At 55.2% G+C, this 52,205-nt stretch carries 76 protein-coding genes and 2 tRNA genes (2 of these 78 running past the window's edge); 32 read left to right on the forward strand and 46 right to left on the reverse strand.

All coding sequences use genetic code 11. The annotated features are described in order from the left end of the window. The 40 genes from J7J49_RS01255 to J7J49_RS01450 form a co-directional block, all read right to left on the reverse strand. On the reverse strand, positions 1 to 392 hold the 5' portion of the coding sequence (locus J7J49_RS01255; RefSeq protein WP_215089587.1) for a hypothetical protein. The gene continues 85 nt to the left of window position 1, outside the view; the window shows 392 of its 477 coding nt (coding positions 1-392); it begins with the start codon at positions 390 to 392; its stop codon lies off the left edge, out of view. Positions 393 to 396: 4 nt separating this feature from the next. Further along, a complete protein-coding gene (locus tag J7J49_RS01260) occupies positions 397 to 1,017 on the reverse strand; it encodes a hypothetical protein (protein WP_215089589.1) in 621 nt (206 codons plus the stop codon). Further along, positions 1,014 to 1,502: a hypothetical protein gene (locus tag J7J49_RS01265; RefSeq protein ID WP_215089591.1), complete on the reverse strand. Its 489-nt coding sequence runs from the start codon at positions 1,500 to 1,502 to the stop codon at positions 1,014 to 1,016. Before J7J49_RS01265 ends, J7J49_RS01260 begins: the two co-directional genes overlap by 4 nt. Before the next feature lie 30 nt (positions 1,503 to 1,532). Continuing rightward, complete coding sequence (locus tag J7J49_RS01270; protein ID WP_215089593.1) at positions 1,533 to 1,904, reverse strand: hypothetical protein; 372 nt, start codon at positions 1,902 to 1,904, stop codon at positions 1,533 to 1,535. Further along, positions 1,891 to 2,259 (reverse strand): hypothetical protein, encoded by a 369-nt coding sequence (locus J7J49_RS01275; protein ID WP_215089595.1) that lies wholly within the window; start codon positions 2,257 to 2,259, stop codon positions 1,891 to 1,893. The genes J7J49_RS01270 and J7J49_RS01275 overlap by 14 nt, the downstream gene beginning before the upstream one ends. 3 nt (positions 2,260 to 2,262) lie before the next feature. Further along, entirely contained in the window at positions 2,263 to 5,622 is a 3,360-nt protein-coding gene (locus J7J49_RS01280; RefSeq protein WP_215089597.1) for a phage tail tip fiber protein, read from the reverse strand. Between the two features lie 27 nt (positions 5,623 to 5,649). Then, positions 5,650 to 7,275 (reverse strand): hypothetical protein, encoded by a 1,626-nt coding sequence (locus J7J49_RS01285; protein ID WP_215089599.1) that lies wholly within the window; start codon positions 7,273 to 7,275, stop codon positions 5,650 to 5,652. Between the two features lie 63 nt (positions 7,276 to 7,338). Next, on the reverse strand, positions 7,339 to 7,755 hold the full coding sequence (locus J7J49_RS01290) for a hypothetical protein (protein ID WP_215089601.1): 417 nt from the start codon (positions 7,753 to 7,755) through the stop codon (positions 7,339 to 7,341). Continuing rightward, positions 7,752 to 8,138: a hypothetical protein gene (locus J7J49_RS01295; RefSeq protein ID WP_215089603.1), complete on the reverse strand. Its 387-nt coding sequence runs from the start codon at positions 8,136 to 8,138 to the stop codon at positions 7,752 to 7,754. Before J7J49_RS01295 ends, J7J49_RS01290 begins: the two co-directional genes overlap by 4 nt. 12 nt (positions 8,139 to 8,150) lie before the next feature. After that, complete coding sequence (locus J7J49_RS01300) at positions 8,151 to 9,104, reverse strand: hypothetical protein (protein WP_215089605.1); 954 nt, start codon at positions 9,102 to 9,104, stop codon at positions 8,151 to 8,153. An 8-nt stretch (positions 9,105 to 9,112) separates the two neighbouring features. Next, entirely contained in the window at positions 9,113 to 9,646 is a 534-nt protein-coding gene (locus J7J49_RS01305; RefSeq protein WP_215089607.1) for a hypothetical protein, read from the reverse strand. Then, a complete protein-coding gene (locus J7J49_RS01310; protein WP_215089609.1) occupies positions 9,646 to 10,347 on the reverse strand; it encodes a phage adaptor protein in 702 nt (233 codons plus the stop codon). The genes J7J49_RS01305 and J7J49_RS01310 overlap by 1 nt, the downstream gene beginning before the upstream one ends. Before the next feature lie 3 nt (positions 10,348 to 10,350). After that, positions 10,351 to 10,680: a hypothetical protein gene (locus J7J49_RS01315; protein WP_215089611.1), complete on the reverse strand. Its 330-nt coding sequence runs from the start codon at positions 10,678 to 10,680 to the stop codon at positions 10,351 to 10,353. Positions 10,681 to 10,737: 57 nt separating this feature from the next. Next, complete coding sequence (locus J7J49_RS01320) at positions 10,738 to 11,505, reverse strand: phage major capsid protein (protein ID WP_251048087.1); 768 nt, start codon at positions 11,503 to 11,505, stop codon at positions 10,738 to 10,740. Between the two features lie 228 nt (positions 11,506 to 11,733). Next, complete coding sequence (locus J7J49_RS01325) at positions 11,734 to 12,720, reverse strand: hypothetical protein (protein WP_215089615.1); 987 nt, start codon at positions 12,718 to 12,720, stop codon at positions 11,734 to 11,736. A 247-nt stretch (positions 12,721 to 12,967) separates the two neighbouring features. After that, a complete protein-coding gene (locus J7J49_RS01330; protein WP_215089617.1) occupies positions 12,968 to 15,229 on the reverse strand; it encodes a portal protein in 2,262 nt (753 codons plus the stop codon). Then, on the reverse strand, positions 15,222 to 15,671 hold the full coding sequence (locus J7J49_RS01335) for a hypothetical protein (RefSeq protein WP_215089619.1): 450 nt from the start codon (positions 15,669 to 15,671) through the stop codon (positions 15,222 to 15,224). Before J7J49_RS01335 ends, J7J49_RS01330 begins: the two co-directional genes overlap by 8 nt. A gap of 23 nt (positions 15,672 to 15,694) precedes the next feature. After that, on the reverse strand, positions 15,695 to 17,305 hold the full coding sequence (locus J7J49_RS01340; RefSeq protein ID WP_215089621.1) for a terminase: 1,611 nt from the start codon (positions 17,303 to 17,305) through the stop codon (positions 15,695 to 15,697). Further along, complete coding sequence (locus J7J49_RS01345; RefSeq protein ID WP_215089630.1) at positions 17,286 to 17,861, reverse strand: hypothetical protein; 576 nt, start codon at positions 17,859 to 17,861, stop codon at positions 17,286 to 17,288. Before J7J49_RS01345 ends, J7J49_RS01340 begins: the two co-directional genes overlap by 20 nt. Before the next feature lie 141 nt (positions 17,862 to 18,002). Further along, complete coding sequence (locus J7J49_RS01350; RefSeq protein WP_215089632.1) at positions 18,003 to 18,383, reverse strand: hypothetical protein; 381 nt, start codon at positions 18,381 to 18,383, stop codon at positions 18,003 to 18,005. Positions 18,384 to 18,388: 5 nt separating this feature from the next. Next, the gene (locus J7J49_RS01355) at positions 18,389 to 18,583 is read right to left on the reverse strand and encodes a hypothetical protein (RefSeq protein ID WP_215089634.1); all 195 of its coding nucleotides are present in this window, start codon (positions 18,581 to 18,583) and stop codon (positions 18,389 to 18,391) included. Between the two features lie 78 nt (positions 18,584 to 18,661). Beyond that, positions 18,662 to 19,120 (reverse strand): holin family protein, encoded by a 459-nt coding sequence (locus J7J49_RS01360; protein WP_215089636.1) that lies wholly within the window; start codon positions 19,118 to 19,120, stop codon positions 18,662 to 18,664. After that, complete coding sequence (locus J7J49_RS01365) at positions 19,117 to 19,437, reverse strand: hypothetical protein (protein ID WP_215089638.1); 321 nt, start codon at positions 19,435 to 19,437, stop codon at positions 19,117 to 19,119. The genes J7J49_RS01360 and J7J49_RS01365 overlap by 4 nt, the downstream gene beginning before the upstream one ends. After that, entirely contained in the window at positions 19,437 to 19,994 is a 558-nt protein-coding gene (locus tag J7J49_RS01370; RefSeq protein ID WP_215089640.1) for a glycoside hydrolase family 24 protein, read from the reverse strand. The genes J7J49_RS01365 and J7J49_RS01370 overlap by 1 nt, the downstream gene beginning before the upstream one ends. Positions 19,995 to 20,027: 33 nt before the next feature. Further along, a tRNA-Met gene (locus J7J49_RS01375) sits at positions 20,028 to 20,102 on the reverse strand. A gap of 121 nt (positions 20,103 to 20,223) precedes the next feature. Next, complete coding sequence (locus J7J49_RS01380; RefSeq protein ID WP_215089641.1) at positions 20,224 to 20,433, reverse strand: hypothetical protein; 210 nt, start codon at positions 20,431 to 20,433, stop codon at positions 20,224 to 20,226. A 78-nt stretch (positions 20,434 to 20,511) separates the two neighbouring features. Next, on the reverse strand, positions 20,512 to 21,126 hold the full coding sequence (locus J7J49_RS01385; RefSeq protein WP_215089643.1) for a hypothetical protein: 615 nt from the start codon (positions 21,124 to 21,126) through the stop codon (positions 20,512 to 20,514). 9 nt (positions 21,127 to 21,135) lie between these two features. Next, the gene (locus tag J7J49_RS01390; protein ID WP_215089645.1) at positions 21,136 to 21,432 is read right to left on the reverse strand and encodes a hypothetical protein; all 297 of its coding nucleotides are present in this window, start codon (positions 21,430 to 21,432) and stop codon (positions 21,136 to 21,138) included. After that, on the reverse strand, positions 21,432 to 21,743 hold the full coding sequence (locus J7J49_RS01395; RefSeq protein WP_215089646.1) for a hypothetical protein: 312 nt from the start codon (positions 21,741 to 21,743) through the stop codon (positions 21,432 to 21,434). Before J7J49_RS01395 ends, J7J49_RS01390 begins: the two co-directional genes overlap by 1 nt. Next, positions 21,743 to 22,252 (reverse strand): hypothetical protein, encoded by a 510-nt coding sequence (locus J7J49_RS01400; protein ID WP_215089648.1) that lies wholly within the window; start codon positions 22,250 to 22,252, stop codon positions 21,743 to 21,745. Before J7J49_RS01400 ends, J7J49_RS01395 begins: the two co-directional genes overlap by 1 nt. Next, the gene (locus tag J7J49_RS01405) at positions 22,249 to 22,479 is read right to left on the reverse strand and encodes a peptidylprolyl isomerase (RefSeq protein ID WP_215089650.1); all 231 of its coding nucleotides are present in this window, start codon (positions 22,477 to 22,479) and stop codon (positions 22,249 to 22,251) included. Before J7J49_RS01405 ends, J7J49_RS01400 begins: the two co-directional genes overlap by 4 nt. Continuing rightward, positions 22,472 to 22,744, reverse strand: a complete 273-nt coding sequence (locus tag J7J49_RS01410; protein ID WP_215089652.1) for a hypothetical protein — start codon at positions 22,742 to 22,744, stop codon at positions 22,472 to 22,474. The genes J7J49_RS01405 and J7J49_RS01410 overlap by 8 nt, the downstream gene beginning before the upstream one ends. Next, the gene (locus J7J49_RS01415; protein ID WP_215089654.1) at positions 22,741 to 22,917 is read right to left on the reverse strand and encodes a hypothetical protein; all 177 of its coding nucleotides are present in this window, start codon (positions 22,915 to 22,917) and stop codon (positions 22,741 to 22,743) included. Before J7J49_RS01415 ends, J7J49_RS01410 begins: the two co-directional genes overlap by 4 nt. After that, positions 22,914 to 23,111 carry a hypothetical protein gene (locus tag J7J49_RS01420; RefSeq protein ID WP_215089656.1) on the reverse strand — a complete coding sequence of 66 codons (198 nt, stop codon included), beginning with the start codon at positions 23,109 to 23,111 and terminating at the stop codon, positions 22,914 to 22,916. Before J7J49_RS01420 ends, J7J49_RS01415 begins: the two co-directional genes overlap by 4 nt. Further along, a complete protein-coding gene (locus tag J7J49_RS01425) occupies positions 23,108 to 23,680 on the reverse strand; it encodes a hypothetical protein (protein WP_215089658.1) in 573 nt (190 codons plus the stop codon). The genes J7J49_RS01420 and J7J49_RS01425 overlap by 4 nt, the downstream gene beginning before the upstream one ends. Then, on the reverse strand, positions 23,677 to 24,309 hold the full coding sequence (locus tag J7J49_RS01430; protein ID WP_215089660.1) for a replication protein P: 633 nt from the start codon (positions 24,307 to 24,309) through the stop codon (positions 23,677 to 23,679). Before J7J49_RS01430 ends, J7J49_RS01425 begins: the two co-directional genes overlap by 4 nt. Further along, positions 24,215 to 25,252, reverse strand: a complete 1,038-nt coding sequence (locus tag J7J49_RS01435) for a replication protein (protein WP_215089662.1) — start codon at positions 25,250 to 25,252, stop codon at positions 24,215 to 24,217. Before J7J49_RS01435 ends, J7J49_RS01430 begins: the two co-directional genes overlap by 95 nt. Before the next feature lie 135 nt (positions 25,253 to 25,387). Then, positions 25,388 to 25,579 (reverse strand): hypothetical protein, encoded by a 192-nt coding sequence (locus J7J49_RS01440; protein ID WP_215089664.1) that lies wholly within the window; start codon positions 25,577 to 25,579, stop codon positions 25,388 to 25,390. 22 nt (positions 25,580 to 25,601) lie between these two features. Further along, a complete protein-coding gene (locus J7J49_RS01445) occupies positions 25,602 to 25,931 on the reverse strand; it encodes a hypothetical protein (RefSeq protein WP_215089666.1) in 330 nt (109 codons plus the stop codon). Between the two features lie 55 nt (positions 25,932 to 25,986). Next, a complete protein-coding gene (locus tag J7J49_RS01450; protein WP_251048088.1) occupies positions 25,987 to 26,202 on the reverse strand; it encodes a YdaS family helix-turn-helix protein in 216 nt (71 codons plus the stop codon). Positions 26,203 to 26,289: 87 nt separating this feature from the next. On the opposite strand from J7J49_RS01450, the gene J7J49_RS01455 reads away from it, so the two are divergent. Together J7J49_RS01455 and J7J49_RS01460 are read left to right on the forward strand one after the other, a co-directional pair. After that, positions 26,290 to 27,018, forward strand: a complete 729-nt coding sequence (locus tag J7J49_RS01455) for an XRE family transcriptional regulator (protein WP_215089669.1) — start codon at positions 26,290 to 26,292, stop codon at positions 27,016 to 27,018. A 76-nt stretch (positions 27,019 to 27,094) separates the two neighbouring features. Next, the gene (locus J7J49_RS01460) at positions 27,095 to 27,370 is read left to right on the forward strand and encodes a DUF5334 family protein (RefSeq protein WP_215089671.1); all 276 of its coding nucleotides are present in this window, start codon (positions 27,095 to 27,097) and stop codon (positions 27,368 to 27,370) included. A gap of 522 nt (positions 27,371 to 27,892) precedes the next feature. Here J7J49_RS01460 and J7J49_RS01465 read toward each other — a convergent pair. Both J7J49_RS01465 and J7J49_RS01470 read right to left on the reverse strand, forming a co-directional pair. Beyond that, complete coding sequence (locus tag J7J49_RS01465) at positions 27,893 to 29,314, reverse strand: ISL3 family transposase (protein WP_215089673.1); 1,422 nt, start codon at positions 29,312 to 29,314, stop codon at positions 27,893 to 27,895. Continuing rightward, on the reverse strand, positions 29,315 to 30,106 hold the full coding sequence (locus tag J7J49_RS01470; RefSeq protein ID WP_215089675.1) for a DNA adenine methylase: 792 nt from the start codon (positions 30,104 to 30,106) through the stop codon (positions 29,315 to 29,317). It abuts the gene before it with no gap. A 124-nt stretch (positions 30,107 to 30,230) separates the two neighbouring features. On the opposite strand from J7J49_RS01470, the gene J7J49_RS01475 reads away from it, so the two are divergent. The 28 genes from J7J49_RS01475 to J7J49_RS01610 all read left to right on the forward strand — a co-directional run bounded on the left by J7J49_RS01475 (position 30,231) and on the right by J7J49_RS01610 (position 46,264). After that, positions 30,231 to 30,389, forward strand: coding sequence for a hypothetical protein (locus J7J49_RS01475; protein ID WP_215089678.1), 159 nt, complete (start codon positions 30,231 to 30,233; stop codon positions 30,387 to 30,389). A 20-nt stretch (positions 30,390 to 30,409) separates the two neighbouring features. Next, a complete protein-coding gene (locus tag J7J49_RS01480; RefSeq protein ID WP_215089679.1) occupies positions 30,410 to 30,802 on the forward strand; it encodes a DUF2528 family protein in 393 nt (130 codons plus the stop codon). Positions 30,803 to 30,829: 27 nt separating this feature from the next. Next, positions 30,830 to 31,006, forward strand: a complete 177-nt coding sequence (locus J7J49_RS01485; RefSeq protein WP_215089681.1) for a phiTE_015 family protein — start codon at positions 30,830 to 30,832, stop codon at positions 31,004 to 31,006. A 71-nt stretch (positions 31,007 to 31,077) separates the two neighbouring features. Further along, a complete protein-coding gene (locus J7J49_RS01490) occupies positions 31,078 to 31,398 on the forward strand; it encodes a hypothetical protein (RefSeq protein ID WP_215089683.1) in 321 nt (106 codons plus the stop codon). Beyond that, the gene (locus tag J7J49_RS01495; protein ID WP_215089685.1) at positions 31,380 to 32,216 is read left to right on the forward strand and encodes a hypothetical protein; all 837 of its coding nucleotides are present in this window, start codon (positions 31,380 to 31,382) and stop codon (positions 32,214 to 32,216) included. The genes J7J49_RS01490 and J7J49_RS01495 overlap by 19 nt, the downstream gene beginning before the upstream one ends. A gap of 149 nt (positions 32,217 to 32,365) precedes the next feature. After that, a complete protein-coding gene (locus J7J49_RS01500) occupies positions 32,366 to 32,521 on the forward strand; it encodes a hypothetical protein (protein ID WP_215089687.1) in 156 nt (51 codons plus the stop codon). After that, on the forward strand, positions 32,518 to 32,751 hold the full coding sequence (locus tag J7J49_RS01505; protein ID WP_215089689.1) for a hypothetical protein: 234 nt from the start codon (positions 32,518 to 32,520) through the stop codon (positions 32,749 to 32,751). The genes J7J49_RS01500 and J7J49_RS01505 overlap by 4 nt, the downstream gene beginning before the upstream one ends. Continuing rightward, positions 32,748 to 32,969, forward strand: coding sequence for a hypothetical protein (locus tag J7J49_RS01510; RefSeq protein WP_215089691.1), 222 nt, complete (start codon positions 32,748 to 32,750; stop codon positions 32,967 to 32,969). Before J7J49_RS01505 ends, J7J49_RS01510 begins: the two co-directional genes overlap by 4 nt. After that, complete coding sequence (locus tag J7J49_RS01515; RefSeq protein WP_215089693.1) at positions 32,966 to 33,250, forward strand: hypothetical protein; 285 nt, start codon at positions 32,966 to 32,968, stop codon at positions 33,248 to 33,250. Before J7J49_RS01510 ends, J7J49_RS01515 begins: the two co-directional genes overlap by 4 nt. Beyond that, entirely contained in the window at positions 33,247 to 33,537 is a 291-nt protein-coding gene (locus J7J49_RS01520; RefSeq protein ID WP_215089695.1) for a hypothetical protein, read from the forward strand. The genes J7J49_RS01515 and J7J49_RS01520 overlap by 4 nt, the downstream gene beginning before the upstream one ends. Before the next feature lie 74 nt (positions 33,538 to 33,611). Then, the gene (locus tag J7J49_RS01525; RefSeq protein ID WP_215089697.1) at positions 33,612 to 34,451 is read left to right on the forward strand and encodes a Rad52/Rad22 family DNA repair protein; all 840 of its coding nucleotides are present in this window, start codon (positions 33,612 to 33,614) and stop codon (positions 34,449 to 34,451) included. Beyond that, the gene (locus J7J49_RS01530; RefSeq protein WP_215089699.1) at positions 34,444 to 35,436 is read left to right on the forward strand and encodes a hypothetical protein; all 993 of its coding nucleotides are present in this window, start codon (positions 34,444 to 34,446) and stop codon (positions 35,434 to 35,436) included. Before J7J49_RS01525 ends, J7J49_RS01530 begins: the two co-directional genes overlap by 8 nt. A gap of 16 nt (positions 35,437 to 35,452) precedes the next feature. Beyond that, on the forward strand, positions 35,453 to 36,166 hold the full coding sequence (locus J7J49_RS01535) for a Gabija anti-defense Gad2 family protein (RefSeq protein WP_502793500.1): 714 nt from the start codon (positions 35,453 to 35,455) through the stop codon (positions 36,164 to 36,166). Positions 36,167 to 36,202: 36 nt separating this feature from the next. Beyond that, complete coding sequence (locus J7J49_RS01540) at positions 36,203 to 36,562, forward strand: hypothetical protein (protein WP_215089703.1); 360 nt, start codon at positions 36,203 to 36,205, stop codon at positions 36,560 to 36,562. A 48-nt stretch (positions 36,563 to 36,610) separates the two neighbouring features. After that, positions 36,611 to 36,985, forward strand: coding sequence for a single stranded DNA-binding domain-containing protein (locus J7J49_RS22745; protein ID WP_353048320.1), 375 nt, complete (start codon positions 36,611 to 36,613; stop codon positions 36,983 to 36,985). Between the two features lie 219 nt (positions 36,986 to 37,204). After that, positions 37,205 to 37,960: a hypothetical protein gene (locus J7J49_RS01550; protein WP_215089705.1), complete on the forward strand. Its 756-nt coding sequence runs from the start codon at positions 37,205 to 37,207 to the stop codon at positions 37,958 to 37,960. 47 nt (positions 37,961 to 38,007) lie between these two features. Next, positions 38,008 to 38,553, forward strand: a complete 546-nt coding sequence (locus J7J49_RS01555) for a hypothetical protein (RefSeq protein ID WP_215089707.1) — start codon at positions 38,008 to 38,010, stop codon at positions 38,551 to 38,553. Beyond that, positions 38,528 to 39,088: a DUF3850 domain-containing protein gene (locus tag J7J49_RS01560; protein WP_215089709.1), complete on the forward strand. Its 561-nt coding sequence runs from the start codon at positions 38,528 to 38,530 to the stop codon at positions 39,086 to 39,088. Before J7J49_RS01555 ends, J7J49_RS01560 begins: the two co-directional genes overlap by 26 nt. Then, positions 39,088 to 39,594, forward strand: a complete 507-nt coding sequence (locus J7J49_RS01565; RefSeq protein WP_215089711.1) for a hypothetical protein — start codon at positions 39,088 to 39,090, stop codon at positions 39,592 to 39,594. The genes J7J49_RS01560 and J7J49_RS01565 overlap by 1 nt, the downstream gene beginning before the upstream one ends. Positions 39,595 to 39,744: 150 nt before the next feature. After that, positions 39,745 to 40,392, forward strand: coding sequence for a hypothetical protein (locus J7J49_RS01570; protein WP_215089713.1), 648 nt, complete (start codon positions 39,745 to 39,747; stop codon positions 40,390 to 40,392). A 145-nt stretch (positions 40,393 to 40,537) separates the two neighbouring features. Continuing rightward, positions 40,538 to 40,783: a hypothetical protein gene (locus J7J49_RS01575; protein WP_215089715.1), complete on the forward strand. Its 246-nt coding sequence runs from the start codon at positions 40,538 to 40,540 to the stop codon at positions 40,781 to 40,783. Positions 40,784 to 40,785: 2 nt separating this feature from the next. Continuing rightward, a complete protein-coding gene (locus tag J7J49_RS01580) occupies positions 40,786 to 40,986 on the forward strand; it encodes a hypothetical protein (protein WP_215089717.1) in 201 nt (66 codons plus the stop codon). Continuing rightward, positions 40,979 to 42,676 carry a DNA cytosine methyltransferase gene (locus J7J49_RS01585; protein ID WP_215089719.1) on the forward strand — a complete coding sequence of 566 codons (1,698 nt, stop codon included), beginning with the start codon at positions 40,979 to 40,981 and terminating at the stop codon, positions 42,674 to 42,676. The genes J7J49_RS01580 and J7J49_RS01585 overlap by 8 nt, the downstream gene beginning before the upstream one ends. A gap of 29 nt (positions 42,677 to 42,705) precedes the next feature. Then, positions 42,706 to 43,653, forward strand: coding sequence for a recombination-associated protein RdgC (locus J7J49_RS01590; RefSeq protein WP_215089721.1), 948 nt, complete (start codon positions 42,706 to 42,708; stop codon positions 43,651 to 43,653). A gap of 1 nt (position 43,654) precedes the next feature. After that, positions 43,655 to 44,257 carry a hypothetical protein gene (locus J7J49_RS01595; protein WP_215089723.1) on the forward strand — a complete coding sequence of 201 codons (603 nt, stop codon included), beginning with the start codon at positions 43,655 to 43,657 and terminating at the stop codon, positions 44,255 to 44,257. A 41-nt stretch (positions 44,258 to 44,298) separates the two neighbouring features. Then, on the forward strand, positions 44,299 to 44,916 hold the full coding sequence (locus tag J7J49_RS01600) for a hypothetical protein (protein WP_215089725.1): 618 nt from the start codon (positions 44,299 to 44,301) through the stop codon (positions 44,914 to 44,916). Between the two features lie 38 nt (positions 44,917 to 44,954). Next, a complete protein-coding gene (locus J7J49_RS01605; protein WP_215089727.1) occupies positions 44,955 to 45,287 on the forward strand; it encodes a helix-turn-helix domain-containing protein in 333 nt (110 codons plus the stop codon). Further along, on the forward strand, positions 45,170 to 46,264 hold the full coding sequence (locus J7J49_RS01610) for a tyrosine-type recombinase/integrase (RefSeq protein ID WP_215089729.1): 1,095 nt from the start codon (positions 45,170 to 45,172) through the stop codon (positions 46,262 to 46,264). The genes J7J49_RS01605 and J7J49_RS01610 overlap by 118 nt, the downstream gene beginning before the upstream one ends. A 42-nt stretch (positions 46,265 to 46,306) precedes the next feature. Here the strand turns inward: J7J49_RS01610 and J7J49_RS01615 are convergent. After that, positions 46,307 to 46,397 (reverse strand) — tRNA-Ser (locus J7J49_RS01615). 49 nt (positions 46,398 to 46,446) lie between these two features. Beyond that, the gene (locus J7J49_RS01620) at positions 46,447 to 48,153 is read right to left on the reverse strand and encodes a potassium/proton antiporter (protein WP_064232710.1); all 1,707 of its coding nucleotides are present in this window, start codon (positions 48,151 to 48,153) and stop codon (positions 46,447 to 46,449) included. Between the two features lie 152 nt (positions 48,154 to 48,305). Here J7J49_RS01620 and J7J49_RS01625 point away from each other — a divergent pair, with 152 nt between their 5' ends. Together J7J49_RS01625 and J7J49_RS01630 are read left to right on the forward strand one after the other, a co-directional pair. Continuing rightward, positions 48,306 to 49,517 carry an ABC transporter substrate-binding protein gene (locus J7J49_RS01625; protein ID WP_215089731.1) on the forward strand — a complete coding sequence of 404 codons (1,212 nt, stop codon included), beginning with the start codon at positions 48,306 to 48,308 and terminating at the stop codon, positions 49,515 to 49,517. Between the two features lie 58 nt (positions 49,518 to 49,575). Then, positions 49,576 to 50,973, forward strand: a complete 1,398-nt coding sequence (locus J7J49_RS01630; RefSeq protein WP_215089733.1) for a 3'-5' exonuclease family protein — start codon at positions 49,576 to 49,578, stop codon at positions 50,971 to 50,973. Positions 50,974 to 51,011: 38 nt separating this feature from the next. On the opposite strand, the gene J7J49_RS01635 is transcribed toward J7J49_RS01630, so the two are convergent. Together J7J49_RS01635 and J7J49_RS01640 are read right to left on the reverse strand one after the other, a co-directional pair. Beyond that, positions 51,012 to 51,815, reverse strand: coding sequence for an alpha/beta fold hydrolase (locus J7J49_RS01635; RefSeq protein WP_215089735.1), 804 nt, complete (start codon positions 51,813 to 51,815; stop codon positions 51,012 to 51,014). 41 nt (positions 51,816 to 51,856) lie between these two features. Next, positions 51,857 to 52,205, reverse strand: the 3' portion of a protein-coding gene (locus J7J49_RS01640; protein WP_007114295.1) for a 7-cyano-7-deazaguanine/7-aminomethyl-7-deazaguanine transporter. 320 nt of this gene lie beyond the right edge of the window; only the last 349 of its 669 coding nucleotides appear in the window; the start codon falls outside the window, past its right edge; it ends in the stop codon at positions 51,857 to 51,859.

Genomic DNA, 52,205 nt, shown 5'->3' on the forward strand with positions numbered 1-52,205 from the left:
CGCGCCTCATTGCCTGCGCTGACCATCGAGGCGCTGCGCTCGATGCTCGTGCGGCGTTCCTCGGCTGCTTTCTGCTGAGGAGTCTGTGTGACGCCATACGATTGCCGCTGCTGGGCAAGCCCTTGCTGACTGTTATCGTAGGCCAAACCCACCGCATTACTGGCATTCGTGGCAGCGGCGCCGGGGGCATTGTTGTCCTGGGCAACGCGGGCCAGCTCGTCTACGTAGGGCGCGAAGCGGTTCTTCCAATCTGCCCATTGGGCGCGGTTGAGCTGACCTAATAGCGCCGACGCGCCTTGGTCACCGCGCATTGCCTGGTTGGGATCTACCCGGGTCTGTGCGACTTCCGAAGGCGCGTAGTTGATTTGGCCTAGCGTGGGCTGATATTGCATAGCGCTATACCCCACCTGTGTTTACTTGGTCGTAGAGATTCAAGCCTTGAGGCTGGCTGGGCTGGTTGAGGTAGTTCGCGGTACCGGCGCCCGCGACCTGGCCAAGAAGCTGCAGGTTGGCGCTGCGTCGGTTGAATTGAGTAGCCGCAGACTGCCGTGCATCCTGCGCCGACTGCGCGGCGACGCCCGCAAGCCCGGCTTGAGCTTGGCCGCTTTCGCCTTGGCCGATAGCAACAATGTTTTGCAGGCCTTGAATCTGCTGATTCTCTTGCTCGAATTGGGCGCGCCCCAACGTCTCACCCCCGGCACTGGCACCACCCAACGCAATATCGCTCATAGCCGTTTGGTAGCGGCCGCTAGAAGGATCGACACCTGATTGACCTAACTGCATGCCCACTTGTTGACTCGCATCGCTTACTGCCTGCTGCTGGCTTTGCAGCGTACGGCCTGCGATGTAGCTCATGTTGGCATCGCTGGTCATATCGCCCACGCTTTCCATGTAGGCGTTCTCAATCGGCGCCAAGTTCTCCTGGGCATAGTTCCACTTTTCTGCCGCCACCTCGGCAAGCTGGCGTTGCTCAGGCGTGTCCTTGATTTTGCTGCTACCGCCTCCGCCACCGCTCATAGGTCGACTTCCTTTTTAACGGGCTCTGCTGGCTGAGCAAAGCCATTTAAGTAAGCTTCAAGCGAGTCTTCGTGGAAATGGTCGCGAATAGAAAGGCTGACTTTGTTCATCCACTCATAGCCACCAATCAGATAGGCGCACTGAGTCACCATGCCGGTCAGCTGGTCACGGAGCACAAAGGCCAGGGTTTTGTAGTGGTAGCTGTCCGAACGCTCCAGGCACGCACTATCACGCCAGTCCTGTAGGGCGCTGGCCATGAGCGGTCGAAGGTAGGGTTCGTGTTGACGATAGAAGGGGTTGGCGGGCAGCTCGATCAGCGCTTCCCAGAACGTACGAATCAGCACGGCATCGGTCACCGGCTTATCTTTATCGATTAGGTCGTCAAGGGTTTGGGATATACGAAACAGCATCTCGCAAAAGCTGGCAGCCGCTTCGTTATTCTGCAATACGCTACGCAAAAACGTAGCTTCATTCTGGCGGGGCATGGCGCACCTCACGGTGGGCAAATTAAAGGGTTATTGTAGCAGGGTTAGCTCTTGTCTGAAGGCTTTTACCACCTGGTGCATAGCGGCTGGCGTAGACGCGCTGCGCACGTCCGACTTCGCCTTGATGCGCTTTACTTCTACGATGTGAATATAATTTTCCCAGGCGTCTCGTTTGCTCACAACAGCAGCAGCTACCTCAGCGACGTCGGCGCCGATGGCTACCGCCTCTGCTTCAATCAGTGAGCCATGACCCTGTATAGCTTCGGTCAGTTTACGCTGGTAGACCACTTCTTGAGCAGGGTCTATGCTGCGAACCTCGGCGGCGGCGGCATCAATCAACGACAGATAGCGAGCTTCAGCATCGGCGCGGCTCTTGAACGTGCTTGCGTTAAGCGTCGCCAACTACCACCTCCAAGGTGTCATCTAGATACTCAACGTGGCCGCTGAGCGTGATTGCATACGTGCCGGGCACGTCATACGTAATCACTAGCGGGGCATCATCGGTCTCAGTGTTCGTGCCATTGGTTTCAACGCTCATCCCCGCGGGCAAGCCGGTGAGAGTGACGGTTAAGCCCCCCGTTGTTAGCTCAAATTCCAACCCGCGTTTTAGCTGAATTTCGCCGGTGGCGACGTCGACGTAGTGAGTGACGTCATTGACGGTTTCATCGCACCGTACGTAGAGGTATGGGCCCGTTGTCACGCCACGAATACGTCCGTCAGACATCGCAAGCGCGTAAAAATAAAGATCGTCTTCCATTGATCACCTCAGGGTTGCCATTAGCCCCAGAGAACGCCCTTCGATGCGTACGCTGTAGCCAATAATATGCACAGTAAAAATAGATATGCCGGAATTAAGGCCGCCTACATGGGCATTGATCGAGTTAGGCCCGATACCGCCGGGTCGAATAACGACAAGCACACCATTCCGACGAACCTCAATGCGATAATTAGCACTGACACCACCAACCGAGTACGCGCCAAATGAAACAGATACAAGAACGTTGGCACCGCTTGCGCTTACAACAGCACGCAGTATTTCAATACTGGTTTCTGTGCTGGGTATCTGTATCACACCAGATTCGGCAGTTGAGACCGGGATGGTGACTGCCTGCCCTTTGATTTGCAGCGTGTCCACATACGCATCTCCTGTGAAAATCTTGTTACCGTCGATGCGGGTAGACGTTGGCCGCGTCCAGTCGTTAACACGAAGGTGAGCAGAGTTAGCGCGCTCTAGCACGATGGGCGCCGTAGAGCCGGATAGCTCTTCGTAGTTAAGCCCGTTTTTTTCAGCTAGCGCACCCGCACCCGACACATTGCCTATATTGACCGTGCCGTTGAACTGCCCTTGATTGAACTCAACGTTTCCGTTTTGAAGTATTCTCCAGCCGCTTGACCCTGTAACGAAGTTACCGGACTGCACATTGCCGTAAAACCTAGCCGCCTCGGCAACACTGAGGTTATCTACATCAATGGCGTCGGCGCGTATTAACCCACCCACGGTGGTCACCGGCGTACCGTCGTTCAAGAACAGCTTGCCGATAGTGATAGGGCCTAGCTGGCCTTCTTGAATGGAGCCGTTTCGAACAAAGGCTGTATCAATATAAACGGTTCCGCCCTGCACTATAAAAGGCTTACGCTTATCGCTGTTTGTGCGTCCTATCCAAAAACGGTCAACGTCAAAACCTGCGTCGACCTGGGTGCCATCGTTATAGACGCCAAAACCACCAACCAGCCCGTTAACCTGAACCTGTGCCGTATAGCGCGCACCGATGGCCACCAGCTCACCATCCACGCGCTCAATCTGAGTGTTCATGGTGGTTTGTACGCTTGCTACATCCTCTTCAAGGCTCGATTGCACGGTATTGATTTGCGAGGCTTGGCTGGTTATGCGGCCATCTAGCCGCGACACTTCCGTCTGCGCTTCTTGCCTAACGACCGCAATACCCGTATCAAGCTCTGACTGTAGCGTTGTCACCCTGCTGCTGAGTGCTTGGTCTTTGCTTGCCAGTAGGTTGATTTCATCTTCGAATGCAGCTTGGGCATCGCCTAGCGCTACTTGAATGCCGTCGATCCTCTGCGCCGTTGCTTGAGCGTCGGTCGAGCGTACTTCCTCTAGGCCGTAAAACGTCGCAGACGAAGCGCCACGCGAAGCGGACATCACGCGCTGAATAGATGCTAGCAGTTCGTCTTCTGCTGCCCTGGCACGAGACTCATCTGTGATGAGCACAACGTCATCACCTACGGCCGCCATAAGACCCTGAACATCCGTCGCCACCGCCTCGACCGCCGACGACCACGCCTCACGCTCTGCAACGATGTCGGCTGTATTCGTCTCCGTCTGAGCTGTTAGCGTCGTAATACTGCTAGCCAGCGCATCGTATTGCGTGGATCGGGTTTCAGTTTCTTGCTCAATGGAGGCCGTGTTTTCATCAAGGCGGGATAGAAATGCCTGCAACTCGCTGGCGACAGCCTGCTCTTGGTCGACCAGGGCTTGCTGGATCTGCTCAATGGCTGCCGTCACTTCCGGAATATCTGTTTCTGCAAAAGTGGCCAGCGCGCGATCTACCTTTACGCCCCCACCACCACCGGAGGTATCCCCCCAAATGGCAATGGCATGTTCTTCACCACCAGAGCCTGCAGGAACATCAATCACGACATCAAAGAAAGACCACTCAGCGGTGGGTGTGAATCGATACCACTGAGAAGCCTGCCCTGCGATTTGGTAGGCCAAAGCAAACTCGGCGGATGCTTCCGTCGCGGGGCGCTCGGCGTAAACGGCTAACCGTATTTGATTACCTGCAAACTCAGCAGCGGTGGCGGGTGCAATGACGCGACGCACGCCGCCCGTATTTGGGTTTGCTGTGCTTGTCGATGTGACTAGTGCCGATTGCAGCCCGCTGTGCACATCGCCAGTAACCGCGCTAATGGTGCTGCCGCTGGCGGCACTCCAGGCATCATAATCGGCGCCTGGCTCGAAGCCGGAATTAAACGATGGGCGCGAATCTAGTCGCGCTGACAGCACGCCGACTTGCGTTGCTAATGAGCTGTATTGATTTATCCGTATCTGCCGCTCGTCAAGAATCAGCGCCTGATTATCTTCAAAGCTGCCGAACAACTGGTCTATCTGTGTGGCAAACACCTCGTTGTCGTTGATGCGCACCTGCGCCATGGAATAAATAGATGCGGCGTTAGCATCATAGGTAGCCGCCATTACGTTTTGCTGCAAAGCCAGCAAGCCATCCTCTAGCTCAAGCTGCTCTACCGCTTGTGTAATAGCTGTCGTCCGGTTTTCTGTTTCGGCCTGAATCGCTTGCGCACGCGCCTGAGCCTCAAACGTGAGCGCTTCAAGACGCTCGCTACGCTCTTCGTCAAGCGCCGCTATACGATCCTCACGCTCGGCCGCTATCCGGTTTGCTACCGTGCCGTCCAGCGACTCCGGGCCGTTAAGCGTTTCCGATATAGTGCCGATTCTCTCAATTTCTTCCTTGAGCGATTGAGCCAATACGTCGGCATCGATCTCGCCGGTTAGCAACTCAATCACATACCCAAGGTCGGCGATAGGCGCCGCATAGGTGCCATTCGGGCTATTGGGCGGGCCTTCTATATCAGCAACTGATGTAAACGTAATCCAGTAGTAATATCCCTTTAGCTTTGTCGGGTCGTCGGGATCGATAGCGTCATCGCGCACGTAATCGGTATAGAAGCCACCGGCTTCGCGGCCAATAACCTCTGCGTTTGCAAAGTTATCTTCTTCATTCCGAAAAATATTGGTGAACGCATGGTTTCGGTATTGCTGACCCGGTATTGTCCAGCTCAGGTTAATCATGCCGTAAAAGCCGCCCTGGGCGTCAAAACCGGCCGGCGCGGGAGGGATACTCAAATCAGGCGCTGGTGGCAAAGTACCAGAGTCGAGGTTTCCATCCTGCCCCGGGGGCATGCCAGGCTTTAATCGACCAATACCACTATCAAGTAGATCCCTTAGCGTAACCTTGCGGTCGAGCGGATCGCCTCGCACGCCTTCACCGGTTTCCAGTATCTCGGTCATGGCGGCAATGAGGGGGCGTAGCTCGCTCGGCGCCTTGGGCGGCACTGGCGGTAATGTCCGACGGCGTCGGTTCATGGGCACCTCACGGTGAGCCAAAAAGGATTAAATCAATTCGCTAGGCGATGTCGCGATCTGTATGGACTGCACTTCATTAGTGCCTTGTATCTCTAATTCCCAGTCACGGCAGAGCGTGTAACCCGCGGGGAGGCGGAACATACTCGGGCTATCAATCTCGTCATCAAGCACTGTGTTTTGATCGGCTCGAAGGATTAACCTCACAGGGTACTGGGAGGCGATCAGCTTGCCGCAGGTAAACCCGGCGCCGCCGGGCGGCACTTCATGCAGGCGCGACCTCCAAGTGAAGGTCATTAGCTCGCCGTCACCCCAAACCTTGATAACGTTATTCTGGATGATGTAAAGCTTGCCCGCCGCAATGTCGTAATACCCGCCACTTGCATTGATGTCGAGGAACTCGACGCCTTCGCCTGGCGTGAACACCATGCAGCCTCCGTTATAAAACGCTAGGTAGCGCCCGTCGTAGCGATAGGCGTGCATTGTGCCGGGGTTAAGCGCCTGCCATTGTTCTTTGCTAAACACCTCGGCGGTCACCACGCGAGCATCACGACCACCGGCCGCGACAAGCCCTTCATGCCCCGCGTAGATAACGTATTCACCCATATCTACCAACGAGCGAGCCGATACGCAGGGCTGATCTACATCGAGCTGCATGGGCGACATCGCCTCTGGGCTAGAGCCGCTAACAAGGTAAGGCTGGCCCTGGGTCGCCACAATCAGGCCTGACGACGTCGCACCAATGGCAACAATATTGTCTTTAAACGCCAGTTGAAAACCCACTGGCCATGCGTGCGGTAGGTACGCCTCGCTAAAGCACAGCGTATTATCGAAGAACCCCGCCAGAATGCCGCCAGGGAGAGCCGTCAAACCCTTTAGGCGAGCATCGGGCATGTCCCACTCAACCGATGGCAGCGAGCGGCCGAGCTGTGCGCTGGTAATGTTGTCCGTGTACTCACTGGCTGACGCGTTCACTTGCGCAACGTACTGGTAAACACCGCCTGACTCTGCGCGATAAATGCGCTTGGCCACAATATCAAAGCTACCGCTGGGGATGCCCGGGAGCATGAGCTCGACCTGCCCGCCCGCAGGCGCACCGCCGACCATGTCCCACCGCTCGATGACATTACTGGGAACACTGGGTGCGCCCTCTTCGCCAAAACCGGATATCAGCGTGACTACATACGAGGTTTCTAGCACGGTAGGCGGCCGCTCGCTAACGGGTGACCGCTCCTCTGGCGCTGAGGCAGACGGCCCGCTACTTGGCGCCGGAACACCTAGCCGATAGCTGCTACCGGGATAGGGAGGCGTGCCGCTCGTGATATCGCTAATGCCGCCCATTTTAGGGAAGCCATCGCCTGTCCAGTAAACGCGGGAGAACGCATCGTTGGCGAGCGGCGATTTCACGACATGCACGTTACGCCCTAACCCCCACGTCAACCAGAAGCCAGCGCCGTCATTACCACTGGGGTAGCGGTAAAGCGTCGACGGATTGGCAACAGACCCCAGCGATTCAACGGCCAGCGCGGCACGCTCAGGCTTTAACGTGCCGCGCTTCAGGTAGACGTTTCGCGCCTGCTGAGCGTTATTCTCTGGCAGTAATCGGGCGTCCAGTATCGGCAACTCGCCGCGAAAGGCGCTGTGTTGGATTTTCAATTTTTCCACCTTTCAGGCATAAAAAAACCGCTTTCGCGGCGGTTCACTCAGACGGTTGCTGGTCTACCAGCTGATAGCGTTTACCTCTTGTTCTGTCTCAGCCGCTCGCACTAGCTTGACCAGCCGCTGTCGCTGCCCAGTGAGCTGCTGAAACTGCGTGAACATATCTGCATTGCCGATGACCGCCACGCACAGCTCTTGCAACGTCTCCTCTCCATCAGCGCCGTTGCGACCCAATAATATGTTATCAAGCACAGTCGTCGCCGGGGGGTCGCCCTGCTGGCCTTCATACCATGCTAAATAAGCGCGGGCCTCGCGGTTCTGCTCAGTCCAGCCTTTCTGCTCAATCTCGGGGTAGTCTTCGATGAGCGGCTGGGCTTGTTCGCTGTAGGAGGCGTTGATCTCTGCGATCTTCGCCGCCTGGGCGTCAGCGAGTTTTTCAGCGGTTGTTTTGGGGGGAATAAACCATGGCTCGCTCATGCTGCTGACTCCTCCTCTAAATCGGGCATTTTAACTGTCCAACCGTTTTCACGCTTAACGTACTCTGCAGCTGGCGGTGCCGATGTTGCGACGATATAGCAGTTGCTGGGGTCGTAGTCGGCTGAGTTGATCCACTCGCTTTCCGCCCAGTCGTGAGAGCCGTTGACCGTGCTGCATTCATACGCTACGCAACACTGGCCAAGGGTGACAAATAACTCTCCATTAATTCGTTCAACATTGTAAATACCGGCAGTGAGCGTTACGTCGCTCCCTGTATAAGTAGCACCCTCTGGAAATACGGAGAGGTCTAGTCCGTTAACAACCTCTCCTGCAACAGCGTATGACTGCGGCGCAGCCCCTTTAGCTAGAAATTTCAAATTCATGATATTTATCCTTTAATACCAGCGCCCAATTGCGCTAGCAGTGTAAGTCTGATTTGTTCGACTTCCAGCTAAAGATATTCCTCCAATTAGACAATCGGAGGCGTTAGCTATTTTTGTAACGCCAAATTGATCTATAGATGTTCGAATCTGAGCATAACAAATGGGTTCTGATACGAATTGCCTCGGGTACGTCCAAGTATTTCCAGTCGCACCGGAACGATAAAAATCACCTGATATTTGTGTGTCAATATTTATTGTGCGGCCTAACGATGAGTGTAATGTACAAATCATTGTTCCGTCGGCGAACTTAACATATTCACCATCGCTATTACTTCCTCTCTCAATGACAGAGCCAGTAGGCACGCCGCCAGATTGAGAAACTGGGCCAAGTAAGTTACCTGTCGTATATACCTCAACAGGCTGCTGAAACGCACCATTGTGTTGCCCTAAAATAAATAACCGATTGGCAACATTTTGAGGAAGGAATAATGCTTTATCGTACAACCCGCTAATTGAGTATTTGCACCAAAGTAAATGACCGTTCACAGCAGCCGGGCTGTTAAGAGCCCCTAGTGAGTAATAAGTTCCAGAGGGTCTACTTTGATAAATATCATCTGTTACTTGAGGTGATGTTCCTTCAGAAGCTAAAGAAAAGAATGGCCCGTCAGCGCCCACAATACCTCTGTCGGTGAAAGCAGAAACGCCTTGCTGAATATCGAGAACTGTATCTCGATCAGGAAACTCGGCAATTAGTTCTGCGCTAGTACCCTGGCGTCGATAAAGCCGCATGTAAGCGCCGCTGCCTGGTACCGAGAAATATTTGCCGTCGTCGGTATTTTGGCGCCCCTCTGTGATCGTCGGGTAGATGTTGTTAAGGCCCATCGCAGCGTCACGAAAGCGCACAACCTCTTCTTGAAGCTTCGCGTTGGTTTGCTCAAGGTTTACAACCGCCTGTTCAAACGACATGCTGCCCCCTAGGTAAATTGGCGCGGCTTAACGCGCGCGCCCTGCTGCTGGCCATAGACAGACAAACGGTAGGCGTCGGTAATGCCCGCCTTAAACAGCGTTTCGTGGTAAGCCGCTTGCTCTACGTTGCGCCACGGCTGAGGTAGAAGCAGTATCCGATGCGTGGCACCGTGACGCAGCGTTTCAAAGTGCTGGTCGCGCAGCTCGTCAGGCAGCACCCCCTCTGCCGTTGGCTTAACGGCAATGCGGGCGGTGAACGCATCGGTTTCGCTTACTCGATGAATCGCGACCTGGCTCGGCGCGGTCTGCTCGTAGTCGCTGCCGGGTGACATCTTGCGCCCATCACGATAAAGGCTCAGCACGCGAACGCAGTAAACATCATCCGGGGCCATAACGGCCCCTTCGCTGCTCACCGGCACGTCGCGCTCTATCCACGCATTGCCGTCCTGGCACAATCGAAACTCTGCCCAGCGAATGGCGTCACGCACGGTCATCAGCGGTGCTTCGGGCACGTCTTGCACCACTGTTTGCAGTAAATCCATTACTGACGCGTCCGCGGCGGATTAGAGGAGTTGTCGGGCGCATTGGGAGAGATAGCTCGGGCTACCTCCACTTTTTGCCCCAGTGACCCCATAAAGGCCTGCATGTGCATCTGTGCGCGGTTAAGGTTCGCCGCGTGCTCGGCGTCCTTGCTATAGGCGCGGTACAGAATGTAATCGGTAATCACCGGCGCATAGCTGTCGTTTAGCCGGATGGTCTCATTACTCAATCCGTCCAAACCTTGCGCGATATCATGCGGGGACGGCGTAGAGGAGTAGATGAGCTCTACCTCGGCACCGGCCGCGGCAGGCGGGTAGACATAAAAATGCGTCGGGTCTTGGTCATCGAACATGTACTGTTCAATATCAATGCTCTCAGCATCGCCGTGCCAGCTTCGCCGCGTGGTATCCAGCGAGCGTCGTGTAGTGACCATGATGCCCATTCGCTGGCTAGCGATAGCCGTATTGCGCACGACGTCAATCAGCCGCATGCCATCGCTGGGGATTTCTTGCCGCGTGCCGGTGACAAGATCCATGCTGGCGTTGATCGCTGACGCATCGGGCTTAATCTGCACAATGGCTTGATAGGCTTCGTTCAACCAGCCAATCAGCTCTTCGTTTGTCCAGCGGGTACCAGCGGCCGTCACTTCCTGCAACACCAACTTGGTATTGCGAATGACGGTGCCTACAGTCGTGACGGCCATGGCTTACACCTCCTTCATGTGACGGCTTTTCGCCAGTGCTGCTGTCCAGGGAAAGGTGCGCCCGTTCTTAATATGCTTGAGCATACGGCCCTGGTACTTGGGCTTTTCAGGCGCTGGCTCATTGCTAGCGTCAGGATCGCCAGCGTCCGGATCTAGCTCGCTTGAAGTAGTGACGCCCTTCTCTGCCAGTCCTTCAGCAGCCTCAAGCAGTTCGGCCCGGATGGTTTCAACGCCTTGGCGTTTATTGATCTCAACGTTCAGTTGAGCAGCCAGCGGTTCAAAGTCATCCTTCGTCACCGCTTCTTCAATTTGCTCAATCAGTGTCTTGCTCATCGCGTGTTACCTCACGGTAAGTAAAACGCCACCCCGGAGGGCGGCGATGTTAGGCGCTTAGGCAGCGCGCTCGGCGTACAGGTGGCCCATGGCGTTGGGGTCGATGACCTCATAGCCAAAGACGTTGAGTCCGCGCACCAACTGACCGAAGTCAGTCGGATTGGGCAGGTTCTCCATTTTAGTCATCTGTGACGCGAAGGTGAGCGCTTTCTTGTGACCGTAGATCACGTTAGTTGCCTGCCGGGTGGTGGTGGCATCGGTGACTTTCGACATGTTGTTGCTGATATACACGTCGAAACGGTCGAGCATGCCAACCTTGCCGTTACGGAATACCGATGTGTTATCACCCATTGCGCTGGCGTCACGTAGGTCGGACTTCTTGAGCATGCCGTTCATCCACGCAGGCAGCACAATCCAGCGCTGATCATCGGGCACGTTCTGCTCATCAAGCACCGAACCGCAATCCACCAGTACATCCAGGATGTTGGTTTTGGAGATGCTCACCGGCGCACCGGCTTCCCCCATGTCGTAACCGCCAGACTCGCGGCCAGCTCCAGAACCGGCGTTCTCGGCAGCGGCATCGGCAAACACATCACCCAAGATCACCTTATCGATGGCGATCTTCATCTGCTGACCAGCGTCGTCCGACCAGTTGTCCATCAACTTGATGTCCGCCTGGTACTCATCGACGTCGTTCACTTCAAAGGCAAAGTACTTCGCCTTATCAATGTGCAGCTCGACCTTGTCGCTAGTGGGTTTCTCGTAGTTGAGGCCGCCACCAATCTCATAGTCACGAATAGTGATTGAGGGCGTGGTGCGGATCATCACCGTGTCGCCCTTGCTTTTAATCTCCCCCTCATAATCCGTGTTGGAAATCTCAGCGAAACAAGTTCGCTGATACAATTTTTCGACCATCTTTCCCGACCAGACCTGCGGGATAAACCCCGGGCTGGAGGTGCTGGAGTAGTCGGGATGACCTGCGTCGCGTGTTGGGCCTGCCATTGGAATAACCTCTTATCGCCTCACGGCGAGGTATCGGAACCGCCAGCCGGGTTAACGAACCCGGCCTTCACGTTGGGCGGCGAATATGTCGGCTTCCAGGCGTTGCGCTTCATCGGCGGCATAGCGGCCAGCGGTCTTGTCACGATAGAACTGGGAAATTTCGGCACCCGTCCACAGCTTCCCGCCTTGAGAACTCGGCGTTGGTGCTGCTTTCGTGGTGCGAGGCTCCACTTGTTCATCGGGTACCGTGCGCTTTTCCGGCGTTTTTGGCGTCGCCTGACTCAGATGGAGCTTGAAAATATCAGCCACCCCTTTCGCGTTTAGGGACTGCTGGGCCTCACTCAGCACTTGCTGATACTGCCTACCCGTTTGGGGATCAAACTTGCTCAGAAACTGCAGGAACGCGGGATCACTATTGATCTGACGAAAACTAGGCACCGCCTGCTCAAGACTCGACCAAAAGCGCGCCTCTGCGTCTTCTCGCTTCTCGGCTGCATCGGCTTCCTTCTCAGCTTCGAGGCGGTCTAAACGGTCTTGCAGCTCTTTGGTGTTGCCTGTTTCGGGCGCGGCGGCATTCTGTTTCGACATGCGTTCAATGAACGTGACCAGGTCTTCGCCAAACGACTCTTTGAACTGGGCGAGCTGGTCGTCACTGATACCGCTGTTATCGGTCACTGGCGCTTGCTTCTCCAGCTCCTGAATACGCCGATCTTTGTCAGCGACCTGCTGCTTTAGCTGTTCGTTCTCTTTGCGCAGCGCCGGTAGCTCACCGTTGTACTTGCCTTGCAGCACTTGAAACCGATGCTGCCAATACAGCGCATCTTGGGTTTGTGGCTTGGGCTCGTCTTTCGGGGCCTCAGCGGATTGCGCACCCTCGGGCTTGGCCGTATCAGCCTGCTTTGTGTCGTCTTGCGGGTTTTGCTCGCTGTCAGGAGCCGGGGCTTTGCCTTCTTCTTCGGCCTCGGGGTTCTCTGGCGCACGATCAAAGTGCTTGGCGGCAGCGGCAGCTTGCGCCTGAACGGACTGGGGTAATGACATTTCAACTCCTATGACGCCTCTCGGCGTGTCTGTGAGCCGGACTTAGCCGGGGTTCACGATTCGGGTAACGGGTTCAACCTGCAGTGTTGAGCGCACCCACAAAAAAACCGCCTCGACAGAAGCGGCTTGCTTGTGAGGCCGGGCAGTGCCCGGCTATTTAAATCGTGTATCGACTACGTCACGCGCGGTTTCTAACTTTTCGATCAAACCTGCCAGGGCGACAGCCTCGCCCTGCTTGCGAGCTAGCTCAAGCGTATCCCGGCATAGCTCCAGGGAGGTTCGACAATCCTCGCGTTGGGACTTGAGCATTTCCAGCAGGCATTTGCCGTCTGGGCTGCTGTTGATTCGCGACAGGGCTTTCCACTGCTGTGCTGTCATGCTGGGCTCTCTGTGTTTCAGCGATTAACTTGGCGATCTCAGCCAGCAGGTGCTGGGCATCAAGCGGCGCCTGCTGCTGGGCGATCTGGGTATCCGCTTGGGTTTCAGCCGCATCGGCACCGTACTTCTGGGCCTGCGCCTGCTTGACCGCCACTTCTGCCTGCCCCTTGGCCTGTTCCAGCTGCTGCTGGGCTTCCATTTGCGCCTGTTGGGCCTGCTGCTTTTGGGCGAGGTTCTGCTCCATCTGCTCTTGCGTCGGGATGAGGCCTGGCATATCCAGCTTCTCTGCGACGCTGTTCAGTAGCTTACGTCGGCCTTCCATGCCCAGTATGCTCATGTCGGTTTCGTTACCGGTGAGCTGCAGGAACTGCTGGCGAAGCATGCTGGTTTGCTCACGAATGAGCATGGCCGAACTGCCACGAGCGACGACATTGCAATCACCCTTAATGCTTGGGTCATCGCTGTACTGCATGTTGTAGAGCCAAAGCGCCTCAATCACACGACGCATCACGCCACGGTCAATATGGCGAATCGCGTCCTTGATGCCCTTGTTGGCTGACTCCATGAGCATCGATAGCCCGCTGGCCGTATTACCCGCGCCGCCAACGTTTTCGTTGCCATAGGTGTAGCGAGGAATATTGGTGGCATCATCGGCACGCTTTTCAAAGGCGTCGTAAACACTCAGCAGCTCGGCGGCATTGCTAGAGGGCTGAAAGAACCGCACGGCGGCGTTATTGCCGGTGACGTTGCCATCCTTGGTTCGCCATATCTTCCAGGGGTAGATGTTGGTCGGGTCTTCGTTGGGCTGTAGTCGCTCTTCGTAAACCTCCACCTGTGGGCCTGAGCTAATAGCGAGGTTGTTGACCAGGCTGCGTGCCGTCGCGTTGCAAACGTCCTGAATATCGGCCATTAGCTCTGGGATGGCTTGGCCCCAGAAGCTACCGGGTACCGGCTGATAGCTGGCCTTGTGGTAAGGGCGCCGCTCCAGCGGGTCGCGGTTAATGCGCACGCGGATAACGTGCTGGCCAATCAAGATGGCTTCAATCTCATATTCAGCCAGTGGGTCTTCAATATCGTCGGGATTAATACCCCACTGCAGCAGCGTGACGCCCTGGGCACCGCCGGAATAGATCAAGCCGTCGATGGTTTCGCCGTGGGTTAGCCACTCATGGCCACGACCTTCTAGCTCGGCACGCTCGCCGTCCGTCCATAGCCAATCGCGTAAGCCGCCTTGACCGTACTGCTCCAGTACGCGACGAATCGACTCTTCATTGAATGATGGCACGCCAATCAGCTGGTTGAGCTGCATACGGGTAAAGCGCGCGCGCTCAATCATAAACGCGCCGTCATCAATGTTGGTGGCGTCTGGGCTTGGGTACATATCGAACGGTGACACGCGCTCAAACTCGGGGCGTACGGTGGTGGTCTTAACCGGCTGCCAGCCTTCTAGCCATTCCAGTGTGGGCACCCGGCGCAGAATAGGTGCGCGGATGAATGACGTCGGGTAGGTGACGAAGTCATCAACGAACTGCTCAAACGCGTCGTTCCAGCCGCCTTCGGCCAACTGGTCGGCAATGGTGTCTTCGTGGCGCTCGGCGGCCTCCTCAGCCTTTTCTTGTGCTAGCTGCCGTACCTGTTCCCGCGCCTGCTCAACCAGCGACGCCATATCCACTTGCTGGCCTTGCTGTTGGGCTTGCATTGCCTGCTGCTGGAGTTGCTGCAACACGGGCGCGATATACTCGTCAGGCACGTCGGCCACTGGCGTTGGCTGCAATCCCCACGGCTGCTCATTGGCAGGCATCATGATGTCGCGGATCCATGAACCGGCGGCGCGGCACTTGGTGGCCGTCAGCATCATGTAAATCTCGGCACCGCCTTCTTTGCGAATAGCCGATAGCTTGTCTGGGGCGTACTCGCCTTTACGACGACGCAGGCAGTCCAGCAGGCGATATTCAACCTCTTGCTTGGCCACCTTGGCCGATTCCCAAGAGCGGCGAATATGCGCACCCAGTGACGACTCCACTAGCTGACGGCGACGCTCTTCCTCTGCCGCCATTTGCTGGGCTTCCGCCGCTTGCTCGACGTGCATTTCAGACGCGGATTTATATTGCAGCAGTCCCAAACTAGCCATTGGCGGCACCCTGCGTTAGCGCCCGGTAGATGGCGGCATCGGCGGCGCGCTTATGGGTGCGCATGCGCTGTACGTTGCGTCGCATCGGGCCTAGCTGCGTAAACAAGTCAGTCACGTACCCCTTAGGGTCAGCCAAGAACTCCAGCAGCTTGATAGTGAAGGTCACGCCCATGCCGCCTTCCACATCAAACTGCAAGCGGATGCCGGGCTCTGGCGCCGACACCTTCTCCTCAATGATGATCATATCGATCTGCACGTTGCCCACATCGGGGCGAATCTTCTTAGAGCGAATGGGAATCTGGTGTTTCATCAGCTCTTGCGCAATACCCATCGCCGCATCGCGGGCGAGCTTTCCGATATCACGGCTCTGCAAGCCAGCCAGGCGAAGCACTGCCGTGTTTGCCCTTTGCTGTTTCGCGCTATCCGGTGCGGTATGAATCATGACCGTCTGCCTCCCGGCGATGGTTAGGTGTGAGCTGCCCAGCTACCGCGCTTGCCCGTACTGGAGGGCGTACCGGGTAGCTGAGCCTTAGCAAATAGTGATGAGCGGGCGAGAGTTTCCAACGCCTTGGCGCCGTGGGATGCCCAGTCATGGCGAGGCGTGGGCTTGTACACGCCGCGCTTGTCATCCCACTCCTTGCGATAGTTGTCGAGGCACAGCACGCCTTGATGGCAGGCCTCCTCGTCAATCCAGCACATGGGCAAGAACTGGCGCGTGGCCTGAACGCCTTCGGCGTGATTGGAGATGCGGGGCACGGTTTCAAAATTGATACCAAAGCCCTTGGCGACGTCGCTTCTGCTCTTACCAGTACCCAGCTCTCTAACCGCTAGATCGTGTGGGCCAAAGTGGCCACCGTACCGATAGCCCTTTTTGTTGAGCAAGTCGGCGTAGTACTCGATGCCTTCGCCCTCGCCTTCCAAGTAATCCACCAGGTGCACTTCGCGACCAACGACTTGGGCAAACCAAATCGCCATCGTGTCGTTCATACCCAAGTCCCACGCGGTATAGACCGGTAGGCTAGGATTGACCTGCACTTGGCTGGTGAGCCGCTTGTTCTTACGCAGGAACTGCATTTGCGTCGCGAAGTACGCACCTTCGACCGACTGACTGAACGCCTCTTCTGGTGTGCTGGGGTACTCCCGCTGCATATCGTCCTGCAGCTTTTCGGCTTTCTTTGCGTACCACGCCTGCTGGCCTGCCGTGGTTTTGATGCTGTACTTGTGCTCAAGCTGCTCGAAGTACTCACGCAACCGTTGCGGTACCACCACGCCCTTGGGGCTCATGGTGTAGGTCGGCTCTTGCCACCAAGGGAAAAAGTGAAACTGGAAGTCCATCTCTGTCAGCGTGCGGCCCATTTCCTGGAGCTGCTGCGCTGTCTGCGAGTAGTCGAAGAAGTAGCCTTCTCGCCCCTCGGCGGTACTCTCGAGCGTAATCTGGTTGCCGATACCGACCGCTTCAAAGGCACCGGTAACGATCTCCTTAGCCTTATGCGGAAACTGGCGACATATCTTGCCGAACTCAGATACGTGCAAGCGCTGCAGCGTGCCACCACGGTAAGAGGTAGAGACCTTGATGCTTGAGCCGTTATCGAAGACGTAGGCCCCGCTACCGCTCTTGTCGCTGATAGCCTTCGGTATCTTGGTGCCCAGCATCTTAAGCAGCTCGTGCCAGGCGTCGTCGATATTCTCGTAGGCGAAGGTAATCTTATTTCTGAATATGTCCTGCGCATCTTCCAGCTTGTGACAGATACAGCCTGCGGCGAAGTTGTCCTTGAACAGGCAGTCATCCAGCGCGTCGATCATCTCAAACGTGGTAAAGCCCAGCTGGCGAGCCTTCAGTATCAGGTCAAGGCAGTGGCCGCGCAGGTAACGCTCTCGCTGCGCCTTGTTAGGCTTAAAGCGGATTTTCTTACCCGACTTATCCTTGATCTTGTACAGCGAATTAAGCCGAAACCACTTCAAATCCAGCGCTGCCAGCAGATCGGCTTTTTCGGTGAGCCTGCCCTTTGCGTGTGCGCGCAGGTAAGCCTCTGCCCGCTTGACCTGACGCGCCCGCTCACTCGGCGGCAGAATCACTGGGCGCGACCTCTGCCATTAGCTCTTCAAACGTCTTAACGCCTTCGTCTTTATCGTTAGCGTCGAGACCGTAGTTCTGGCGCTCCAGCTTGATAACGCGGTCGAGCGCTTGCGTGCCGTGCCCCATGCACTTGCCGACGTACTCCAGGGGTATATCGATCTCCATTACGACATCAAGCACTTGCACCTTGATTTTGCCTTTATCCAACTGCTGCTCCAGCATCTCGGCATAACGCTCAGCAATTCCCCGCCAGCGCTCCAGGTTCTTGCGGTGCCCTTTAACGACGGCAGCGTTTTCATTCGCTGCATACTCAACAATCTGTTCGTCGTCATTGTCGAACGCGGCCTGGGCTTCCGGAGACAGCGAGGCCTTAGTGATCTTCTGCTGTGTGCGTTCACGCACCCGGTCAGTTAGATCCTTTTCCCAGTGATCCTTTTTAGCGCGGCGAGAGATATTAGAGCGATGAACGCCGTGGCGCTTCTCAAGCTGCGTGAGCGAAAAACGACCGGTGCGGTACTCGCGCTCGATCAACTCCCAGTCGTGTCGTTTCGCCATACAAAAAAACGCCGCCATCACTGGCAGCGCCTCCATTAATAGGGGCCGGGCGTCTCACGACGTGCCGGCGGTGGTGGCAGTGCCTCACGGCATGGCCAGGGCGACGCTTCACAGCGTGGCCTTATCGCTTCACAGCGAGAATTAGCCCCAGCCTTGGGACATAAGCGCGTCGTACGCCTCTTTCGTCATCGTGATATGAGCGGTTTCGTCTTTACCGATGGCAACATCAAACGCCACGTGCTCGCCTGCGCGCTGAGTCTTCCATGGTGCAGGGGCTGGCGTTAGCTGCTGCACAGTCTCTTTTAGTTTTTGGGTAGTGCTCATATCGACCTCCTGACCGATGCTGATTGCCGCCACTGCTTCTTTGCTTGGCGCTTTTGGTGGGTTGGCGACTAGAACAACCTCACCCTCAATTTCATACCGCGCACCGCTTTCGCCAGTGATTAAGCTATCTCCTGGCTTTAACAGCCAGCCTTGGCGCGGCTCGCGCTTACCTTTCAAACTAGCTGTGACAAATATCATGCCGTTTACTCTTCATCCTGAACCCGTTGATGCATCCAATACGCCGATTGGTGGAGCGTGGCGATGATCATTCCCCAACAAAGCCCCGCATCTTCGGCTGCTTCTATCGCGGCGTTAATGTCGCGCTCGAATTGAGCTGTCGCCTCTTCACTTGCTGGCGTGAGGCTTCGGGCGCCGCGAAACTTAGTGACCGATCCCATCAACGCCTCCAGTGCCAGTAGCCAGATAAAAGAAACACGGCGATGATGAAGCGCAGCCTAAGCCACGCTTCGATGCGCTTACTTGGTGTCAGCTTCACGGTAGAGATTCACCTGAGTGCGATTACGCTCGCTCTGAACTTCACGCCAGGCGTTAATGCCTTTGTCTGCTGTGCGTGCACCAACGTAACCACCAACACCTAGCGTCATTAAATTCCACAAAGGCTCGGGCAGGTCTAGCATCAAGCCGACGCCGAACATAGCGCCAAGGTACGGCGCTAGTAGGTAGTTATTCGCGATGATGGCAACGATCACCACCATTAGCAGCGGCCGCCAGTTGCGCTGCAGCCAGCTCTCGCCCTGCGCCTCGGCCAGAATAATCTCCATCTGCGCTTTAACGATGCTGTCGCTGGAGTCGATAAGCTGAGACTGAATCTGTTGCTTGAGGCGATTGGCTTCGTCTTTGTCAGTGACCGCTTTGTCGATAACGCCGAAAAGCGGGCCGGTGATAGCGCCAAGCGCTTTTGTGACTAAGCTCATGACTTTCTACCTCTCACGCGATCAGCGGCGGCCATCAGAATCATGTCGATACTACGAGGTCCAGCCCAGCCACAGACAGCTGCAACCGCTGACGCTGGCCATCCATCAAGGTTGAAATAGATATTAATCCCCGCTGCCAGGGTAATCATGACTACTAGCGCGGGCGCATCTAGCCATAAACGGCGGGTAAAAAACTGCTCACGCTCGCCGCTCTTGACCTCGTGCGCGATTTTAGCGAGTAGCCCCATAACAACTGCCACAGACGTGCCTAACGCCAGCAGCACCTCCTGTATTAGTCCAGTGTTGCGCCATGGCATCAATCGGCCCCTTGTTGTAGATCGGCGCGGTCATACCACGTCTTGTCCTCGCCGGTTAGTTCACCGCCCGCATCAACGTACGCGCGCATTAAATCGCCTAAGGCGTGTTCGTGCTGGCCATAGCCTGCGCCTGGCAGCGACGCCCAGATATTCCGGCAGCAGCCAATAGCTTCTGTCAGGTCACCTTGTTTGATGAGGTCGAGCGCTCGCTGCTCTTTGATCTGCTGGATGGCATAGCGGTCTTGGCTCACTGGCCCGAAGTCAGGCAGGCCAAGCTGATCGCGATAGTGAGGCCAGTAGCGGCTAAGAATCTGATAACGACCGGCAGCCGTCGACCAAACGCCGGGCGCGTACTGGATGGCATCACGCTTGCTTGGCAGCGGATGGTTACCGTAGCCGTCAAACACGCTCATGGCATGAGGCATTGAGCCGACCAGTACGTTGTAGCCGTCATCGCTTGCGGCGAGCATTACAGGGCCGATCTCAGCGAAGGCGAGCATGTCGAGAAATGCGCAGACGTTCTTGCCGCCTGCGGCTTGAGGAGTGATGCGAGGCATAATAAGTACCTGCTGTCTCACGACAGTAGTAATTGGTAGCGGGCAGTGGAGTCGAACCACTTACCTCCGGGTTATGAGCCCGGCGACTTGCCGTCTGTCTCGCCCGCTATAAACAGAAAAGCCCCACCAGGAACTGGCAGGGCCTTAAACGGAAACGCCCCGGCTCAAGGCCAGGGCGTAGAATTGGATAGTGGAGATATTATGGTTGGTTCGTGCCCACTGGTCAATATTAACCTTCTAGATCTACTCGAGCGTCATAGCGCTCATTATCTACAAAGTGGATTACGTCCACAATTTTGTGGGAAGTAACTCCATGTCGAACTGTTTCTCCAATTCTAGGTAAAGTGTTCATCTCAACCGCACCAGTTGAGGCTTCCGCATCTTGACTAATCTCATGCATCTTATCTTGCTTGTAATCGAAAAATACGACTTTCAACATGTTGGCAATTCCCCGTTGGCGTGAACCTAATTTATGAGGGCCGATTTAAAGAATGCAATACTTACTTCGAAGAAGTTCTCACGCAGCCTTTTGAATCAACGCCGCCACCGGTGCGAGCGCCTGGCTTTCCCATCTATCTAGCGTATCCAGTAGCCGCTCCCACACTCCTCCCCAGCACGCTCGCCCACTGCGCGACCATCGCCCCACGTCTACCTCCTCCCCATGCTCCGCTTCAATCCAGGCGGCAATGCGGCGCGGGTTGTGAAGCCCTGGCCGGTTATACGGGTACGTGGTTTCGGCGTGGTGATGTATCGCTGCTGACGCTATCCAGCGCAATTGTTGCGCCGCCTCGGCTGGTGGCTGCTCGCTCTGCCCCTGCCCTGGTAAACGCATTTGCATGCCGACGTGCATTAGAGCTGCGTGCAGCCACTCGCGATCCTCTGCTAACTCATCACGCGTAAACGGGCCAAAGCAGTAGCGGGCCAGCGCCTGCAGGTGCTGAGGCTGGCTTTCCACGGCACTTATAACCTGCCCGGCTTCCAGCCCATTCACAATGCGCCAATCATTGTTGTTGCGCTGCGTCGTCTGCACCTGCGCACCCATTCGCGCAATCTCCTGAGCATAAGCCATCACACTGCCACGCCGCTCGTGATACGCATCAAAAATCATCTGTCGAGCTGAGATATATCGCATCACTTCCCCCTACCGTTGCGTTTTCGTTGCGTTGTTGCGCAACTGTTGCGTTTTGTTGCCTTTGGCGTTGCGTTTTATCTCGTCAACAACTTGATCCCACACGCTTTTCACCTTCTCCTGAGTGATGTGCGTAAACACTTTTGCCCACTGGTCGAATACCGCTTTACGTTGCTCTTTAGGCACAGCCAGCATTTGACGAACGACGAACTTCACCTCGCACTCCTTGGCCCACGCATGCCACTCTGGTGAATAGCCGTTCTCACCGCCCAGCTTGCTGCCATCTGGCCATGACGTAGGGCATTTCATTACTTCACCGCCTTCACTAGCTGTCGCCTAGCTAATGCATCCAGCGTCAACACAATGGCTTCGTTCATACGTGCGCGCCGCTCCTCTCGGCTAAGGAGCTTACCGTTATCAATTTCGTGGTGGCACTTTGGGCAAAGCGCGGCGGTTAATGCATCGCTTGCCTTCTGGCCTCGACCCCGGTGCTGATTGCTATGAGCAGCCTGAATGCCCCAGGCGCCGCACAGCACGCAGGTATCAATCTCGTGGACGTTGCTCAACCACTGGCGGCAACGGTGCGGCTTGGTGGGCAGATAGCACTCGTTGGGAAGCATTACGCCACCTCCCGATATTCAGCTGGATTGAAGCCTTTGAGGTTTGGATCTGTCAGGCGCATACCCTGCCCTGTGAAGTGCTGGTAAACGCGATCTAGGTATTCAGCCTTTTGCTTTTTGTTCATGGCGCGTGTCACAGGCCAATCGAATGGGTGCTTCATCAACGCCAGTTTTTGCTCATAGGTAAGATCGCCCAGCACTTGGCGGCAGGCCTCTGCGTACTTGTCAGAATCCCGACAGAGAATCACCATCCCAATGTGCAGCTTGCACCACGCCTGATACTCGTCGGCAGTCTGGTCGCCCTGCTGGCTCGCCTCTTGGCACCACTTCCATTGCAAAGCGTTTTGGTCGAGGCTGCGCTTGGGCTCATGTTTCTGTACGACAATCTCGACCTGGCCCCACTGTTGGATTGCCTTGGTCAGCACGTTAGGAAGGCGACCGAGAGCTGCGAGCGCTTCGGTCACACTGCTAGCCCTGGATACGAACGGTTTGTCAGTTGGCTTGCTCATATCAGCGGCTCCCCGGTGTATTCGCTCCAAGCTCGGGTGGCTCTTGCCCAAGCGCCGAGAAGCCCTTTGGCACTAACGGTTTGCTTATCTGCAGAAAATCCTACTGCTGCGCTTTCGAATTCATCCGCTAGCGTTCTCAGCTCGTGATCAGCAGCCAGAGCGTCAGCTTCCGCGCGCTCGACCATTTTTCTGCCAAGAGTTGTCTGATAATCGGCTGGCTTACCCATGCTCCACCTCTCGCTCTTGCTCTACTTCATCAGTGCTGGCGTCGTAATCGTCGATGCGGATCAAGTAACGCTCAGCGCAGATGTCAGGTAGCCACTTTCCTTTAAAGTCGGATGGATAATCAGCCAATCGCCAGCATGGCTCTTCAAGGGGAAAAGAAAACGGCTCTATACTGCCTATGGGAAAATATTCAGTTACCGTTGTGGTAAAGCCTGCATATGCGTTACCAACAACCATCACCAAACATCCAGGCTCAATATGTTTCATGATTCCACCGCCTTAATCCACTGCCGGATCTCGCTGCCGCTCATGCGCTGATGGCTGTAGACCGCATTACGGCCAACACCCCACTTGGCTCTCAACTGCTTGGTCGTGAGCTTCAGAAGGTCGCGCAAGTAATCGGGATCGTTGATGTACGTTGGGCGCTTTTCAGTATTCATGAAGCTACCCCCTTGCTCATAAACGCAGTGAATCGATCCATTAGCCGTGGAACTGCGATTCCTGCCAGGTCTTTGGCCGTATAGATGCGCTCGCCACTCTCCGTGACGCATATCACGCTGCCGTTGGGCAGCTCGTCTTTGATCTCGATGCCTTGGCTAAGTAGGCAGTTGCGCTGGATGGTTGAGAGCGTCATGCGACATTCCTCCGCTGCTGCCAGTAGCGAAGTGTTACGCCCCTAGCTAATGCCATGATCTGATTGTCCAGTAGCTTGACGCGGTGCAGGCGTGGCGCTGGGTACAGCTCACGAACCGTATAGCCGTGAGTTTGCGCGCGATAAGCCATCTCTGGCTCAATCTCCATTAATCCGGCGTACTCCGGCAGCTCATCCGGCTTGACGATTCCGGGAGCTGTCACCATCCAGAAGTAGTTAGGCGGTACCAGGCCACAGCAGTTAGAGCCTTGGGCGTGCATGTCGGCTGTCTTCTTGGCTCGCTCGCCTGCGCTTGCCAAAACCTGGGCACGCCACCACTTGGCGGTTTGCGCATCGCCGCGGATCTGGCGAAGCTCTGCCAACCAATCGCCCCGGCTTACCTTGATTTCGAATGCGTGACCGAGACGCGCCTTGGTCATTGAAGCTATGTCAGCCTCAGGGCCCCAGACTGAGCCACAGTTAGGCACAGTGATTTCATGCTTAGCAGCGGCGCAGTAGGCGTAAACAACGTCTTGAACGATGGCTTCGGTGAGTGCTGGTAGTTCGTTCATACCCTACCCCGCAACACGCCTTTCAGCGCGGCAATGCCCTGCTCACCACTCATGCGGCGCCCGAATTTAGCCTCTGCCTGGGCGGCGGCCTGCTCGCGACCATTGCGCTCCGCTAGCTGCGCAGCGTTGAGCTGGGCGTCATGACCAACCAGTGCGCGCGCCTCGACCGGCCCGCCGGCCATCACGCGGTTAACCACGGCGTCGTAATGTTTGCGAAACGTTGAGCGCAGGATGCGAATGCGTGACTCGCTACTGGCTTGAGCTAGATCGAACCAACCTGTTGCTCGCCCCGCTTCGCGAACTGCCGCATGGCTCCAACAGTGACTATCCGGGCTTTGGGAATGCTGGATAGCTTCGTTGAACGCGATATAGACGCTAGGCATTCCGAAGTCCTCCGGTTGAGGTTTCAGGCTGGCTATCAGGCGCGCCACGCTCGGCGGCCACTCGCTGCCCTCGGCCTTGATTCGTTCCAGCGCCATGTCCAGGCTCTTGGTTGTCGGCAGCGTTGACCACTTCACCATCGATATACCCACCTCACGCTTCGCCAGCTTCACCATGTCCGGCGTCGAAAACGCGCTTCTCCACGTCCTGGGATAGATCGCCTCCAGCCTCGTGAACGCTCGGTTCACTAGCTCCCAAATCTCCTGATTCTTCGTCTGGGAAGAGGCCTTCGATCCAGCTTGTGTCGTTGGGGTTGGAGAGCATTGCTGCGATTCGATCTTGGTTAGCGCGCTTTTCGTCAGTTCCTGAGCGGTTGGCATGGCGAGACTCCTTGTAAGCGATAACCTTCAGTTCGAGCTGATCCCATTTTTCGCGCAGCTTGGCCGGGCACAGCACGTTGGCTTTCCAAAACGAGTCTCTGGAGACCCATTTGATCAAGTAGCGGATTTGCTCGACGGTGCGGCCATCACGAGTTCGCATTAGACGGATGTCATTGGCCCATGCGGTCAGGTTGGTTTTTTTGGGATTGGTAAGATCGGCGGTTACGGTGGCATGCATGAACTCAGCAAGTTCATGGTCAATTTCTTCGCCCCACTTTTTCGGAGAAGGTTTCTTAGACGAAGATTTAGAACCTTTAGGTTCTAAAGTGTCTTTCCTGTCTTTAGAAGGGAGAGCATTTTGCTCTGAGTCAGATAGAGCATTTTGCTCTGAGTCAGTGCATTTTGAATATGGTGGCGGAGTGGTGTGTTTTGGCGCGGTTACTTCCCATTCTTCAACGCGCTTATTCAATGAAACGGGAGAGCGGCTACCGCCGTGACGAAGGATCACCCCTTTAGCTATCAAGCCTGCGAATACCTTAGCGCCTATGGATTCAGGCAGCCCCGTCAGCTTGGATAGCAAGCCTCCCGTTACCCTCGCCTGCTTGCGGTTCCAGCCAAACGTCAGTCGCACAACAGCCATAACGACGCGCATTTCTCGCAGTGTCAGCGGCGCTGCCATGATCTGCTCTAGCAGCTCGTTAGCTATGCGTGTGTATCCGTCCTCCACTTGAGGCCCCTTGCTCGGCGGTGCCGGTGCCTGGGCGTCATCACGACGCGCTCTGAATTTGCTTAGTTCTGCAACTTGTCCCATAATTACCTCACGTTATGTAGTTCAAAGCCCGGCACGCTCCCCAGCGTTATGCCGGGCTTTTTGTTTATGCCGCATCTAAAGACGACCTGACAGGGCCTTGTATTGGCCCAAAAAGCGGGCATCAGCCCGCTGGCATTACACCGCTCGCAGCGTGCGTTCACGACGCATGGCATAGAGCTGGTCTTTCATTGGCCCGACTCCTTCCAGCATTTCATCGAGCATTACGTCAGCTACCGAAACGCCCTGCCGCTTAGCACGGCGTGACAGCTCCTGGCGAACGCTGGGCGAAAGCTGAGCCAACACCCTGGGTAAGCACTGTCGATTCACAAGAGACTCCAAGGCCCTTCTGTTAGGCCTGTAAGCGCTGCATCATCTGCTCAGTGATGCGGGTTTCGAGTAAGTGCGCCATGAGAGCAGTCATGACTTCATCCTGTGCGGCCTGCAGGCTGTCGCCTTCGGTCAGCCGTTTGAGCAGCACGTCTTGGCGAAGGTTAATCACCTCCATACCCACCAGGGCGCACTCCCGTATTGCATGGGAAATGACGCCCTGGTGGCGCATTGCGGCTACCTGTTCCAGCGCTTGGTATTCCTCGTCCTTAAAGCGAACGCGAGCAGGGTTATCCAAGTGCTCGCCGTGCGGCTTACGGGGTTCGGGGATACGAGGTTCACGTTTCAGCATTGAAGCTTCCTTTTGGGTTTTGCTGATCGCGGCCTTCACAGGCAGGCGGTTTGGGTTAAGCGGCTTGGTTGCCGCCGAAAACGGAAGGGCAAAGATCGGCTGCCTTGAACTGCCCTCCGGTGATTTTCTCAGCCCTTAGGGCGACAGCAGGAGACATTCCATGCTTACCGCGCACCCAGCCGGAAACGGTGGTTTGGTCGACGCCGAGAGCGACGGCAGCCTTGGTTTGTGTCTCGAAGTGGTTAACCAGCCGATTAAAAAGCGGATCCATGGTCATTCTCCCTATGGGTATTCCCCTAATAATAGATATGGTTATTCCCCTTTGCAAGCCTATGGGCGTTCCCCTAATAATTCAGGCATGGAATTAAAAGACCGCCTCAAGCAGGCAAGAAAGCATCGGAAGATGAGTCAGGCTCGCCTATCTGAGGCCACAGGGCTTGATCAGACGACGATCTCAAACTTAGAAACAGGCAAGGTGCTGTCGACCAGCAAGCTTGTCCAGATAGCCCATACACTGCAGGTAGACGCTCACTGGCTGGCTACAGGCAAAGGCGAAATGATCCGTGAATTCCAAATAGAAGAGCGCCGCTTGCCCTATGGCGACATGAATCATGAAATGGAGCTGCACGATACTGAGATTGTGGAGGGCCGCGAGCCGCTTACTGCAGACGAGGTGGAGCTGCCTTGTTTTTATGAAGTCGAATTTGCTGCCGGTGATGGACGCACTCAGGTGGTGGAGAACCATGGCCACACTATGCGCTTTCCTCTTTCCAAGCTGGCCAAGCGTGGGGTGTCGCCCGACCAGGCTGCTTGCGCAACGGCTACGGGCAATTCAATGGAACCAACTATTGCTGACGGCTCCCCTATCGCTATAGACAAGGGTACTAGGCACATTATCGACGGTAAGATTTACGCCCTCGATCACGGCGGCATGCTCCGTATTAAGCGCCTCTACAAATTGCCACTGGGGCGCGTGCGCCTGGTCAGCGATAACGCCGATGAGTACCCAGAAGAGACGTACAGCCTGATGGGGCCTGATTCTCCCAAGATCATTGGTCGGGTTTTTTGGTGGGAAGTGTTTGATTAAAAGTAGGGCTGTATGGCGGTCGATAAAAGCGTGCAGTTCGGCTTTCGTTGTAGTGCTTTACCTTGAGAGGTTGATCATGAAAAGAATGCTTTCAGCGCTGTCGGTAGCCCTTTGCTTATTCGCCCTGCCAGCCCTGGCGTGGGATGGATACGACTGGGAAAACAATTCAGATGTTACTATTGAATCCGGCAATTTAGTGCGCCAAGGAGAGGAGATTGAGTATTACGACTGGGGAGATAGTGAGTATAAGTACGGTGACGTAGAGAGCATTAATCGCTACGGCAGCACCGTAGAGATTGAGGTTTATGATTACGAAGAAGGCGAATACCGGACGTTTGAAATGCAAGACTAGCCGCTAAATCGCACACCAAGCCGCCCATTGAGGCGGTTTTTTTATGGGCGGATGAAAAAATATGGTTATTCCCCTTGACTGTAATTATGGGTTGGCCCATATTTATAAGCACGAACACGGCGCAACGTGTTCAGGCCCTCACAGGCCACCGCTCTTTAACAACATGCCGTCCTACCCAGCCCGTAGCGTAGATATAGAAGGCGCGAGGGGTTGATAGGAGTACGCCGACCGGGGCTGTCGAAATACCGGTGATTGCGCCTTCGTTGAGGGCGCATTCGGATAGTCGCGGGATCAAGCGAGCGGTGGCGGTAACCAGTCCGTACGCCAACCCGATGAGGCTCGCGTCTATCACGAATGACAGTTCACGAATCAACAGGAGAGAGCCATATGGTCAAGATGATCTGCCATTGCGGCGACCACTACGAGGCAAGAGAGGCCGATACAGCCAGAGGCTGGGCACTCTCCTGCTCTAAATCTGGCTATTCGGATTAATGTGTTGGATCAGCTTTTAGTATGAGTAGCCTAATCAGCGGCTCCTGTGTGTAATCGGACATTGCACTGACGACATACCATCACTACTTTTTCCCGTATTTCAAAGAATGGAAAGTCTCCACTGTAGTGAAAGTGGAGGTCGGAATTATCAAAGATTCCACCGCATGAGTGGCAGCGGCCTTCTGCCTCAGATGACAATGCCTTGAGTTCCACAATCACTTCATTTGCTGGGCGAGGCCCTGTAAGGAAAGCAGGCGGGGCAAATGAAGTCCCAGCCGTTGCTTTGGATTGCCTGCTCGCCCGCCCAAGGACGCGAGCCCTGATGACATCGAATGTGTAACCTCTGCCTTGTCGGTTGATCACTTTAGCAACGCCATTAAGCGCCTCCGTATAGCCGTTTGTGATGGGGTAGTCGAAGAACGCCATGATAGGCTCTCTCCAGTTCTTCAAAGCCGAAATGATCTCTTTGAAGTCCTTCTTAAGCGGTCCAGTTGAGGCGCGTTCAATCCAGCTATCTAAGGCCTGGTGAGCTTCGGCTTTGGGCAAGCTATAAATGGCATAGAAGTCTTCTTTGAGGCGGTACGCTTCGGCTAGCTCGGGCTCATTGTCGAGCCACATCTCAAGGTTCCAGAGCTGCTTCTCGCTCAAGTTTCGGTGAGCTTTGTTCAGAAGGATTTTGCTACGCTTCCAACCCAGGTTTGTTTTCTTGCCAGCGGCTTTGCCTAGCCGGATTCGAGTCTGATCAAGCCCGTTGCCTGCCATACGTACTACGTGGAACTTATCGACCACGACTGGCACGCCAGGCAAGAGGCCGTGAACCACTTTGTGATATGGCCGGTGCATGTCAGTAGAAACGCCCTTGATGACGCCTTTAGCCTGATTGGAGTGCAGCCATTGCGCTACAGCGCGAGGGTCACGGGTCGGAATGATGTCGACGGGCAAGCGGTTCTTTACGTCGGTGAAGATGCCTCTCATGGAGCCCGCAAGCTTTGTCTCGTCTATTCCAAGCCACTCGGGGATATTGGGCCGATACTCGGAGGCAAACCGGTCTATGAACTCCTGAGCGACGTTTCTGACGGTTTTCTCGTCACAACCAACGTGTTCTGCAATGCGGGTCCAGCTGTCGCGGATGGCTTGGCCCTCGATGTACTCGATGCAGCGTTCGGTCATTCGGCGATCATGGCGGATGCCGCCCAGGGATTGCAGAGAGGTGCCGTTGCAGTCTCGGCAGCGATAACGCTGCACCCTGGCCAGTATCTGCACATGGCAGCCCCTAATGGGCGCATCACGGTACGTTACCGGCTTGGTGCCATGACGATAGAGCCGCCCAATGACACCGCACTTGGTGCAAGCTTCAAGGGGCGCCTCGTATTCTGCTTCGATGGTGTAGGTGTCTTGATCCTGCTTAGAGTCGAGAACCTTCCAATTTGGCAAATCAAGTATGTCTGTCATTTATGCGAACATGTCAAATAGGCCGTTTGTAGGGCAGTTTGGGGATAGCCACATTACTTCAATCCGATCCCTAGCTCCATCCGCATGAGCCTTTCGAAATACCTTCCTCCAGCCACGGTATAAGTCATCGTACATATCGCTTTGATAGCCACTGAGAACAACCATGCCGCGCATATTAGATAAAGACTCGCTCAGGCGCTCATGGTCTTTATCGGTCATCTCATGCCGATAGTCTCCGCCAGCGTCACGAGTAGATGCTACATAAGGCGGGTCAACGTAATGAACTGTTTGCTCACCATCATGGGCTTGCATTACCTCTATGGCATCCCTGTTTTCAATCACGACGCCTTGAAGCCGTTCAATAATCTGCTCAAGCGCACTCGGGTAGTTTCTCCAATCGCCAGCAGGGGTAGTACCGCTCCTATTAGAATTAGCGCGAAACCCTGTGGCCCTATTGTGCGAATTACTACCAAAGCCCATGAAAGAACGAACAACTGTTCTCCTAGCCTGCTCAAGAGGGTCGCCGGAACTTATGTAGCTTCTTTTAAATTCTTCTCTAGAGAACGGTGTTAACCGAAGCATCTGAAGCAGCTCTGGCCCATCTTCGCGAGCCACTTTGAAAAGGTTAACGATTTCACCATCTAAGTCGTTATAGACCTCCGCGTAGCTTCGAGGCTTCTTAAGCAGGACGCTAGCAGCTCCACCGAAAGGCTCGACATAGATTCTGTGTTTTGGAAGGTTTTGGATAATCCACTCTGCTAGTTTCCACTTTCCGCCGTGATAACGAAGCATTGGTCGCCTGCACATAATCAACTCCACACGTTAATCCGAAATAGAATTATAGCATGAAGAAAGGAATACACACGTTATTCCGAATACCCCTAAATCTTGCGCAGCCAAAAGGCGAGACAAGCGATTGTCCGCCGCAAAACGAGCGGATGGTGAAAAGCTAAAAGTCAGCAAAAAGGCGGTCAAGAAGCGCAACAGCTATACCAAGCGTGGCACGCCTCAAAAAGATCGTGAATGGGAATACACAGAGCATCCCCATAGCGACGAAGCGCTTGGTCAATGGTAGTTAATCAACAGGAGAGCGGTATGGAATATCCAACAAAGCCCAAACAGTACGCAGTAGACGTTCGGGCAATCGATACACCAGAGGCGCAACTGGTCTTTACCATCGACTACACGCGGCTTGATGAATCGATGGCTAAAGAGGTGGTCGGCTTCCACTCAGATAAAGACGACCTTCGCCGCGATTGCGATGGCGACCTTGAGAAGATGCTGATCCTGAAAACGGTGCAGTGGGCGTATGGCGCAATGGTCACTAATGACTGGAAAAAGCATGGCCTTAATGATGAATTCGATGAAATGGAAGGATGGCCCGGTGGCGGCATTATCAAGTTCAGGGCGGCCACTTATGACCGCCCTGAAATTGAGTGGAGTGACTTAACGGTTACTGAAACAGATCAAGACGCGCCCACTGGGTAAGGCTATTTAGATCAACAGGAGAGGGTTATGGATCAGTCAGCTAAAGATGTGATGAAAGAGCAGTTTGAAGAATTTGCAGAAGATAAAGGCATGAGCCTGGGCGAGCGATTCTTTGATCAAGGTAACAACTACGTTGACGACGACACGCGATTAGCATTTGAAATTTGGAGCGCTGCCTATGCTGCTGCGCTTGATGAGCAGTAACGCGAACCTCTGCGCAGTGAGGCCTAGAGCGCTCCCTCCGACGCCAAGGAATATTCGGAGGGCATCGGGGTATGCGTTGCACGGAGCCTGCCGTCTATTTAAGGGAGCGTAGCCGTGATCACAGCGTGTTCCACCGATGCAGTGTATTAAGCGGCAGCCACCTGTCGGAGGCGCTGGGTATCGGTAACGACCCTCACGAATGCTTGCAAGCTGCGACGGGTGCCCTAAGCGAAGCCAAAGGCCGACCTAGTGGGCGAAATACCTCCAAAGCTGAAAGCTGCATCATCAAACCAAATCAAGGCGTCACCGCTCAGGACGAGCAAGCATTGCCCCTCAATCGAGGGGCTTTTTTAATTCAAACAACGGGTGATTTATGGAAAACAAATTTCTAGCAGATGGCCGCAAAGTCGCAATCGTCGGCCAGCTCAATCAGCAAGAGTGGATTGTTCAAGAGATATTCGTCACTGAAAACGGCGATGAGATTCCCGCTGGTGAGAGATTTACCACTAAGTCGCTGCTTGATCAGCCTGCGAAATCCTACAAACAAAAAGAAATTGACCGCCAGGAAGAGCGAATTGCAAAGAATAAGGCTGAAATTGACCGAATTGAAAAGCTTTTAAGCGAGCGGCGTTGCGAAGAGAAAGCTCAAAAAGAAGTGCTTAAGTGCATTAAAGGCGCAGTCGGTGAAGTCATTAGTGGTGAAGATTTGGGCACGCTGGTCGACTTCCTGACAGGAAGTATTCAGTGGATAACGCAAGACCGATATTCCCACTCTGACCCAGTCCCGTTTCTTAAGTCCGTTTCTGGCACCGAGCGTGGCTGGGGCGGCGAAATGCGCTTTGAAGACCTGAAGTTAATCAGCCTCTACGGAGGTTCAGACGGAAATCTCAGTTATAAGCTAAGCCGGTATAGCGACGGGAGCGGCGACAGCACAGACATTTGGGGCTATCGAACCTACCAGGAAGCAGCAAGAAAGAGCATTGAGCTAACGATTGGACGAATTATTCAGGGTAACAGCTATCGCATAGCAAGCGATCTGCTTAATTCTAAAGCTGCCGAATATTTAACTGAAAGCGAAGTCGAGCTAGCGAAGTCGGTAATTCGGGAAAACATTAAAGTAGTTGAATCTAAGCAAGCAGAAAATCGCAAATCATCAGATGAGCGCGATGCAAAGGAGATTGCTGAACTAACAGCGCTGCTCGGGGAATAGAGCTCAGGGCCCTTTTGGGCCCTTAGATTTAAACCTAGTATTTACAACTGGCATGGCCGCGCATCGTGACTATGCCCGCGCCGCTTCCCTTCTTTCAACGTTGGCACTGCGAGAGTCGCCGAGGCGGCGCGCACTACACAGGAGGCTTTATGGCAACTCTACCCACTAAGGCGCTCAGCAAGAGCGAGCTCAACAGCCGAAACGATAGGACGGCGGCAGCGCGTTACAGCCTGCGCCGTGTGATTGATCAGCGCAAAGCAGATAAGGCGCTGCGGAATCAGCTTCGAGAGGTCTGGGAACTATGAGAACCAGAACACTTACTGCGCTGGGCTTAATGGTGATCGGTATCAGCATGGTGCTGGCCGCAAATTTAGGCGCAGCCGATAAAGAGAGCCTGCACCGCACCTACTGTCATGAAGTTGCAGTCTGGTCTGCTGAGACAGCGCGCGGCATTGCCCCCAATGACCGCACCGGACACCCCGACTACCGCGACATTGCTGCAGAGCACTGTCCTGGTATGCGGCCTGCGCCATGACTGCCCTCACCCACTTACACCAATTAGCAGACCAATGCCGCGACAGCGGTTTTTTTGTGTCTGTCAGCACCGCTTACCACCCGGGCGGCAATCTCTATGTGTCGGTCATGATCTTCTCAAGCGGCGTCCAGATAGAACACCTCTACGGCAACACGCCACAGGAGGTCGCCGAACTGCTCGCCGCGTTTAACACCGTTAACAAGCAGGAGGCCGCATGAAAAAGGCAGCGCTTATTCAGCTTCGCGCTGAGTCAATCACCGAAGCCATTCACGACGGCGATCCCGAAGGCGTGGCCAAGTTTGCCGCCTACCTGGATGAGGTCGGTGACCTTGCTAGTGCTTTAGATGAGCTCACGGCCACCACTACCGTCGCAGACATGGTTGACGCCTACATACAGCCGCTATCGGGTCAGCGCGTGCTGTACGCCTGGGCTAAAGACATTGCCGAAGATGAGCAGCTACGCGTTGAGGAAGATGACGCCGAAAGGAGAGCCGCATGAGCGACTGGCGAACCACAGGCAACGCAGGCTGGAGCGATGAGACCGGCGATGCCGTCTATCACGTCACCAAGGGCAGCAAGAGCTTAAATGCAGGCGATCACATGGAGCTTGAGCGGCTGCTGGTCGCTATTCAAGAGCGCAACGAGAGCGCTGATCGCATGGCGACAGCCCTTTCCGAACTAACCGTTGAGCTGGCCGCTAACTGCGAAGACGGCATGACGGAGTCAAGCGATTCATTCTGCGAGGCCCGCGAAGCGCTGGGCGAGTGGCGAGCGCTCAATAAATAAAAGGCCCGCTTCCTGCGGACACAGGGAGCGAGCCATTGATCAACGTCGAGATAGATCGTTAAGGAGTATAAACCATGACACCCACCAGCGAGAAGCCGCGCATACGCGTGCCGTCTGGGCGCTATCGCGTGGTCGATAGCGCCGACCACCTTGAGCTCTGGCACCAAGTCGATAAGACGCCGACCACGGCTATCAAGGAGGCCAATGTCGATGGTCAGCAAATCACCTCGATAGATGGCATGTACGTCGTAGAGCAAGCAACCAAAATGTTTGGCCCCATCGGTATCGGCTGGGGCACTCGAATCGATGAAGAAAGATTCGATACTGGCGCTCCTATTCTAGGCAACAAGGGTGAAGTAATCGCCCATGAGCAAACCCACACAATCCGGTTAACTCTCTGGTACCGGTGGCATGGAGAGCGCGGCGAAGTCACCCAATATGGGCATACACGCGCTGTGTACCGTACTGGTGTCGGCAAATGGAAAACCGATGGCGAAGCGCCAAAGAAATCTACCACTGACGCCATGAAGAAGTGTTTATCCCTTCTCGGTTTCGCGGCTGACGTCTATTACGGCAAGTTCGATAACAAGAACTATACCGAAGTGCAGCAAGCGGCTACGCGTATCGCAGTTGCAGAGGATCAAGACGCCGAGATCGAGAACTACCGGAATGATTACTGGGACTGGATCAAGCGCGAGTGCGACACCCTGCGCAACAAAATCCCCCACCCGAAAAGCATTGAAATGGCGGCTACCGGCATGCTCAACCGCTTGTCGGATAAAGCCAGCATGGCCCGCGTCGAGCCTGACAAAGGCCGTGAAATGCTTATCAAAGCGCGTGACGAAGGCATTGCCCGCGTTATTGCCGAGAACGAAAAAGCCAAACAGCAGAAAGAGGAAGTAAATCATGACTAACGCAGCCCCCAACACCGACTACAAAGGTGAGCTTGTAAAACTGGATGCCGTCGAGCAGGCCCTGGCAGGGCTGCGAGAACAGTACGGCACCGTGCCCAGCGTGCAGACCAAAGATGGTTACGCACTCTGCAAGAAAGGCATCAAGGAGCTCACCACCTACCGAACCAGCACTGAAAAGCTGCGCAAGGAAATCACCAAGCCTCACCGTGATTTTATCGACCGCGTGAACGGCTACGGTAAAGACCTGGTGGAAAAGCTGCAGGCGATTGAGCAGCCGCTTAAAGACGCCAAGCAGCATGAAGACGAGCGCGCCGAGCGAGTTAAACAGGAACGCATCGACAAGCTGCGCGAAAAGATCAACATCAATATTTGGAGCTTCTTAGACACCATCGCGGGGCTTGATTCAAACGCCCTCGCCGAGCTACACGATGCCGCTCTCGCCATCGACCTAGATGGCTACTTCGACGTAACCGACGAAGCGGAGGAAGCTAAGGCCGATGTGTTGAAGCGCATCAGCGAGCAGCATGGCCAGGTGTTAGAGCGTGAGCGCTTAGCCGCTGAACAAGCGGAAGTGGATGCCGAGCGCCGCCGACTGCGTGAAGAGAATGAAAAGCGTGAGGCCGAACAGCGCGAACTTGAAGAGCTGCGCCGCTTTAAAGCAGAGCAGGAGGCCAAGCGAGAAGCCGAAGAGGCTGGAAAGCGCAAGCCTCAGCCTGAGCCTACACCTGAACCAAAGCCGGAGCCTGAGTCTGAGCCACTACCCGCCGCTGCCGAGCATAAGCCGCTCGACACCAGCCGCCTAAGCGCTGCCGCCGATTCTTACAAAGCACCGGCTAAACCAGCAGCAAAAACGGAGACAGTCACCATTAGCCGCGGCGAATACGACCAACTTCTGGCCGATCAAGCAAAACTACATGCCCTGGAGTCGATGGGCGTCGACAACTGGTCTGGTTATGCCGATGCCATGCAGCAGCTAGCCGCTTAAACGAGGAGGTTTGGTAATGAACAAGCTTATTCAAGAAGACTTGCATCGGGTCATACTGCGTCTTCCAAAAGATGTTACAGAAATGATGAAAACACATGGCCTAATGCTTGGGGGCGGCTTTATTCGTGAAGTCGTGGCTGGGCTGCCGCCCAACGATATCGATCTTTTGGGGCCATCCGTAGATCGTCTGAAGCTGGCGGCAACCGAGCTCTATCACAAGCGCAAAGGAGAGGCGCGCGTACTTGAAACTGACAACGCCATCACCCATGTAGCGCCACCGCGCACGACCGTTCAGTTCATGACGCGCTGGACGTTCGATGACCCAGTGCCGCTCATGCAATCGTTCGACTTTACAGTGTGCCAAGCAGTCGTTTACTGGACTCCTTGCAGCACAGAGGATGCTGGCGGCTACTGGGATTCAGTGATCTCGGATCGTTTCTATCCCGACCTAGCTTCGCGCCGCCTGACTTACACTCAGCCGGATCGTCACGAAGACGCTGGCGGCTCGATGCTTAGAATGCGTAAGTTTTTGGGACGTGGTTACCACATTGGTGCTGATAGCTTGGCTGCGGTCATGGCTCGCGTCGTATCGAGAATTGATATGGATAAACTGCCGGGAACTGGCGAAGACGCTTACGCCAACGTTATACGTGGATTACTGAGAGAAGTTGACCCATTGCTTGTGATTGATGGCATCGAGCCGGTCGACATAGAACACGAAGCATCATAGCCCCTCACGCAGGGGCTTTTTAATGCCGAGGTGAAAATGATCACGACAATCTCGCTCCCCGAATACTCGGCCTCGCTTGGTGAAGACATTAAAGAGCAAGAGTTTGAATGCAGCGAGTGCGATGGCACGGGTGAATGCCCCTGCTGTGAGCGCGACTGCCTGGAGTGCGACGGCACCGGTAGCAAGCTTAAGAAACTGACAGATCGCGAAGTTCACGCCATGTACTTCGTGACCGTCATGAAAAGCCTCAAAAAGCTGTGCGCCTATTCTAGTCGTCACGACTTCCTTACCGAAGCGGGCGATTTTATCAAGGCGAATGGCCGACCCGACACGCGGGCTGATTGGCTCAATGCTAACGATTGCCACGAAGCACCTTTCATCAACACCGTTCATTGAGCGCCGGAGCTAACGACCACTTTACAAAGCTTTTCTTATGGAGGCCACATGCCACAGAAATTAAGAGACATCGCCGTTAAAACCGGCGAATACCTAGACCGGCAATCAGGTCAGACAAAGGCTCGCTGGCAAAATGTCGGCGCGTTGATGAAAAGCGATGACGGTAACGAGTTCATCATTTTACATCGCTGGTTTAACCCAGCGGGTCTGCCTAATCCCGAGAACCGCGACAGCGTGATCATGTCGTGTTTCAAGCCCAATAAGCAGCAAGGCAATGGTCAGCCACCGGCTAACGGTGGTGGCTATCAACAACCCGCCAACCAACAGCCACAACGAAACCAAGCGCCACCCCAAGGCCAGCAATCTTATGGCGCGCCCGACCCGTCACAGTACGACACGTTTGACGACGAAATTCCCTTCTGACCACCCCTTTTGAGACCCCAGGCGACGGTGGGGATGAATGACATCGCCAGCCTGCGCAGTACCGGCCTTAAGTTGCTACCCAGCGTTGGAGCGCTGGATGCATCGACCGCTTAACGCGGGAGGGCTGTGAGCAAGCCGTATGCCCCACGAGACGGGGCCTCTAATTCTCTATGTCTCTCGGAAATCCGAGACAGTTTCTAAATATTAATAGGAGGCATTATGCCAACCGAAAAAAACCAAACACTTGAGCAGCTATTGCACAGCCGTATTTCTGAATTTACCGCTAGCGATCGCCCGAAAGAGATCATCGATCAGCACGTAGAAAAGATGTTTACCAGCGTGGTTGATGATGCTTTCCGCAGCTATGGCGATATGGGCAAGGCAGTAAAAGAGGCCTTGCAAGCGGCCATACCTGGCAATGTAAGCGACATGATGGAGCTAACTCGCTATAACAACTTGATCGCGAACGCCATGAAAGAGAAATGGGCTGAATCTGGCGTTGAGGCAGATATGGTGCGGCGCACTCATGAAGCGATTGATGAAGTTGTCAGCGAAATGCAGATGCCTGAGTTTGTGAGTCTGCAGAAGCTACTTGAGGCATTCGCTGAAGAGCATGCCGAAGAAGCTATGCAAGAGGGCTGGGAAGCGCCTCGCATTGAGATAGAAGAGTCGGAGTACGTCGACGGGCATTGCCGCATTTATTTCGACAAGGATCCCGGCGAATCTCGCTACGGCGCACGCAGTGCTCACCGGCTCTCAAATATGTTGGCAATCAGTACCCGTGGACGTGAAGAAAAAGATGGTCATGCAACTGGCGACGTATATGCAGCCATGGTCGATAACGACATCATGGGCAAAAAGATGGGCGTGTGGCGCAGTGAATGGGAAAAGCAAATGGTCGCTCTCTACTACGGTGGCGCCAAGCTGATTATCGACTGCGATGAAAGCGATATTGGCTACCCATTTCACGACTAACCCTAGCTCTCCCCTGCCCGCTAGACCGCCCCATCTGGAGCCCCCCCATGATTCCCATACACCACGGCACGCCGCAGGCCGTTGATGCCCGCGTGCGTGAAGACTTTGTAGAACACCTCTGCCTGGTCAATGAAGACTTTTTCCACGAAAAGCGAGCGCTGCTGGAAGAAAACGACGCCCTCGCGGTTGAGAACGTAGCGCTCAGGAAAGAAGCCGAGCAGTACCGGGCAGCAGAAGAAGCGCAGATAGCGTTAAGACAGAAGATGGAGCAAGAGCGGGATGCTTTATCGGCGCATGTTGCGTCCGGCAAGGCCACGGTCGCAAACATGCTGGAAGTTCACATGGAAAACTTGAGCGAGTGGGAATCGGAGAAGGTCAAAGAGGCAGCTGAATGGGTGGCAGAGCCCCCAGCCAAATCACTCGCCCGCAGAGATCTGGCAAAGCAGGCCGAAGCACTGGAGACACTTTATAACGACTCGCTAGGTCATGGCGGCGACGGAATGGTCAGGTGCGGGATTATGCTTGATCGCGCCATTGAGTTGAGAGAAGAGGCTACAGAGGTGTGCGATGAAAACTCACATACTGAAAACTGATCCTGATGTATTCGAGGCCCTAGTCAGGGGCGATAAAACCTACGAAATCAGATTCGATGATCGAGGCTTTTCAGTCGGTGACGCTCTGTGCATACAGGAGACGAAAAGCAGCGGGCATGACATGGCTAATGGCGCAGCTCTGGAGTACACGGGTCGCACCACGGCAAGAACAGTAACGCATATACTCCGCGGCCCTCTCTATGGCCTGAGTGATGGGTGGGTGATTTTATCGGTAGATAACCCTGCCCGTGATGCGATAAATCAGGCTGAGGCCATTGAGCAATGGGCAGGCTGCCTGGAAAAAATCATTCTCCACGTTGAGACCGAGCATGCAAAAGACCCTAACTACCCAACCATTGGTGCAGAGGGTATGGGCGAGTTTGCAGCAGATATGCGTGAAGCGGCAGCGCGCTTACTTCAGCAAGCCGGAGGGGGTGCGTTAAATCAGTCTGAAAAAGACCCACATCCTGATTGCGAGTTGGAATGCGGCGCCTACGGCACTTACTGCAAGTGTAATGCTGAAGGAGGTGCGTGATGGGTAACCGCTTTGGGCGAAACCAGAAGCGCAAGATGCGCGCCGAGATAGCAAAATTGGAATCGGCATATAAGCGCGAAAGCGAGCTAGCAAAGTACCTTCGCGCTCAAGGGCTGCGAGACAACGACACCGTTAAACGCGTTGCCGATGTATTGGGTGAACACTTTGCAGCACTTGATCCTAAGACGGTGCAGGTGGATAGGATGATTGGCTATCTTCGCCTTCCCATGGCGCACCGAACACCATTTAGCTTCGATCAATGCAGCGATTTTTGCGAATCAGTAGAGATCGCCATTAGCGAATTAGAAGCTAACTGGATGGAGCTTAGAGCAGACCGGTTAACAGGCCAACAATTCGTGCTTCTGCAGTCACCTGGTGGTGATATTGGTTACGCCCTATCAGGAAGCGCCGTGATGCAGTCAAACGCAGATCATTTAGCTCAGGAGGTCGCGGGTGCTATAGCGGTCGAGTTGGCCAAAGCCTTTCGGAACATGTGGCGCCTATGACCCACTACCCCAAAGGCAGCATGTGCATGGCCTGTCGCCATGCTATAGCCGACTGCAGTCATTTGCCCTTCGCCACTATGCCCATCCTTATCAAAATCGAGCATCAAGTCATCGTGCGCTGCACGGAGTTTGAAAAGAGGAATGCCAACGATGGACGACATAACAGCATCTCCCCTCAGCTGGCCACCAGGGAAACCGAGAACTTCAGCGAGTGATCGCAAAAACGGCCGGTTCGGCAAGCGGAATAATAGCGGCTACGGATTGAAAGAGGTCACCGTTGCGGATGGCCGTAACCGCGTTACCTCTGCACTGGATAAGTTCACACGATCGGGCCAAGCGTACCGCGTGCCGCCTGACTCCATCATCATTAGCAGCGACCTAGCGCTACGCAATGACGGCCTTCCGCGTAGTGGCCAGCGCGAACCCAGCGACCCAGGCGCTGCCGTTTACTTCCAGCTAGATGGTCAAAACCAATGCATACCGTGCGATGTGTACCACCGGATCGCCGATAACCTCGCTGCCATCGCTGACTGCATCGAGGCCCTGCGCACACTGGAGCGCCACGACGCCTCGCTAATGCGCGCGGCGTTTACCGGTTTTTCTCAGCTGGCCTCGCCGGAAGCTATGGGGCGTCCACATTGGCGCACCGTTCTTAACACTGACAGCCGGGATATTGCCGATGTGAAGCTGGCCTATCGCCGTGAGCTGCGTATTGCCCATCCTGACCACGGCGGCAGCAGCGAAGCCTTTCATAGAGTGCAAGAGGCATGGAATCAAGCACAAGCCGAACTCAGCTAACCGATTTACCTAGCGCCAAGCGGATCGCCGAGATAGTCCGCAAACAGCGGCTAATACCTGATACGCCCCGCTGGCAATTATCGACACGACTTTTCAAAGACTACCGCCGCCAATGAGCGGTTTTTTTATGCCCGGAGGCTGCACAGTGACTCTTACAAACACCCCGACGACATTCCATATACATATACCTGTTCGAGTCCTTTTGCGCTATGGCGACAAGCGCTTGGGCGATATCGTCACGCACCCCGGGGGCGTAGACGGCGCGCGCAAAGAGTTACGCGAAATGCAGAACCAGGGAATCATTTTCCTGGTATGCGACAGCAAATGCGACAACCGAAAGCCGGACGGCTCCTGTGCTGGGCACCCTGACACCAAAGATAAGGTGGCGTGATTATGGGTAAACCCAGCCCCAACAGCCCAAACGCTCTATGGGCCAAGCACAATTACGAGATAGAGCGCATACCCCGCCGTGGCAGCGGTGGCCACCATCGCATTATTCGCGACCCTGCAGGGCATGTGGTGCTTCAGGACGTTGCTCTCGCTGACGAGCTGAAGTGGATCAACGACAACCTTGAGGCCATCGCCCATGATTGAGCGCAAAGAGGTAAAGCACTTCCACCTGTTCTGCGGGCTAGGTGGTGGTGCTAAAGGTTTTAACCGCGGACACGCCCGCGTGGGCAACATGGAGGCGCGCTTTCGCTGTATTGGCGGCATTGATGTGGATGCCGGTGCCATCGCCGACTTCCAGCGCCTCTCGGGCGCGCCCGGTACCGCAATGGATCTTTTCGACCGCGAGCAGTACCAGGCCTTTCACGACAAGCCGCCGCCCACTGATTGGCGGGAAGCGACCCCGGCAGATATTCAAGCCGCTGCTGGTGGCGAAAGCCCCAACATCATCTTCTTATCAGCACCCTGCAAAGGGTTCAGCGGCCTACTGTCGCAATCGCGCAGCACAACGCCCAAGTATCAGGCGCTTAACAAGCTGACATTGCGCGGCATGTGGCTAGCCCTGGAGGCCTTCGCAGACGACCCGCCAGAGCTGATCATTTTTGAGAACGTGCCGCGCATCGCTAACCGCGGCCGCCCGTTGCTCGACAAAATAACGTCGATGCTTGAGCACTACGGGTACCACGTTGCCGAAACGACCCATGACTGCGGTGAGCTCGGCGGGCTAGCCCAGTCCCGCAAACGTTTCTTGCTGGTGGCCAGGCATGCCGAAAAGGTGCCGCCGTTCTTGTATGAACCGGTAAAACGTCCGCTGCGCGCCGTGGGCGATGTGCTGGGAGACATGCCAATGCCAGGCGATGAGCTCGCAGGCGCAATGCACCGCATCCCTCGCTTGCAATGGAAGACTTGGGTACGCCTCGCCTTTGTTGAAGCCGGTAGCGACTGGCGCTCACTCAACAAGCTGGCGGTCGAGGATGGCTACCTAAGTGAATACCTAATCGTGCCGGAATATCGCTCTGGCTACATGGGCGTGAACCACTGGCACGAGCCTATGGGTACCGTAGCCGGACGCAGCACGCCGACAAACGGCGCGTTTTCAGTGGCTGATCCACGCTTTGAACAATCCGCTAAATGGAAGGATGGCCAAGCTCTCGGCGTTCGCAGATGGGATGGGCCTACCGGTGCAATCACTGGGCAGCAATCGCCCGGGCAAGGCGCGTTTTCAGTGGCTGATCCACGCCGGAAAGGCCCCACGTATGGCAAGTACGCCATCACGTCATGGGATAAATCTACTGGCACCGTTATTTCAGGTAGCACGACTGGCCAAGGCGCTTTTGGTGTTGCCGATCCTCGACCGAACTTAACCCGCAAGAAAGGAGACCACTATCTAACGGCTGGCCATTATGGTGTCGTCCCCTGGCAGTCTGCTTGCGGCGCGGTATCTGCATTCGCAGGTCATGACAACGGCAAATGGTCAGTCGCTGACCCTCGCTTGCCTGAGGCTAACGATAAGGTCGTGGCCGTCATACGCGCCCGGGATGGCACTTGGCACCGCCCTTTTACCACGCTGGAGCTTGCCGCACTGCAAGGCCTAGTTGATCCCGGCGAATACTTTGAGCTTCAAGGTTTAAGCGACAGCGCATGGAGAGAGCGCATTGGAAATGCTGTTCCACCCGATGCCGCCGAAGCGATTGGAGGTGTAATGGGTACCACCCTGTTGCTTGCCTGGAGCGGTGAAACCTTCGCCCTGGGCGCTACGCCCATTTGGGTAAGACAAGTTGCTGCAGGCCTGTCCCTGCAACAGCCCAACAAACCTACTTCAAACGCCGCCCACTGAGGCGGTTTTTTAACATCTGGAGAATCGCCATGTGGTTTAACAATATTCAGCTTTACCGCCTGCACGAACACCAGCTGCTAAGCCCCGAGCAGATGGGCGCGCTACTTGATGAGCACAGCGCAAAGCCGTTAGGCAATGCAGACGCCCGCCGTATTGGTTGGACGCCTCCCGCAGGTCGTTTGGGCGGTGGTCAGTTTATCCATGAGATACAAGGTCATCGACTGATCAGCGCCCTTCGCCAAGAGCGACTACTACCCGCGTCAGTGGTGAAAGAGTTTGTCGATGATGAAGTGGCTGAGATTGAGGCCAATGAAGGCCGAAAGGTGACGCGCAAGGAAAAGACAGCGCTTAAAGAGCGCATCACTGAAGAGCTAATGCCGCGGGCGTTTGTGCGAAGTCAAAAGATTGACCTCTGGTGGGATACCAAGCGCAACCTAATAGGCGTTAACGTCTCAAGCCGGAGCCGGGCTGAAGATGTGCTGGATCTGTTGCGCGAAACACTCGGGAGCCTAAAGGTCACGCCGCTGAGCAGCCAAACACTGCCGATTCGTGCGATGACTACTTGGTTAGGTGACGCTGCTAGCCGACCTGCTGATATGCAGCTAGGCGACAGCTTCGAACTGAAAGCCAAAGGCGATGACGGCGTGGTGCGCGCCCGACAGGTTGACCTTGACAGCGACGAGATGCAGCAGCTCTTAGAAAGCGGACGCCAAGCCAGCAAGATGGCCATCTCACTAGAGGGCCAGCTTTCGTTCGTCATGCACGATGACCTAGCGTTGAAGTCGTTGCGGTTTGGGGATGCGCTGATTGAAGAAGCGGATCACGCTGACGATGGCGACGATGCCCTAGCTCGCCTGGAAACGGATTTTGTGATTATGGCCGGTGCGTTGGGTAAGGCGGTTGATCGCATCATCGAGTGGCTCGGTGGTGAGTCGGCTCGAGAGATGGCATCAGAGTCCAAGGATAAGGATGTATGAAATGCCGCTATACATCATACCCATGCAGGAAGGTGGCTCCATGTTCCTGCATGGGGACTTCGGCAAGCATTGCGCTGACTGCTCACGCCCAGGCGACAATCTTTGTGACTATCCGATAGGTGGTGGCAAGACCTGCGACCGCACTATCTGCGATCACCACGGCCATGTAGTTGGCGATGATATTCACTATTGCGAGACGCATTACCGCGAGTGGCGCGCAAATAATCCAGGCAAGCCAGATTATCAGCTAACACACTATCGCCTGCTTACGTTGCCGCCATTTGCAGCCGTAGCGATGGACTGGCTAAAACAAGGCGTAGATAGGCTGGCTAAGCAGCTCCCGGAAGTACCGCAGCACAGGCTAAGGCATAGTGCGGCCAATCCTATGGGATGCGGCGAAGACCCGGCAAAAAAGCATGCTGCCCCTGATCCGCGAATCAACCTTGAGCAAGGCCTGGCATGGCTGATACATGCAGGCTTGGTCACCAGCCAGCGCCGGAAGCGTCGCGATGACAATATGCCTCGCTGGGTATTCATGCTCACTGAGGATGGTTTGCGTGTCGCCAATGGCGAGACCGTGGAAGCAAAAGCAAACACCGATTAACAGCTGCCACCAGGGCGGTTTTTTTACGACTGGAGAAAAATATGCCAACCGTTTTTGAAGAGCGCGAAGCAGAGCAGCAGCTGCGTGACGAGTGCCGCATACCCGATGATTGGTCAGGCAAGGCAATCACGATAGATATGTTCTTTTTGTCTGATCATAGTCGACTAGCAAGAGATATCACTCAAGCTTACGGCATTGATGACAGCTTTGAAGTTAGTCGCATGATTCGCGAGGCGTGCACCCGCTTATGCGTGCCTGAAGGGCTGCGCATGTTCGAGTTCGTTCCGCCTGCTGGCCATGAAATGGAAGGCTATAGCTTCCTGCTGACTGCCACTAAGCGCGATATGGAAATGGGTATACCTAAATACCTTGGGCGGCTAGATACCGACCAGCTTTATAACGCGCAATCCATTATTGCTGAGTTGATCAAGAAAAAGACTGACGAGCCTAAGCGCGTCGTCTGGCGGGTATGTGATGACTTTATGTGCCTAGGCAATTTCCGCGAAGAGGACTACCTGAAGGCCGTGGAATTTATGGCAGAGAAAGCCAAGCAGAAGTATGCCGATGAGCCAAATGACAAGCTACGGCACAAGCAATTGCAGATCGAGATAAAGCCAGAGCGCGTACCCGAGAGTGAATACGAAAGCTTTTTTGAATAGCCGCCCAAGAGGCGGTTTATTTTGTCTAGGAGAAAGCCATGGGCGAAATGCTAATGAGCCGCGACGAGGCTGCTAAAGAGCTAGCCTGCCACCCCGCCACTGTTTCGCGATGGGTGAAGGACGGCACGCTGCCAGGGCTCAAAATTGGCGGCAAAACTTACGTCAACAAACAGGCTTTGCAAGCCATGATTGCCGGAGATGCACCGGTCAGCCACACTACCGATGCACCCGGCGCGATAACGGGAGGTAAGCCATGCCGTATAAGCGCCCCGACTCACCGTTCTGGTGGGTCTACCTATCCCCGCCGGGAGGCGGCGAGCCAATTAGACGCTCTACTCGGACGATCGATAAGCAAGCTGCGGAAGCGTTAGAGGGGAAATGGAAGGCGCAACTCTACCGCCAATCCTATTGGGACGAAGCCCCAGAACGAAGCTTTGCTGAAGTAGCTGCCGAGTACCTAATAGCCAGTCAGGATAAGCGATCATTGGCCGACATTAAGATGCGCACCGGCAAGCTCTACGACTTTTTTGGTGCCGACAAGGTAATGGGCAAGCTGGAAGGCGCAGACGTTCGCGCCTTTATTGCCTTTCGACAGCGTGAAGGCGTAGGCCCGGCTACGATAAACCGAGAGCTAGCAATACTCGCGGCCATGATCACCCATGCGGTTACGCACTTAGAGTGGCCGCTACCCAACCCTGTGAAGGGTAGGATGCTGAAAGAACCGCCCGGCCGCGTGCGCTGGATCACTCGCAAGGAAGCGGACATGCTGATCGAGAAAGCCAAGACGACCCGCGAAGGCGAGCGCCTGGCCGACTTTATCGAGCTAGCCCTACACACAGGCGCACGCAAAGGAGAATTGCTAAAGCTGGAATGGCGGCGCGTGAATTGGGAGCATGCGCTAATCACCCTGGAACCGGAAGACAGCAAAGCAGGCAAGCGCAGAACGATACCACTGAACGAGTCGGCATTGGCCGCACTTAAACGGCGGCACCGATACGCGCAAACCTACAGCCCTTCCAGCCCTTGGGTATTTTGCAAGCGTGACGGCAGTCGTTATGTTTATCCCAACCCAGTATTTAAGAAGGCGTGTGCGCTGGCGGGCATCAAAGACTTCACCATCCACGACTTGCGGCATACATGCGCAAGCTGGCTAGTGTCGGAGGGGGTGCCGTTGGCAGACGTGAAAGAAGTGTTAGGCCACTCCACCATTAACATGACAGAGCGTTATGCGCACCTGGCGCCACACCGAGCAAGGGACGCGGTGGCTAAGCTTCAATCACGATCTCATCACGTTAAAGAACCGGTGGATAATATCGAGGCGCTACTAGGAAGAAAAAAGAAAGCCTAGAAACGAAAAAAGCCCCGTAAAAACAGGGCTTTAGTATCGAGGTGGCGGAGGGACAGGGATTCGAACCCTGGATAGGCTATTAACCTATGCCGGTTTTCAAGACCGGTGCATTCAACCGCTCTGCCATCCCTCCGGCTTATGGGTGCGTATAGTAACAGCTTTCCCTTGGAAGTCAACGCCTTTTAGTACAAACGTAACCCGACGCGGGTGATTTTACCGCCTTCCATATCGCTAACTACCCAATGGATGCCGTGCCAGTCCACGTCGTCCCCGACGACCGGGTGGCCGCCCACGCGCAGGGCGATAAATTCAGCCAGCGTCATGTTCTGCTCGCCGGGGCTGAGCGTTAGGCCATAGGCCTGGGCAATGTCTTGCATTTGCGCGCTGCCATCCAGGGTAAAGGTACCGAAGAAGGCACGTTCCTGCTTGAGTTTGGCATCGCCATTGAAGAGTCGGTTTAGTGCGTGCAAGTCTTCTGAACGGCCGATCACACAAATCACATCGCCCAGCTTTAAGCGTGTGCTGCCCTTGGGGTGCAGCATGGTGTGGTCACGGAACAGTGCCGATATCAGCGCCCCGGACGGAAAACGCAGCAGCCGAATAGGTACGTCTTCTAAATCCTGATTCTCGACCCCGTACACGAACAGCTCAAAGTCATTTTCCGGCAATATGCCCAGCGGGCCGCGTCGGTTCGGCACAGTGCCTACCGGCACTTCCACCTTCAACCACTTGGCCATCAGCGTCAGCGAGCCGCCCTGAATCAACAGCGACATCAAGACCACCGCAAAGGCAACGTTAAAGTAGAGCGAGGCGTTTTCGACCCCACCGATAACCGGGAAAATCGCTAGCACGATAGGCACCGCCCCTCTCAAGCCCACCCAAGCAATAAAGAAGGTTTCTCGCCAGCGGAATTTAAAGAACGGTTTAATGGTGATCAATACGGCCAGCGGGCGGGCAATAAAGATCAGCGCCAGAGCCACTAAACCCGCGGGCAGCGCCACGTCCCATAACTCACTGGGCGTGACCAGCAGCCCAAGCACGAGGAACAAGCCGATTTGACTTAGCCATGCCAAGCCATCGTGGACAGGCAGAATAAAGTTGAGGTGGCGCCCGGGCTGATTACCAATCATTAAGCCGGCAAGATAAATCGCCAAGAAGCCGCTACCACCCAGCACACTGGTTAAACCGAACACGCTGAACCCAAGCGCCAGCGCCAACATGGCGTAAAGGCCAGGGGCTAAATCGAGCCAGCGTAATAGCTTGGCACTTAGCCAACCGCCCCCAAGGCCAACAATCAAACCAATACCAAACTGGGAAATGAAAAACAGCAGGGTTTGAACAGGGCCGCCAATATCCCCCACTAACAGCTCAACCAGCATCAGGGTCAAGAAAATGGCCATCGGGTCGTTGGTACCAGACTCAATCTCCAACGTCGCCCCTACCCGCTCGTTGAGATTAACGCCGCGCCCGCTAAGCATGGAAAAAACTGCAGCAGCATCGGTGGAACCCACGATGGCACCAACTAGCAGGCCCTGCACTATCGTAAGGTCAAAAACCCACATGGCGATAGCGCCAACAATGGCGCTGGTAATAAAGACCCCAAAGGTGGCCAGAGATAGCGCGGGTTTAAAACCCACCCGGAAGGTTTTGAGGCGGGTACGTAAGCCACCGTCTAACAAAATCATGGCAAGCGCGAGGTGGCCGATGGCAAAGGCCATGGAGTAGTCGTCAAACACGACGCCCAAAACGCCCTCTTCCCCTGCCAGCATGCCTAAGCCAAGGAAGATCAGCAGCAGCGGCACACCCATCATCGACGATAAACGGCTGGCCAGAATACTGAGCGCCATTAGCGAACCGCCTACCAAAAAGAACGTATAAATTGCGTCCATGACTCTCCGTCTCTACATCAATACAGCGCTATTATTGCATGTAACCGTTGAATTTACTGTCTCTTCTCCGCGCCCTCTTATTGTCAAAGGGCTGGTCAGAAGCTTTCCGAGGCGGCTACACTTTGCCGTTACGACCTCTGGAGTTACTGACTATGTTGCGTTGCCTATCACGCTGGTGGCACCCTATTCTATTGAGTCTCATCGTTACCTTGCTATTTTCTAATTCAGTTATTTACGCTAATCAAGAGAGCGAAGAAAGCCCTCAGCAGGAAAGTCCTGAACAAGAGAGTCTTGAACAAGAAAGTCCTGAGCAAGAGGGCCCTGAACAAGAGTCTCCTCAAGAAACAGCACCGCTGACGCTGGACTCAGACGTTGAGGTGCCTGACGCGTTTTGGCGAACCATTGAAAGCGAAAGCGAAGAGGAAGTGCCCACCATGGCGCAGACGCCAGCACCGCCGCTTGAGCCACCGCCAGTTAAACAGTTGACGCTGATGCTGGATTGGTACTTGAGCCCCCAGCATGCGGCCTTGGTGATTGCTAAAGAGCGAGGGCTTTATGCTGTGCAGGGGCTTGAGGTGGACATTCAGTCACCGGCCGATCCTTCCATTGCCATCAAACTGCTAACCGCAGGCGAAGTCGATTTAGCATTAACCCGCCAGCCGCTGCTTCATCTTCAAGTCCATAATGGCGCTCCCATTACCCGGATCGCGACACTAATTGAAACGTCGTTAACGGCGGTGATTGTGACAGGCGAAGAGCAGGCGGAAACAGACAGTACCCTGGCGGGGTTACATTACGGTTATACCACTGGTGAAGGCCGTGATCTGAGCATTCCGCGTTTACTGCCCCGTTCGGTGCAGCAAACCGATGATTTCACGCCACCGATCAACCTGCATTTTGATCCCATTAGGGCAATGCGTGAAGGTCAAATTGACGCCGTCGCCGATGGCTTTTACCACTACCTTCCCCAACAGTTGGCGACTGAGGGTATTAATACTCACGTCATTCGCTTCAATGAGTTAGACATTCCCCGCAATGACGGCTTGGTGGTGCTGGCCAATAGCGACACGCTTGTTCGCCGCGCTGATACCTGGTCTCGCTTTGTGCTTGCCCTTGAGCAGGCGAGCCACTGGATTATCGACAACCCAGACGCCGCTTGGGAGTTGCTGATTCGCGCGCATCCTGTGCTCGACAATGACATTAACGCCAATGCCTGGGAGGATATTCTGCGCCGTATGGCGTTGAGCCCTGCAGCGTTAGATAGCCGACGCTACGCTGGCTTTGAGACCTTCTTACACCAGATGGGCCTGACTGACGCGACATTACCCGTATCGCGTTTAGCGGTAGACCCACACACTTTATGATCACGTATTACTTTATGATCACGTATCAATTGTTGTGTATCCACCACCATGGCGACGCATGAGCGAAACAGCCTTAATTTTTATTGATGTTGAAACCACTGGCACCCGTGCGACGCGGGATCGGATTACCGAAATAGCCGCCCTTAAAGTCATCAACGGCGAGCTGATTGATCGCTGGTCGAGCTTGATCTACCCCGAATGCAAAGTGCCCGCACAAATCACCCAGCTCACCGGTATTCGTGACGACATGCTGGTTGATGCGCCACGCTTTGCGAAGATAGCCGAATCACTTCGCGAATGGCTGGGCGACGGGCAGCTAGTGGCCCACAACGCGCGCTTTGACTACAGCTTTCTGCGTAACGAATTTAAGCGCGCCGGTCAGGATTTTCGTGCGTCGCTAATATGCACGCTGCGTTTATCAAGGCGGATAGCGCCCCTAGAACGCCAACACAATCTAAAAGCACTGCTTAATCGCTACGGCATAACACCTATCCGCCACCACCGTGCAGGAGACGATGTGGATGCGCTGTGGTCACTCTGGCAAGCTTGGCAGGTTGAACACAGCGATGAAGCGTGGCAAAGCCTGCTGGGCGATGAGCGCCGCCACCGTTCGCTGCCTGCCCATCTGTATAGCGCTCAGTTAGAAGGTCTGCCCACCTGCCCCGGCGTTTACCTGTTTTATGGCCACAACCGGCTACCCCTCTATGTGGGTAAAAGCATTAACCTGCGCAGCCGTGTACTGGGGCACTTTCAGCGCGACCACCAAGACGACAAAGAGATGCGCCTTGCCCAGCAGGTGCAGCATATTGAGTGGGAAGAGACCGCTGGCGATTTAGGCGCTCAACTGCGCGAAGCACAGTTGGTTAAAACGTTAATGCCGATTATGAACCGGCAGCTACGCAAGCAGCGCAAGTTAACTAGCTGGCACTGGGGCGAGGCAGCCGACCACCCTGAATTGATTAGCGGCAGCGCTCTCGGCCAGGCGCTGTCCGAGCCTCTAGGCGGCATGCTGTATGGGTTGTTTCGCAGTGCCCTGGAGGCCAAGAACGCGCTGCGCGCCATTGCAGAAGAACAGCAGCTCTGCCCGCGGGTGTTGGGGCTGGAAAAGGGTAAGGGGCGCTGTTTTGCCAATCAGGTAGGTAAGTGCCGTGGGGCATGCAATGGTCAGGAAACAATCGCCGCACATACCCAGCGGGCAAAAGCAGCGCTCAGACAGCTGCAGGTCAATGTGTGGCCCTGGCCAGGCAGTATTGCGATAGAGGAACGCCCTTCTGGCGATGCCAAACCTGCCTGGCACGTTGTCCGTCAATGGTGCTACCTGGGTAGTGCGAAAAGCCTTAAACAGGCGCAAAGCTTGATGGACACCCCGGGTAGCTTTGATGTGGATAGCTACCGCATTTTGAACCGTTTTTTGCGTTCCCCAGAACAGCACGGCCTAACGGTTACTCCGCTCTAATTAGACCGCCTTTCTTTTGCATCTATTGATGCGAGACTCTACTGAGCGTCTACGAACGCCATCACTGCCTGCTGAAAGGCTTCAGGCTGGTCGGCGTGCAGCCAGTGCCCGGCATTTTTAAGCGTTACCACACGGGCGCAGGGCAGCACCTCACGCAGTGCTGGCAGCATGTCGTCAGCCACGTAGTGGGAATCGCTGCCACGTAGCACCAGCGCGGGGCCGTCATAGGGCTGTTGGCCATCCGGCACGCCGATAATATCGCTATAGCCACGCTTGATCTGATCTAAGCCTACTCGTAATGCCATCACGCTATCGTCATTGCGCACCAGGTTGGTGGCTAAGAACAGCCGCGTGGGCCGGAAATCCACATGTTCAGCCAGCAGGTCATCGGCTTCACGGCGGTTTTTGGGCTGCCCTTCACGCACGTTATCTAGCGCGGCAAATACATCGTCATGACCGTGCTCATAAGCCACCGGGGCAATATCCGCCACTATCAGCGACGCCACCCGCTCGGGCGCCAAACGCGCCAAACTGATCGCCACTTTGCCGCCCATGGAGTGGCCCAGCACGTGAGCGCGCTCAATCGAAAGCTTGTCGAGTAGCGCTATGACGTCATCCGCCATGGTGGCGTAACGCATGCCCTCCGCATGGGGAGAGCGGCCATGGTTACGCAGATCCAGCGCAATCACACGGCGGTTGCGCTGCCACACTTTTAAGTGCGAACGCCAATTATCGGCACTTCCCAGCAAGCCGTGGATGACCACCAGCGGAGTGGTATCCGCGGCGGCTTCTTCGGCGGGCATATCGATAAAGTGCAGATCAACGCTGGCAACGTCACTCATGCTAGCTCCTAAGCTTTGCGGTCTGTGGGGTATTTACACCATTAAGCCGTACGCGGTGCGGCGTCGACTTGGCCTGTCCAAACCACCAACCGGCGGGTTAGCCAAGCAAGCAGCAAGCCATACAGCGGTAGGAAAAACAACAGGCTGATGGCGAGCTTGATGGCATAGTCGACGGCGGCGATTTCTACCCAATTGGCAGCCATAAACGGGTCTGGGCTGTTATAGAACGCCGCTGAGAAGAATGCAAAGGTGTCCGCCAGATTACCCAGCACCGTTGAGCAGACAGGCGCCACCCACCATGCCCACTGGCGCAAGCGGTCAAACACCTGAACATCCAGCAACTGGCCAATTACGTAGGCCAAGAAACTGGCTAGGGCAATACGGGCGACA

The sequence above is a fragment of the Halomonas sp. ISL-56 genome, assembly GCF_018612805.1.
Taxonomy (GTDB): domain Bacteria; phylum Pseudomonadota; class Gammaproteobacteria; order Pseudomonadales; family Halomonadaceae; genus Vreelandella.

Bases quoted from the DNA above. Each gene is read 5' to 3' on its own strand.
- J7J49_RS01260 (WP_215089589.1), bottom strand. From the start codon at position 1,017: ATGAGCGGTGGCGGAGGCGGTAGCAGCAAAATCAAGGACACGCCTGAG.
- J7J49_RS01265 (WP_215089591.1), bottom strand. From the start codon at position 1,502: ATGCCCCGCCAGAATGAAGCTACGTTTTTGCGTAGCGTATTGCAGAAT.
- J7J49_RS01275 (WP_215089595.1), bottom strand. From the start codon at position 2,259: ATGGAAGACGATCTTTATTTTTACGCGCTTGCGATGTCTGACGGACGT.
- J7J49_RS01280 (WP_215089597.1), bottom strand. From the start codon at position 5,622: ATGAACCGACGCCGTCGGACATTACCGCCAGTGCCGCCCAAGGCGCCG.
- J7J49_RS01290 (WP_215089601.1), bottom strand. From the start codon at position 7,755: ATGAGCGAGCCATGGTTTATTCCCCCCAAAACAACCGCTGAAAAACTC.
- J7J49_RS01295 (WP_215089603.1), bottom strand. From the start codon at position 8,138: ATGAATTTGAAATTTCTAGCTAAAGGGGCTGCGCCGCAGTCATACGCT.
- J7J49_RS01300 (WP_215089605.1), bottom strand. From the start codon at position 9,104: ATGTCGTTTGAACAGGCGGTTGTAAACCTTGAGCAAACCAACGCGAAG.
- J7J49_RS01305 (WP_215089607.1), bottom strand. From the start codon at position 9,646: ATGGATTTACTGCAAACAGTGGTGCAAGACGTGCCCGAAGCACCGCTG.
- J7J49_RS01310 (WP_215089609.1), bottom strand. From the start codon at position 10,347: ATGGCCGTCACGACTGTAGGCACCGTCATTCGCAATACCAAGTTGGTG.
- J7J49_RS01315 (WP_215089611.1), bottom strand. From the start codon at position 10,680: ATGAGCAAGACACTGATTGAGCAAATTGAAGAAGCGGTGACGAAGGAT.
- J7J49_RS01320 (WP_251048087.1), bottom strand. From the start codon at position 11,505: ATGATCCGCACCACGCCCTCAATCACTATTCGTGACTATGAGATTGGT.
- J7J49_RS01325 (WP_215089615.1), bottom strand. From the start codon at position 12,720: ATGTCATTACCCCAGTCCGTTCAGGCGCAAGCTGCCGCTGCCGCCAAG.
- J7J49_RS01330 (WP_215089617.1), bottom strand. From the start codon at position 15,229: ATGGCTAGTTTGGGACTGCTGCAATATAAATCCGCGTCTGAAATGCAC.
- J7J49_RS01335 (WP_215089619.1), bottom strand. From the start codon at position 15,671: ATGATTCATACCGCACCGGATAGCGCGAAACAGCAAAGGGCAAACACG.
- J7J49_RS01345 (WP_215089630.1), bottom strand. From the start codon at position 17,861: ATGGCGAAACGACACGACTGGGAGTTGATCGAGCGCGAGTACCGCACC.
- J7J49_RS01350 (WP_215089632.1), bottom strand. From the start codon at position 18,383: ATGATATTTGTCACAGCTAGTTTGAAAGGTAAGCGCGAGCCGCGCCAA.
- J7J49_RS01355 (WP_215089634.1), bottom strand. From the start codon at position 18,583: ATGGGATCGGTCACTAAGTTTCGCGGCGCCCGAAGCCTCACGCCAGCA.
- J7J49_RS01360 (WP_215089636.1), bottom strand. From the start codon at position 19,120: ATGAGCTTAGTCACAAAAGCGCTTGGCGCTATCACCGGCCCGCTTTTC.
- J7J49_RS01365 (WP_215089638.1), bottom strand. From the start codon at position 19,437: ATGCCATGGCGCAACACTGGACTAATACAGGAGGTGCTGCTGGCGTTA.
- J7J49_RS01370 (WP_215089640.1), bottom strand. From the start codon at position 19,994: ATGCCTCGCATCACTCCTCAAGCCGCAGGCGGCAAGAACGTCTGCGCA.
- J7J49_RS01380 (WP_215089641.1), bottom strand. From the start codon at position 20,433: ATGTTGAAAGTCGTATTTTTCGATTACAAGCAAGATAAGATGCATGAG.
- J7J49_RS01385 (WP_215089643.1), bottom strand. From the start codon at position 21,126: ATGCGATATATCTCAGCTCGACAGATGATTTTTGATGCGTATCACGAG.
- J7J49_RS01390 (WP_215089645.1), bottom strand. From the start codon at position 21,432: ATGAAATGCCCTACGTCATGGCCAGATGGCAGCAAGCTGGGCGGTGAG.
- J7J49_RS01395 (WP_215089646.1), bottom strand. From the start codon at position 21,743: ATGCTTCCCAACGAGTGCTATCTGCCCACCAAGCCGCACCGTTGCCGC.
- J7J49_RS01400 (WP_215089648.1), bottom strand. From the start codon at position 22,252: ATGAGCAAGCCAACTGACAAACCGTTCGTATCCAGGGCTAGCAGTGTG.
- J7J49_RS01405 (WP_215089650.1), bottom strand. From the start codon at position 22,479: ATGGGTAAGCCAGCCGATTATCAGACAACTCTTGGCAGAAAAATGGTC.
- J7J49_RS01410 (WP_215089652.1), bottom strand. From the start codon at position 22,744: ATGAAACATATTGAGCCTGGATGTTTGGTGATGGTTGTTGGTAACGCA.
- J7J49_RS01415 (WP_215089654.1), bottom strand. From the start codon at position 22,917: ATGAATACTGAAAAGCGCCCAACGTACATCAACGATCCCGATTACTTG.
- J7J49_RS01420 (WP_215089656.1), bottom strand. From the start codon at position 23,111: ATGACGCTCTCAACCATCCAGCGCAACTGCCTACTTAGCCAAGGCATC.
- J7J49_RS01425 (WP_215089658.1), bottom strand. From the start codon at position 23,680: ATGAACGAACTACCAGCACTCACCGAAGCCATCGTTCAAGACGTTGTT.
- J7J49_RS01435 (WP_215089662.1), bottom strand. From the start codon at position 25,252: ATGGGACAAGTTGCAGAACTAAGCAAATTCAGAGCGCGTCGTGATGAC.
- J7J49_RS01445 (WP_215089666.1), bottom strand. From the start codon at position 25,931: ATGCTGAAACGTGAACCTCGTATCCCCGAACCCCGTAAGCCGCACGGC.
- J7J49_RS01450 (WP_251048088.1), bottom strand. From the start codon at position 26,202: ATGGATCCGCTTTTTAATCGGCTGGTTAACCACTTCGAGACACAAACC.
- J7J49_RS01455 (WP_215089669.1), top strand. From the start codon at position 26,290: ATGGAATTAAAAGACCGCCTCAAGCAGGCAAGAAAGCATCGGAAGATG.
- J7J49_RS01460 (WP_215089671.1), top strand. From the start codon at position 27,095: ATGAAAAGAATGCTTTCAGCGCTGTCGGTAGCCCTTTGCTTATTCGCC.
- J7J49_RS01465 (WP_215089673.1), bottom strand. From the start codon at position 29,314: ATGACAGACATACTTGATTTGCCAAATTGGAAGGTTCTCGACTCTAAG.
- J7J49_RS01470 (WP_215089675.1), bottom strand. From the start codon at position 30,106: ATGCTTCGTTATCACGGCGGAAAGTGGAAACTAGCAGAGTGGATTATC.
- J7J49_RS01480 (WP_215089679.1), top strand. From the start codon at position 30,410: ATGGAATATCCAACAAAGCCCAAACAGTACGCAGTAGACGTTCGGGCA.
- J7J49_RS01485 (WP_215089681.1), top strand. From the start codon at position 30,830: ATGGATCAGTCAGCTAAAGATGTGATGAAAGAGCAGTTTGAAGAATTT.
- J7J49_RS01490 (WP_215089683.1), top strand. From the start codon at position 31,078: ATGCGTTGCACGGAGCCTGCCGTCTATTTAAGGGAGCGTAGCCGTGAT.
- J7J49_RS01495 (WP_215089685.1), top strand. From the start codon at position 31,380: ATGGAAAACAAATTTCTAGCAGATGGCCGCAAAGTCGCAATCGTCGGC.
- J7J49_RS01500 (WP_215089687.1), top strand. From the start codon at position 32,366: ATGGCAACTCTACCCACTAAGGCGCTCAGCAAGAGCGAGCTCAACAGC.
- J7J49_RS01505 (WP_215089689.1), top strand. From the start codon at position 32,518: ATGAGAACCAGAACACTTACTGCGCTGGGCTTAATGGTGATCGGTATC.
- J7J49_RS01510 (WP_215089691.1), top strand. From the start codon at position 32,748: ATGACTGCCCTCACCCACTTACACCAATTAGCAGACCAATGCCGCGAC.
- J7J49_RS01515 (WP_215089693.1), top strand. From the start codon at position 32,966: ATGAAAAAGGCAGCGCTTATTCAGCTTCGCGCTGAGTCAATCACCGAA.
- J7J49_RS01520 (WP_215089695.1), top strand. From the start codon at position 33,247: ATGAGCGACTGGCGAACCACAGGCAACGCAGGCTGGAGCGATGAGACC.
- J7J49_RS01525 (WP_215089697.1), top strand. From the start codon at position 33,612: ATGACACCCACCAGCGAGAAGCCGCGCATACGCGTGCCGTCTGGGCGC.
- J7J49_RS01530 (WP_215089699.1), top strand. From the start codon at position 34,444: ATGACTAACGCAGCCCCCAACACCGACTACAAAGGTGAGCTTGTAAAA.
- J7J49_RS01535 (WP_502793500.1), top strand. From the start codon at position 35,453: ATGAACAAGCTTATTCAAGAAGACTTGCATCGGGTCATACTGCGTCTT.
- J7J49_RS01540 (WP_215089703.1), top strand. From the start codon at position 36,203: ATGATCACGACAATCTCGCTCCCCGAATACTCGGCCTCGCTTGGTGAA.
- J7J49_RS22745 (WP_353048320.1), top strand. From the start codon at position 36,611: ATGCCACAGAAATTAAGAGACATCGCCGTTAAAACCGGCGAATACCTA.
- J7J49_RS01550 (WP_215089705.1), top strand. From the start codon at position 37,205: ATGCCAACCGAAAAAAACCAAACACTTGAGCAGCTATTGCACAGCCGT.
- J7J49_RS01555 (WP_215089707.1), top strand. From the start codon at position 38,008: ATGATTCCCATACACCACGGCACGCCGCAGGCCGTTGATGCCCGCGTG.
- J7J49_RS01560 (WP_215089709.1), top strand. From the start codon at position 38,528: ATGAAAACTCACATACTGAAAACTGATCCTGATGTATTCGAGGCCCTA.
- J7J49_RS01565 (WP_215089711.1), top strand. From the start codon at position 39,088: ATGGGTAACCGCTTTGGGCGAAACCAGAAGCGCAAGATGCGCGCCGAG.
- J7J49_RS01570 (WP_215089713.1), top strand. From the start codon at position 39,745: ATGGACGACATAACAGCATCTCCCCTCAGCTGGCCACCAGGGAAACCG.
- J7J49_RS01580 (WP_215089717.1), top strand. From the start codon at position 40,786: ATGGGTAAACCCAGCCCCAACAGCCCAAACGCTCTATGGGCCAAGCAC.
- J7J49_RS01585 (WP_215089719.1), top strand. From the start codon at position 40,979: ATGATTGAGCGCAAAGAGGTAAAGCACTTCCACCTGTTCTGCGGGCTA.
- J7J49_RS01590 (WP_215089721.1), top strand. From the start codon at position 42,706: ATGTGGTTTAACAATATTCAGCTTTACCGCCTGCACGAACACCAGCTG.
- J7J49_RS01595 (WP_215089723.1), top strand. From the start codon at position 43,655: ATGCCGCTATACATCATACCCATGCAGGAAGGTGGCTCCATGTTCCTG.
- J7J49_RS01600 (WP_215089725.1), top strand. From the start codon at position 44,299: ATGCCAACCGTTTTTGAAGAGCGCGAAGCAGAGCAGCAGCTGCGTGAC.
- J7J49_RS01605 (WP_215089727.1), top strand. From the start codon at position 44,955: ATGGGCGAAATGCTAATGAGCCGCGACGAGGCTGCTAAAGAGCTAGCC.
- J7J49_RS01610 (WP_215089729.1), top strand. From the start codon at position 45,170: ATGCCGTATAAGCGCCCCGACTCACCGTTCTGGTGGGTCTACCTATCC.
- J7J49_RS01620 (WP_064232710.1), bottom strand. From the start codon at position 48,153: ATGGACGCAATTTATACGTTCTTTTTGGTAGGCGGTTCGCTAATGGCG.
- J7J49_RS01625 (WP_215089731.1), top strand. From the start codon at position 48,306: ATGTTGCGTTGCCTATCACGCTGGTGGCACCCTATTCTATTGAGTCTC.
- J7J49_RS01630 (WP_215089733.1), top strand. From the start codon at position 49,576: ATGAGCGAAACAGCCTTAATTTTTATTGATGTTGAAACCACTGGCACC.
- J7J49_RS01635 (WP_215089735.1), bottom strand. From the start codon at position 51,815: ATGAGTGACGTTGCCAGCGTTGATCTGCACTTTATCGATATGCCCGCC.